The organism is Calothrix sp. CCY 0018, assembly GCF_963920925.1.
Classification (GTDB): Bacteria; Cyanobacteriota; Cyanobacteriia; order Cyanobacteriales; family Nostocaceae; genus Rivularia.
Genome location: NZ_CAWUDI010000058.1, coordinates 1 through 47,863 on the forward strand (window position 1 = coordinate 1; position 47,863 = coordinate 47,863).

Sequence of the window (47,863 nt, forward strand, 5' to 3'; positions counted from 1 at the left end):
CGCACGGATCTAAATGAGAGGTGCTGTGGATAATACCACACATCGACTCAACCAAAAAAAGTTAACAAAAATCAACCTCGAACTCGTAGATTATGGCTCAATTCTCAGAATCAATGGACGTACCCGATATGGGTCGTCGGCAATTCATGAATCTTCTTACTTTCGGAACTGTCTCCGGAGTTGCTCTAGGAGTATTGTATCCCGTTGTCAAGTATTTTCTTCCGCCTTCTAGCGGTGCTGCTGGTGGTGGTGCTACAGCAAAAGACGAACTTGGTGCGACTGTCAGCGTTTCTGAGTTCTTAGACAAACACAACGAAGGCGATCGCGTTTTAGTACAGGGCTTAAAAGGCGACCCTACATACATTGTGGTGGATGGGAGCGAATCCATTCAAGATTATGGAATTAACGCTATCTGTACCCACTTGGGTTGCGTTGTACCTTGGAATATTGCTGAAAATAAATTTAAGTGTCCTTGTCACGGTTCTCAGTATGATGCTACTGGTAAAGTAGTTCGCGGCCCTGCACCATTGTCTTTAGCGCTTTCTCATGTAGCGGTACAAGATGACAACATGGTGATTACTCCTTGGACTGAAACTGACTTCCGCACCGACGAAGATCCTTGGTGGGCTTAAACAGTTATCAGTGAGCAGTTATCAGTATTCGTTTTTTTTAGGCTTCAGTCGGTAACGCGAGCTATATTTTAATTTCGTTAATTTCTTCTTGAGGTCAATTCTAATAACTGCTGGCTGTTAGCTGTTGACACCGTTTAATCCTGCGTCCCAAGTTCTTAAAAAAGAACTAAGAACTAATAACTAATAATTAAAGACCAATCCGAAGAAGAGATGAGAAATAATTGTACGACTGGTTTAAGTCGCGCCTTTAAAGCGATTTCTAAAACATTATTGGTGGCGATCGCTACGGTGGCGTTTTTCTTCACCAGCGATTTAGCAGTTCCACAAGCTGCTGCTGCTTATCCTTTCTGGGCACAAGCTGCATATCCGGAGACACCAAGAGAACCTACAGGACGCATTGTTTGCGCTAACTGCCACTTAGCTGCAAAAAATACTGATGTAGAAGTACCTCAAGCAGTATTGCCTGATACCGTATTCAAAGCGGTAGTTAAAATTCCTTACGATACCAATGTCAAGCAAGTAGGTGCTGACGGTTCCAAGGTTGGTTTGAATGTTGGTGCCGTATTAATGTTGCCCGAAGGGTTTAAACTGGCTCCTCCCGAACGCCTATCCGAAGAATTAAAAGAGGAAGTCGGAGATGTTTACTTCCAACCTTACAGCGAAGAGGAAGATAATAATGTTTACTTAGTTGGCCCACTTCCTGGGGAACAGTACCAAGAAATCGTTTTCCCAATTCTTTCTCCCAACCCTGCAACTGACAAAAGTGTCCACTTCGGCAAATACGGCGTTTACGTTGGTGGAAACCGAGGACGCGGACAAGTTTATCCTACTGGCGAAAACAGCAATAATAACCTTTTCGTAACTAAATCTGCTGGCACAATTACCAAAATTGCCAAAGAAGAAGATGATTTTGGTGGTGTGAAATATGCTGTAGACGTTCAAACTCCAGAAGGAGAAACCATCACTACTTCTATTCCCGCAGGCCCCGAATTAATCGTTTCTGAAGGACAAGAAGTTGCAGCAGGTGAAGCTTTAACCAACAACCCCAATGTCGGCGGTTTTGGTCAGCATGACACAGAAATAGTACTACAAAGCGCAGGCCGAGTCCGAGGACTGATGGCGTTTGTAGCCCTGACAATGATGGCTCAAATCATGCTTGTACTCAAGAAGAAGCAAGTTGAGAAAGTTCAAGCTGCTGAAATGAACTTTTAATCGCGTTATGCCTTTATGCATCAAGCTGAGCCGCACTGCGAGCGGTGAACGCTTATCGTCATAATCGTTGAATTATTCATCTCAAGACAGGTATATTGCCTGTCTTTTTTTTATTTTTTAGGAAATTTTGGTTATAGACATACATAGTGGTTTCTACTATTAGTTTTGATAGATTCTATAATTGCCCTGCGTAAACTATGTAGGGTTAACGATGATAAAAATTTCTTCTCCGCCTCTTCCCTCTTATAGAACTATAACTAAAATTTATCGTATCCCACCTACTGCTTCTTATTCCCTTTGTTTTTAAAAGAAATGTAATAAATAATCAATATAATAAAATATTAAATTGTTATAAAACCATGAAATATTAGCCAAAAAAGCTATAAATTTAGTTTTATTTCTCAAAAATAACCTCTTTAATTCTGCAATGATTCAGTATAGGAATGTAATATGTAGTTATCTGTTTTACATTTAAACTGCTGTACTAACATTCTAAAAATGGTTTAATGACAAATTTGAACTAAGATTCACTGCGGCCAAATCTAAATAAAATCTGAATTTTTCACATAATTTTTTATATAATAATCAAATAAAAATCAGTCTATAGTCTGATATAATCAATCCCTGGGACAGTTGAAATCATGCAGTCTAAGCCGATTGCACTTCGGTCGCAAAAAAAAAAATTATTTAAAACAAAAAAATTAAACTTTTTATCAAATTTTTGATAGAGTGAAAATTACCAACATAAGTTAACAAAGAACCTATCTTGACAAATCTTTCTATCTCCGGGGTAAATTTTAGCGTCTTCTATCGTTCCGACCTATGGCGGAATGATATAAAATATCAAAAATTAGGTTTTGCGAGCCGTATAGAACTGAGGAATACGGCTTTAATATGAAGCTAGTTATTGTCATTGCTCAGTTGTCTGTAGTAGCGATCAATTTTTCTAACAACAATTTGCTCACGTATTGTTTGTTTAACAATCTCGCTCCATTCCCTACTGGCTTTTACATTGGCAATGGATAGCGAATCCGAGTTTGGGGTAAGATAAAATTGGTCATTGACCCACCCAACTGACTAAAAGGCTTTCATTGTACTAGCAGAGTTTGGGGAATTGGTGATTCCGCTGGAGAATAAAAACCTACTCCACGATAAACCTTGATAAAAAATATACGTCTACGGAAGAATGTCCAAGTCTGCGATAATCAATAAGCCATCAGACCCTTCCTTGAATGTAAATCTAGGTTGCAATCTTAAGCATAAGCCTGGAGACTACCGAGAGGAGCTTTGTACTACGGTAGAATTTCTCCGAAGTAGAAGCAGCTATACGACTTCGGAGAACTTTCATAAATTGGCATAGGTAGAAACTGCCTTCCTTACCGGATGTAAATCATTAAGTTAAAATCTTTAACTGCTGTCCTGTTTGAGTAAAGGCACACTCGATTGGCAACGGGCATTACATCTCAATACTGTCCCAATTCAGTATTCAGGTATATAGTTTAAAATACATAAACATCGCCAAATGAAGACAAATTTAGTCAGATGTTTGAAAACTGATGAAACTAATCCAAAAGCACCAAATTAAACAAACACACTCGAAATTTAAAGAGATTGATGGAGCTTGTTTTGCTTCAAAAAAATTGTTTAATTGCGCTGTATATATTTGCAGACAACACTATTTGAAAGGTGAGAAAATACCAACTTTTAACGAGTTGTATCACCTTCTTAAACTAACTGATGATTATAAGAGTTTACCAGCTAAAATATCACAACTCACAATCAAACAAGTCAGTAATGTTTTCAAATCGTATTTAAAAGCAAAAACGGAGTATTCCAAAAACCCTCTGAAGTTTACAGGTAAACCGAACTTACCCAAATATAAACATAAAGAAAAAGGTAGAAACTTGATTTGTTTTAATTACCAAGCTATTTCCAAAACTTGGTTAAAGAAGGGTTTTGTTAGTCCTTCAGGATTAACTTTAAAAGTCCCAACCAATATAAGTGATATTGATGAAGTAAGGATTGTACCAAAATATGGGTGTTATGTTGTTGAAATTGTCTATAATGTCCCTGACGTTGAACAATGTACGGATGGTGTTATCGCTTCAATAGACATAGGTTTGAATAACTTGGCTACTGTTGCTAGCAATAACTCGAATTTTACTCCTTTTATTGTTTGTGGTAAAGCTATTAAATCTTATAACCAGTGGTACAACAAACTTAAATCAAAATTACAATCATTTTTACCTAATAATCTATATACTTCTAAAAAAATAGAAGCCTTGACACGGAAGCGTAATAATAAGATGGATTATTATATCCATACAGCTAGTAGATTTATTGTAAATAAACTAATAGAACGTGGTGTTAGTCGTTTGATAATTGGTAAAAATGAAGGTTGGAAACAAAACATTAAAATTGGGAAAAGAAATAATCAGCACTTTGAAAGTGTTCCTCACTCTACATTGATAAATCAGTTAGTTTATAAGTGCGAACTTGTCGGAATTAAAGTCACAACCAGTGAGGAGAGTTATACTAGCAAGTGTAGTTTTCTGGATATGGAACCAATAGCGAAGCATAGTGAATATCAAGGGAACCGAGTAAAAAGAGGTTTGTTCAAATCTTCACAAGGGATTAGAATTAATGCTGATTTGAATGGTAGCTTGAATATTTTGAGAAAAGTAGTTGGGGATTCTGTTTTTAACAGAGACTCAATAGAGCGGCTTGTAGTTAGCCCAATAAGGTTTAAGCCTTATAAAGCTTGAGTAGATTTGTCTACAAAATTAGTAACTATGTGGATTTCTCATCTAAGAGATAGAACTTACCTTTATCCAAAAAGGTAAAAGGAAATTTGTCTTCATATTGGTTGTTAAATAAGGTGCAACGAATGGTACTGTAATAGAGTGGTCTATTTCTTTGTCAATTTAAGCGGTTAACCTAACTGCTTGACTTACTGGCTCATAATCCAGAATTAAAGTCATATAAGCCTTTTTTCCCGCAATTATAGTTAGTTGAACAGGGTTAAACCTAAAGGAACTGTATGTAATTATCCTGCTTTGCGATCTCAAGTCTTAAAAATCTGTCAAAATTTAAGGCTGTTTTTACCTGGGTTAAACAAGTTCATGTGCTGTTTCATTCTTCAACACCAAGAATGCCTATTTGGGTAAACAATAGTTTTGGAAACGAAACACTTATCTTTACCATTAGCACTGGAATTGATACATTTCGGAATCTTCTTTTTATCCCTTTGCTTTGGAGACTTCTTTTTCTCTGAGAAGCTTGTTTTAAAAAATAAATTTCTCAACCAAACAGTATTAAGAAGTTAGCTACTATAACAGACTGCGGCAAAATCTTACTAAATGTAGAGAGACTCTGCATCATCTACCACTTTAGGTAGATAATCGAACGCACATTTACCAGTAATAAAAATTCATCAACGGGGAATTCAACAGCTATGAGTATTGTTCAGTCAAAGTTAGAAGCTACTGAATCTGCTTTTCATATAGAAGCTTATGAAAAAATTGAGTATAGTCTCGTTTATGTTGATGGGATTTTTGACATCAATAATCCTGAATTGGCAGAGTGCTATCAAAAGTTTGGGCGATGCTTAGCCGTTGTAGATTCTAATGTCTACAAGCATTTCAGTAACAAAATGCAGCAGTACTTTGAGCATTACGATATTGATGTAACTGCTTTTCCTGTAACTATCACCGAGCCTAATAAAACAATCCAAAGTTTCGAGAATATTATAGATGCATTCGCTGATTTTAAGCTGGTTCGCAAAGAGCCTGTTTTAGTAATTGGTGGTGGATTGGTAACGGATGTTGCGGGTTTTGCTTGTTCTGCTTATCGCCGTAGCAGTAACTATATTCGCATCCCTACTACTTTGATTGGTTTGGTTGACGCTAGTATTGCGATTAAAGTCGCGGTAAATCATAAGAAGCTGAAAAATCGCCTTGGTGCTTACCATGCTTCTTCTAAAGTATTCCTTGATTTCTCCTTCTTGGGCACCTTACCTACCGATCAAGTACGCAACGGTATGGCTGAATTGGTCAAAATTGCCGTAGTTGGGCACAAAGAAGTATTTGAATTGCTCGAAGAATACGGCGAAGAATTGCTTCGTACTCACTTCGGTAACATTGATGCGACAGACGAAATTAAAGAAGTCGCTCATAAATTGACTTACAAAGCCATCAAGAAAATGTTGGAATATGAAGTACCCAACCTACACGAGCTAGAGCTAGATAGAGTTATAGCTTATGGTCACAGTTGGAGTCCAACTCTAGAATTAGCACCTCGCGTACCTATTTTCCACGGTCATGCAGTCAATATCGATATGGCTTTATCTGCTACTATTGCAGCGAAGAGAGGCTATATTAGCTCCGAAGATAGAGATCGTATTTTAGGCACAATGAGCCGAATTGGACTTTCTCTCGATCATCCTTTACTCGAAGCAGACCTTTTGTGGGATGCAACTGAATCTATTTCTTTAACAAGAGATGGTAAGCAAAGAGCCGCAATGCCCAAACCAATTGGCGAATGCTTCTTTGCTAACGATTTAACTCGCGAAGAATTAGCTGAAGCCCTGGCAGAACATAAGAAGATTTGTCAGAAATTCCCTCGCGGTGGTGAAGGGGTTGATATGTACCCAGTTTATTCTGAATCAGAAGCTGAACTTGTAGGGAGTGAAAGCTAATGACGGGTGTTGTAGAGAAACCATTGGCAAGGCCTGTTACGCCTTTAGGGATATTAGCGCAGGAATTAGAAGCTGTTGTGCAAGCAGTAGATAAAGAAACATTGCCAGCACAAATTAAACAAAAGCTTCATTTTGCTTGCCGCTTAGCATCAGCTTTAGACCCTTATTTAGAAGAATGCACCACCTCTGAATCGGCAGCGTTAACAGCCCTTGCAGACAAAACAGCGCGAGAGCAGTGGGGGAACCGCTTTAATCAAGGGGAAACGGTAGTCGCTTTAGAACAGGAAATGCTTTCTGGTCATATAGAAGGACAAACATTGAAAATGTTTATCCATATGATTAAAGCCAAGCGAGTATTAGAAATCGGTATGTTTACGGGCTATGGAGCTTTAGCAATGGCAGAAGCATTACCCGCAGACGGAAAATTAATTGCTTGTGAAGTTGACCCTTATACAGCAGAGTTCGGTAAAGCTGCTTTCCGGGAATCTCCTCACGGCGAAAAAATCCAAGTTGAAATAGGACCAGCAGGCGAAACTTTGGATAAACTAGCAGCATCGGGAGAGTCATTTGAATTCGTGTTCATTGATGCAGATAAAGCAGGGTACGTAGATTATTTCAACACCTTGCTAGAGAAAAACTTATTAGCCCCATCCGGGTTTATCTGCGTTGATAATACATTGCTTCAAGGGCAGCCTTATCTAAGCGAAGCAGAACGTACTGCCAATGGAAAGGCGATCGCCGAATTTAACCGCACCGTCGCTGAAGATGAACGTGTCGAACAAGTGCTACTTCCGGTACGAGACGGTTTAACCATCATCCGGCGAGTAGAAAATTAACAAGTTCCCTCAAACTTATAACTTTTGCCTTCTTTTCTTTAGGAGGGTAAAAGTTATAAATTACCTTTAAAAACACAGGTAACATTTTCCCTACTTCCTACTCAAAAATGGCACAATCATCTGTTTCTGTTTCTTCATCTCAACCAGTAACACCCCCTATTCCGATCGGTATGCGTTTTGTCGCCTTATTTCAAAACCTAGCAACTTTAACTTTACTTTTGCTAATCTTACCAATTAATGCCACCATCGTTTTAATATCTTTACTGTTAAACATACTGACTTCTCCGTTAAAAAAAAAACAGATAACAGTAACTGCCACCGAAAAGAAAAATATTCTTATTAGCGGTGGAAAAATGACGAAAGCACTACAGCTTGCTCGGTTTTTTCATGCCGCAGGACATCGGGTAGTGCTAACAGAAACCCATAAATATTGGCTGTCGGGACATCGATTTTCTCAGGCTGTAGATAAGTTTTATACAACTCCCGTTCCGCAAAAAGATTCACAAGCTTATACTCAAATTTTAACTGATATTGTTAATAAAGAAAACATTGATATATATATTCCGGTAACAAGCCCAATTGCTAGCTACTACGATGCTTTAGCAAAACAAACTTTATCAGAACACTGCGAAGTATTTCATATAGATGCTGCTACCTGCGAAATGCTTGATGATAAATTTGCTTTTAGCGAAAAAGCGCGAAGTTTCGGTTTATCGGTTCCCAAATCTTTTAAAATAACTAATCCCGAACAAGTTTTAACGTTTGATTTTGGGCGAGAAACTCGTAAATATATTCTCAAAAGCATTCCTTACGACTCAGTAAGACGTTTGGATTTAACAAAACTTCCTTGCGATACTCCACAAGAAACAGAAGCTTTTGTGCGAAGCTTACCAATTAGTTCTCAAAAGCCTTGGATAATGCAAGAATTTATTCCTGGCAAAGAATACTGTACTCATAGTACGATTCGGGATGGTGTATTAAGACTGCATTGTTGTTGTGAATCTTCAGCCTTCCAAGTCAACTACGAAAACGTAGAACATTCAAAAATTCGTGAATGGGTAAGGCACTTTGTCAAAGGATTGGGAATTACCGGGCAACTTTCTTTTGATTTTATTGAAGCCGAAGATGGTAACGTCTATGCCATTGAATGTAATCCCCGCACTCATTCTGCAATTACCATATTTCACGATCAACTCCAACAAGCAGCTGATGCTTACTTGAGTAAAGAACCCATCGACGAACCTTTACAAGCTTTACCCAACAGCAAACCTACTTATTGGATATACCATGAATTTTGGCGATTGAATGAAATTCGTTCTTTTTCCCAATTAGGGAATTGGATGAAGAATATGTTCCGAGGTACAGACGCTATTTACACATTTAACGATTCTCTACCATTCTTGATGGTGCATCATTGGCAAGTTGCTTTGCTATTGCTGAAAAACTTATCCAAGTTAAAAGGTTGGGCAAGAATAGATTTCAACATCGGTAAACTTGTGGAATCAGGTGGAGATTAATGTTCGAGTATGCAGATATTCATCTCTACGTGCCGACTTTAGTCCTAAATAAGAGCGATAAATCGCGGCACGTAGAACAATAAATTTATCTTTTATCCCACTTAACGCCCAATTATGCAAGGGGGAAAACCCTACCTTTAAAATCGGTAAACACACCTTTAACTACTTTATGAATTTTTGTTACTTTTGTTTACATAACGAAACAAAAATTTAATTTGAGGACATAAGTAACATGATGACTATATTAATTTCACTATTCGTTGTAGCTTGGGTAGCTGCTGCGCTAATAGGTAGTCAAGCATATTTCCGAGGAGAGCAAAGAAAACCGATCCACGAACGTAATTGGGCTTCCGAGTCTTTTGATTTCTTAGCTAAGTCGATAACTGGTGAAGAAACCGACTACATGGAGCGCGTACCTGCTTATGTTGTTGTTGAGACTTATGCTAGTAAGCGAATTGGTAAATAATGGAATAATGAACTGCTTCTGTAACAGCTTCGATTTTCATGAAGAAAGCCCTCAGCATAACAATGTTGGGGGCAAAAGCTCATCTTTTCATAATTGTGCATCATTAACTAATTTCCTATAGATTTTAGATTCAATAAGTTTCCGAGTTGATAACTCACCTCCAAAATTAATTAAAATTGCCCTTACTTTACAAGGGTTTTAGAGCCACATTTAAGTCCCTCAAATTGTGAAATTATCACTGTATTAATAAAGTTTTGATAACTTAATTCACCTAAAACGCTACTTATAAACTAAAGGCGATCGCGTTGCGTTGCAACAGCTAACAAATCGCTTGTTTTTTACAACCGATTGACCTTACTTAAAAAGTTAAACGTTTTTAATATTGCCGAACACATCCTATCTAATCCTGCACATAATGAGATAATTACTTACTTTTTAGTGAATACGGTATATATAATTGCTCAAAAATTTTTCAGATAAAATAGCGTGAAATTTTTTATTCGTAATGTTTTCATGGTAATATTTATTTTAGAGATAATTTTTTATAATAGAGAGATTGGCTTTTATCAAAAATTTGTTAAGATCCCGATTATTTAAAAATAGTATTCATTTTTTGATTATCCCATATTTTCACCATATAAAAATTTTTTTTCAATCAAATGAAACTGAAAAAAAAATTGAATTATTTTTTATAGAATGACATGGCGTTGGAGATATTTATAGTTCACATTAGGGGTAACTTATATTCACAAAATTCAAAAGAAAAAATAAGGTGGACAATGCCCACCCTACAAATGATTCGTCTTCTAATTACAAACTTCGGTATGCTCGATAGTTGATGCTTGGAAAAATATTGTCTATGTATTCAACTTTCTCCAACCATCCGCTATCAATTTTCCCCATATTAATATCTTCGTAAAGCTTGTTAAATCGCATCAAGTGAGAACGGGTTCTTCTTACAGCATAAGGAACCATTGTTCCGGTTCGCATAATAAACGCCCAGTCGGAAGATTGTGCTAAAAGTAACTCTCTTGCAGCTTGATTGAGAGCTTTCCACTCCAACTCATCTTCTGCTTCCCGACTCGATAATTCAATCATCCGCTCGGCAGCTTTGTGCAAATGCGGGTAAATCCACGTATTAGTTTCGTTTAGCCAATACTCGTGAAAACCCTTGTATCCCCAACTTGATTGAGAAGGACGACAAACTTGTTGAACCGGATTAGTTTTCAAATAATCTGACAAGTGAATCATGTCATAGGTATTTTGGTCAAACCAAGACTTACGGAAGAGATAATCAATAAACCAAGGGCCTTCATACCACCAATGTCCGAATAATTCTGCATCGTAAGGAGAAACCACAATTGGAGGACGATGCATCATATTGTGGAGATGTTCAACTTGACGCTCGCGGTTAAACGCGAAGTTTGAAGCGTGTTCTGCCGTTTTTTCCCGCGCCCAATATGGGTCGTAAAGTTGCTTGTCTCCAAGTCCTAAACCTCGACCAGTAATTTTGTGATATTTAATGCCCGTATTCTTCCGCTGACCGTTAGGCATAATGAAAGGCTTAATATATTCGTATTCAGCCTCCCAACCCAAATCTTTATAAAATTCCCGATATTCCGCAGCACCGGGATAACCTACTTCAGAAGACCATACTTGTTGAGAGGATTCATGGTCTCTTCCAAAAGCTGCAACGCCACTTTCTGTAAAAATAGGTGCATATGTACCAAAACGGGGACGAGGACGAGCATACAAAATACCATGTCCGTCGGTAAGGAAATAACGCAATCCAGCATCCGCCACCATGCGCTCTAAACCTTCATAATAAGCGCATTCCGGTAGCCAAATACCTCTGGGAGGACGACCAAAGTTCTCTTCGTAATGCTCTGCTGCGACTTTAAGTTGTGCCCAAACCGCTTGGGGATACATCTTCATTAACGGCAAGTAACCGTGAGTCGCACCACAGGTGATGATATCAATATTATTAGAATCTTGGAATTGCTTGAAAGCAGTTATTAAATCGCCTTTATATCGTTCCCAAAATTCTCTAGTAGCGGCAAATTCACTCTGGTAATGCTCCGCTAAATACTTAAGATGACCATTCTTAGCATTATGTTCAATTTCTAACTCTATTAATTGCTGTAATTTCGCTAAGTGTTCGTCATAACGTTCTTGCAATAGCGGATCTCGCAGCATTGAAACCAGAGGTGGTGTCATGCTCATGGTGATTTTAAAATCAATACCATCTTGTTTCAAGCCTTCAAAGACTCGTAACAAAGGAATGTAAGTTTCCGTAATTGCTTCATAAAGCCATTCTTCCTCCAGCACATAGTCACTTTCCGGGTGACGAACGAAGGGCAGATGTGCATGAAGTACAAGCGCAACGTAGCCAATAGCCATAGTATTAAGTCCGACCTGATATCTATATATTGTTGTGATTAAGTAGAAGCATCCGTTCGGAAGACAAGCAGGAATCTATTCCACACTTTAAAAATGTGTAGCTAAATAAACCAAGCCTGCGAGAGTTTTTACTCACCGAAGGAAAATTTCTAGTTAGTCAGAAGTTAACAATATTTTAAGACTTTATGGGAATGAGTAGACTATCGTTGCTAATTATTTATTGAATAGGGAGCAGGGAACAGAGAAAAGTTGTCAGTTAGCAGTTAGCAGTTAGCAGTTAGGAATTCATTTCTTCCCAATTACCAATTACCAATTATTTATTCTTCGCTTTCTTTATACAATTCCTGCAATTTCTGCTGTTGCTTTTTTCGAGAAACGCGGCGATATTTCTTGCTTTCTAATCTCGGCTCATATTCTTGCCGCCCTTTACCTTTGCTTTTCAATTTAAGGTTGGATTCTGGATCTGCTTGCTGTCTAAGCCAGGTTTGACGTTCTATTGCTTCTTCTAAAAATTCTAAATAATCTTCGTAACGTTCCCAATCTCCTCGCACTACGCAATCGGGTTCGTCTTTATGCAAGCAATTGCTAAATCTACAGTTACCACTTTCTAATTTTTCTCTAGCTTCTGGAAAGTAACTAACTAGTTCTTCTGGGGTGCAGTCTAAATCTGGTTGATTAAAACCTGGAGTATCTGCGAGTAAACCTCCTCCAGGAATTTCAAATAATTCTACGTGACGAGTGGTATGTCTTCCGCGAGCTAACTTACCCGAAACTTCAGCTACCCTTAAGTTGGCGCTGGGAATCAAAGTATTAATTAAACTGGATTTTCCCACACCGGAAGCTCCAGCAAGAACCGTAATTTTACTTCCAAGAATCTCGTCCACAGCGTCCATATTTATACCTTTGTAAACGCTGATAAACGTAGGTTGATAGCCCCAACTATTAAGACGTTCTTTAATTTCTACCTGTTCTTGAGAAGTGATTAAATCGCTTTTATTCAAACACAGAATTACATCTAACCCAGTTGATTCACCTTTTACCAAAAAGCGGCTGAGTTGATAAGGTTCTAAGGGCGGATCTGTAACAGCGAACACCAATAAGATTTGATTTACATTGGCGATCGCCGGACGATCCAGTTGAGAATTCCGGGGTAAAACATCGGCGATCGCGCCCCTACCACCAGCCCAATCGGGTTCTTCTACCACAACGCGATCGCCAACAATTACCTGTTGACCAATTTTCTTTAAACGGGTTCTGCGCGTGCATAAAAGCAGTGGTGGATTGGAAGAAGAAGCGGGGGAAGCAGAGTGAGTGGAGGAAGAAAATGCTCTTATCTCCCTATCTCCCCATCTCCCCATCTCCCCATCTCCCCATTCCCTTGTCTCCTTGTCCTCTTTCTCATCCAACTGAACTCTGTAAAAATTAGCCTGCACGGCAAGAACCGTACCTAATAACTGTCCGGATTTTATTGATACGTCGTCACTCATGAGTCACTAACTGGACACCGTATCAACAAGGAAAAATAACCGGAACAGTCATTAATTTGTTCAATTTTATAACCTGCCATTGTCAAGCTATCGGGAACTTGCTCGATTGGTTCTCCCGGATCTAACCAAACTTCTAATAATTCTCCTGGCTGCATTTGCTGCAAACGAAGCTTTGTCCGCACAAAATTAATCGGACAAGGAGTTCCGCGTAAGTCAAGTTGAGCGTCGGGAGATAAAAGTGAAGATACACTCATTATTTTAATTAAATAATTTTCCCAAAAAACCTTCTAAGCCGCCTTTACCAGTACGCTCTCCCTTAATTTTAGCTAGCTTTTCGAGTAGTTCTCTTTCGTCGGGTGTGACCTTGTTTGGAATATCAATCAATATCGTAATCATATGATCGCCCCTACTTACAGGATTTCCCAAACGCGGAACGCCTCGATTTTCCAACTTCATTACAGTATTGGGCTGAGTTCCTGGCGGAATAATCATTTCTACAGGGCCATCTACTGTTTCTACTTCCAAACGGCATCCTAGAATTGCCTGAAGATAGCTAACCTTTATTTCAGAAAGTACGTTTATTCCATCGCGCTGGAACTCTTCATCTTCATTTACGAATAAATAAACGTATAAATCCCCAGGCGCACCTCCCCGCATTCCAGCATCTCCTTCATTAGAGATACGCAACCGAGTACCGTTGTCAACCCCCGCTGGAATAGTAATTTTAAGTTTCTTGGTAACTTGATTGGCACCCTTACCTTCACAAGCGTCGCATTTATCTTCCACCACCATTCCTTGTCCGTTACAAGTAGGGCAGGTTGAAACTTGGGTAAAGCTACCAAAAGGGGTTCGAGTTACGCGGCGAACTTGACCGGAACCGCTACAGGTAGAACAAGCCCGAGGGCGAGTGCCTGGTTTTGCACCAGAACCGCTACAAACGTCGCAAGTTTCCAGGTGTGAGATCCGAATTTCTTTTTCACCGCCAAATACCGCTTCCCGAAAATCGAGTTTGAGGTCTAAACGCAGGTCATCACCACGAACTGGCCCGCTGCGCCGTCTTTGAGACTGACCTGCACCTCCAGCAAAGCCGCTGAAAATGCTTTCAAAGATATCGGCAAAACCGCCCATATCCCCAAAGTCTTGGAAACCAGCAGCACCAGCACCCGACACTCCTTGTTCTCCAAAGCGGTCGTAGCGAGCGCGAGTTTCAGGTTCCGAAAGCACTTCATAAGCGCGGTTGATTTCCTTAAACCGCTCCTCAGCCCCCGGCTCTTTGTTCACGTCTGGGTGATACTTCCGGGCTAAGCGGCGGTAAGCACTTTTCATTTCTTCTTTGTCGGTGTCGCGAGAGACACCCAGAATTTCATAATAGTCGCGAGCCATAAAGCAAAGGTAAAAGTTAAAATGTTGGAAACTAATATGCAGTTACGCGGAAGGCAAAAGGCAAAAAGTTAAGTTTTATTATTAATTATTGATTTTACACTTTACTCTTCATAAAAATCACCTGCAAATATTAAAGCGCAGGTTTAACTTGAGTAAGAACGACATTTCTTAATTTCGGTCGATCGCCGACTCTCTTACAATTGTGCTACGTAGATGTGCAATAAGTAGACTGATTACAGAAGGGCTAGCCGCACCTATTAGTGTGGAAAACCCGCCATAGGATCTTTCTTTTGCGGCATTTAACCATTTTGACACTCCTCGACAGTCAGGTACGAGGATTCTTTAATCTACGAGTCAACTTGCACAGGCTGGATTGCTCCAACTAATGTAGAGGTCGATTCTCCTAAAGCGTTGCTCATGTCTAGCATGAAGGTTCCAGTATGCCCTACTGTACCCAATCCTCGACTAAGGATATTTCTAGCTGCATTTTCATCTCGATCCATCAAAAGGCCACATTTACAAATATGTGTCCGAGTAGATAAGGTTTTTTTGACAATTCCACCGCAGCTAGAGCAAACAGCACTCGTGTATTGCGGATTAACCGCGACCGTTGCACGTTGAAATACTTTACCGAAGTATTCAACCCAACAACGGAACTGATACCAGGATGCATCATTAATAGACTTAGCCAGACAGTGATTTTTCACCATATTCCTAATTCTCAAGGCGACCTAGGCTATCAAATCGTTAGACTGAACTACGCATCGTGCCAATTTCACAGCATGATCTTTACGTTGCCTACTTCCGCATGAGATGGCGTTTACCTAAAATCTGCTTAGCTTTTTTCCTATTGCTTGAACCTTTGATCTTCTTAGAAACACGACGTTGGGAACGTTTAAGAACTTTTTCACCAATGCGTAGAAATGCAGGATTTTTGACTACTTCACCATTTGAATTAGTGTAGTATTCTTTTAAACCAACATCTAATCCAACTGTGTTTCCAGTTGGGGCGATATCCTCCCGCCGAAAAGCATTAATACAAAATTGAACGTATACGCCGTCAGCGCGTTTCACCAATCTAACTCTTTTAATCTGGCTGATTTGATAAAAGTGCAAATCGCGAGTACCTTTCAACTTTAGTCGCCCAATACCTTTCTTGTCAGTGAAAGTTATTGATTTGCGGTCGTCAGCTAATTTCCATCCTGTAGACTTGTATTCAACAGAACGGCCATTCTTTTGAAACTGCGGGAATCCCTTTTTACCCACAGTCCCTTTCTTGCAGTTCTCATAAAAACGGTTGATTGATGACCATGCCCTTTCAGCACTAGCTTGTCTAGCCATCGAATTGAGTTCCGAAGCGAATGAGAATTGTTTAGCCAGAACCGCGCAGTATTTCTGCAAATCGTTTTTACCCGTCCCTTTGTTATCCATCCATAGACGAATACAACTATTCCTAACAAATTTAGCGGTGCGAATTGCCTCGTTAACTGCTTGGAACTGGTTAACTTTTCCGTATGCTTTCAACTCAAAAACTAACATAGCTTACCTCCCGTCCTTATACTACTACGGCAAGTATAAATATAGGATAAAATGAATAAAAGCCGCCTCTAAGGACGAAGCTTTAGACCCATTGATTTCGGTAATACCATGCATTAATACCGCAATTTGCCGCACGCCAAATTTAACAGCATATTTCTAATCGACTATACAAGCAAAAACCTTCCCCACAAAAGTAGGAAAGGTTTTCACGGCTTCGGTTTCAAATGTGCTGCACTATAATATATCAAATATATTGATTCGCAATTAATCTATAGCCTCGTAATCAGCTTGGACTGTATTATCTTCGTCAAAATCAAAATTGAATTGCGGTGCAAAAGCTTCTTTTGATGCTTCGCTATCTTCTGTTTCTGGAATGGAAAGACTATCGGAATTATCGGACGGTTCCGGTTCAACTGTTTCTTCGTAGTTTCCAGTATTAATGCGACTGTATACCTCTGCACCAATGGCGAGTACCGTTTGTTGAAACTCGTCTAAACACTGTTTGAATTCTGCAACGGGTATTTGTTGGTTAGCCATTGCAGCTTGCAATTGCGTTAACTTCTCATCAATAGAAGCTTTGAGTTGCTCGTCGATTAAGTCAGCATTATCTACCAAAGCCGATTCGTAACTGTGCAAGAGAGTATTAGCTTGATTTGTTAATTCTATCAACCCTAAGCGTCTTCTGTCTTGTTCAGCATAGGTTTCGGCTTCCTGACGCATTTTTTCTACTTCATTCTGACTCAAACCACCTGTATTGGTAATCCGAATACTTTGTTCTCTACCAGTACCTTTATCTTGAGCGCCTACTTTGAGGATACCGTTGACATCAATTTCAAAAGAGACTTCAATTTGTGGTACGCCTCTCGGAGCCGGAGGGATTCCATTTAAAAGGAATTTACCCAAACTTTTATTATCCCGCGCCATCGCTCTTTCACCTTGAAGAACGTGAATTTCTACCGAGTTTTGTCCGTCAACTGCTGTGGAAAATACCTGAGATTTACTAGTAGGAATTGTAGTATTACGCTCCATGATTTTGGTAAATACTTCTCCTAAAGTCTCAAGTCCCAAGGATAAAGGAGTAACATCCAAAAGCAGTAAATTATCAACTTCACCACCCAACACCCCAGCTTGAATTGCAGCACCAAGAGCTACAGCTTCATCGGGGTTAATGGAACGATCTGGAGCTTTCCCACCAAAAAACTTCATTAAAGCATTTTGTACTGCCGGAATGCGAGTGGAGCCACCCACTAGAATAATTTTATCCATCATATCTGGCTTGAGGTCTGCATCTTTGAGCGATTGCATCATTGGTTCAACAATAGCTTGAATCAAATCGCTGGTGAGTTCTTCAAATTTGGAACGGCTAAGTTCCATTTCTAAATGTTTCGGCCCGGTTTCATTAGCGGTAATAAACGGTAAATTGATTGAAGTACTCGGTGTAGTGGAAAGTTCAATCTTTGCCTTTTCAGCAGCTTCCCGCAACCGTTGCAGCGCCATCTTATCTTCAGAAATGTCAATTTTTTCTTGCTGGTAAAAAAGCTCCATCATCCACTGGACGATACAGTTATCAAAATCATCTCCACCGAGGTGATTGTTACCGCAAGTTGCTTTTACTTCAAATACTCCATCTCCGAGTTGCAAGATAGAAACATCAAAAGTTCCACCTCCCAAGTCAAATACAAGAATCAACTGTTCTTCATCTTGTTTATCCAAACCAAATGCTAAAGCCGCAGCGGTTGGCTCGTTGATAATTCGCAGTACTTCTAATCCAGCAATTGTGCCTGCGTCTTTAGTCGCTTGTCTTTGAGCATCAGTAAAATACGCCGGAACTGTGATTACTGCTTGAGTTACATCTTCACCCAAGAAACTTTCCGCATCCTGCTTTAACTTCTGCAAAATCATTGCGGAGATTTCTTGAGGCGTATAATTGCGTCCGCGAATTTGGACATCAACAGTATCGTCTCTACCTTTATCACAGCTATATGGTACGCGAGCGCGTTCCTCTTGAGTATCATCCCAACGACGACCAATAAATCGCTTAATACTGTATATAGTGTTTTCCGCATTAGTTACTGCTTGGCGCTTTGCCAGAGGACCAACTAAGCGCTCGCCGCCTTTGCCAAATCCAACAATAGACGGAGTAGTACGTCCGCCTTCTGAATTAGCTATTACAAGGGGTTTCCCACCTTCCAAAACTGCGACACAACTATTGGTAGTGCCCAAGTCGATCCCAATAACTTTTCCCATAACTATCGGTATTTTTACTGATTATTTCTATAAAAATGCAATTTTAACAACGATTTATGGGGAACAGTTTTCCTTAATCAAACAACATAGTTTATAGAAAATAGAAAACTGTCCATCCCTAATCGTTGATAATAAAAAGCGCGGTGATGGTAATCGTCGATCAATTGGGATGCGATGCTCGCCCGATTATGATTAATCGTTGATCTGATGAAGGTTAGTAAAAGAGTGGTAACTAGTCTAAAGTACTTGCTTCCCCAGACTGCGAATCCTCCCCAGAAAAGTTATCTTCCGAAGGGGCAGCCACCTTCACCATTGCATGACGTAGCACGCGATCGCCAAGAAAGTATCCGCGTACTAACTCTTCTAACACTGTTCCTTCTGGATATTCATCCGTAGGTTCGCGCATTACTGCTTCATGTTCGTTAGGGTCGAATTCTTGACCTTCAGGACGCATTGGCGAAACACCCAAGCGTTTGAGAGAGTCTACTAGCTGTTTGTAAACGCCTTGATAACTTTTGTGAATCCCCATTTCGCCATCATTTTGGGGTTTAATTTGCGCTCGCGCTCGTTCAAAATTATCAATTATTGGTAATAATTCTGTAATCGTGTTGCGCTTCACCTGTAATTCCAAATCGTCTTTTTCTTTGAGCGTGCGTTTGCGGTAATTCTCAAAATCTGCCGCAATTCGCATATATTGACTGCTACGCTCATCCAACTGCGCCTTTAATGATTTTATTTCAGCCGAATCTGAAGCACCAGCATTATCTTGAGCGCTGGTTGGGTTTACTTTCTCATCTTCTGGATTAGCCGTAGCCGAATCTGCTACGTTTGCCTCAATTGTGACTTGCTCGTTAACATCGCCGTTAGCATTGGGATTTGTTTGTGGAGAGTCGCTGTTCATTACTTGTTTACCTCTGTTTGTTCGCCTTTGGGGGATTGCTGTGTCCTAATAGAAATGATTGTTAATCCAGCCACTATTTTCCAATCATTTAGTAATACTTTATAGGGTAGTTTTCACCACCTCATAAAACAACAGCGATTAAAAGTTAATTGCTGCTGGGGGAAACTTCGATCTATTTGTGGTCTTACCGAAGTAGCATCACCGTCATGATTATGGCAAATAGTGAACGTATTAATGACTTTCCTGTATAAGTTAATTTGTAGAAATTTCTGACCTTGAACAGGTAGGGTTTGCCTCATGCGCCCCATTCAATAGATAAATATTGTGACTGCTACTACCATTCCCCATTCCCAGATCCAACGTTCCCCAAACCTAGCTATAAACACGAATAAATACAGTAATTAATCCGTTTAAAAAATTTTAGCTAAGATTTCTTGGTTGAAATGAAAATTCTGCACTCCAGGTTGGGAATACTCAAATAGTACGGAATGTGCAGCATCCATCATCTCAATATATGACTTATTCGTCACAAAAAAGGCGTAGTACCGCTCTGAGCGTAAAATCGGAGTTTTCGCCTTTCGGTAACAAACTTGTTCAATCTGGCTTTGTGGATAACAACCAGATGAAGCAAGCACTTATAGAAAGTCGCAAATCAGGTAGACCTTTAACTGAGGTTATCGAATCGATTGCAGGGCGGCAGCTATCACCAGAGCTACTTCGCGAATATAAAAAGCAACAGCTATTTGAGCTTAAAATTCTCTATGGCGTAGAATCCTTAGATCCCGAAGTTAATGAAGTAGGGGCAACTTCGGTGGGAGGCTTGATTGAGTCTCTTATCCCGGTGGATATTTGTCGTCGCCATCGCTTAATTCCATTATCAAAACATGAGGATGAAAATCCACCCTATGTTTTGGTAGCGATGGTAGATCCAGATAATCTAGAGGCTTCCGACGACTTGAATCGGGTTTTACGTCCGCAAGGCTTCAGTTTGCAAAGAATGGTAATCACTCAAGAAGATTATCAGCAGCTAATCAACCAATTTTTGGATGAAATGGCACTCAAACAGAAGCATATAGAAAAAGAACAATCAACCGATCTCAACCAAGATTTAGAAAATCTAGATAATCTTGACTTAGAAGATGCTCCAGAAGAAGCAGAAGCTGATTTAGGTTCGGCAATGAAAGGCGCTGAGGATGCGCCAATTATCAACCTGGTAAATAGAATCCTTGCCAAAGCATTACACGAAGGGGTTTCCGATATTCACATCGAACCCCAAGAAGAAAATTTACGTATACGCTTTCGTAAGGATGGTGTATTGCGGGAAGCTTTTGACGCATTACCAAAAAAAATCATTCCAGCAATTACAGCCCGTTTCAAAATTATTGCCAACTTAGATATCGCCGAACGTCGTCTTCCCCAAGATGGACGTATTCGGCGGATGTTTGAAGGACGCAAAGTGGATTTTCGGGTAAATACGTTACCAAGTCGTTACGGAGAAAAAGTAGTTCTCCGAATTCTAGATAACTCCTCAACTCAATTGGGATTGGATAAATTAATTACCGACCCCGAAACATTGCAAATTGTTCAGGAGATGGTCAGCCGTCCTTTTGGCTTAATTCTTGTTACCGGCCCAACGGGTTCTGGTAAAACAACGTCTCTCTATTCTGCCCTCGCCGAACGAAATTCTCCCGACATTAATATCAGTACTGTAGAAGACCCCGTGGAATATAGTTTACCGGGGATTACACAGGTGCAGGTAATTCGGGAAAAAGGACTGGATTTTGGTACTGCATTGCGAGCATTTTTGCGACAAGATCCCGACGTATTACTTGTAGGAGAAACCCGAGATAAAGAAACGGCGAAAACAGCAATTGAAGCAGCATTAACGGGGCACTTAGTATTAACTACCCTGCACACCAACGATGCTCCCGGTGCGATCGCCCGTCTCGGAGAAATGGGTATTGAATCTTTTATGATTTCCAGTTCTTTAATCGGAGTTCTGGCACAGCGCTTGATGCGTCGCGTATGTAGCGAATGTCGTATTGAGTACGCGCCAACCTCGCAAGAACTCGCACGTTACGGCTTGTCGGCATCTCAAGAAGCCGATGTAACTTTCTATAAAGCCAATACTTTGACTATAGATCAAGTCCAAGAAGCTAAAGCTAACAATACACTTTGCGAAAAATGTGGGGGTGTTGGTTATAAAGGACGTTCCGGTGTTTACGAAGTAATGAGAATTACCGAACGCATCCAAGCTTTAATCAACGAAGAAGCACCAACAGAATTAATTAAAGAAGCAGCAGTAGAAGAAGGAATGAAAACCCTGCTTGCTTACAGTTTGGATTTGGTGCGTCAAGGAGCTACCACTCTCGAAGAAGTAGAGCGGGTAACGTTTACCGATACAGGTTTGGAAGCAGAGTTAAAAGCTAAACGTAAGAGTGGTTTAACTTGTCGAAGTTGTGAAGCTCAATTGCAGCCGGAATGGTTGGATTGTCCTTACTGTATGACATCAAGATTTCAAGACTAACTCATAAAAGTTAGGAGTTAGGAGTTAATAATTATGAGTTTTTAAAGGATTAATAACTAACAACTAACCACTAACAACTAATAACTAATAAATAAAAGGGGCACAAACAATGGAAATGATGATTGAAGATTTGATGGAACAAATGATTGAAATGGGAGGTTCGGATATGCATTTATCCGCTGGTTTACCTCCTTATTTTCGGATTAGCGGTAAGTTAACACCTATCGGAGAAGAAGCTTTAAGTTCAGATCAATGTCAGCGATTAATTTTTAGTATGTTGAATAACTCTCAACGTAAAATCCTCGAACAAAATTGGGAGTTGGATTGTTCTTATGGTGTTAAAGGATTGGCACGTTTCCGGGTGAACGTTTACAAAGAACGCGGTACATACGCTGCTTGTTTAAGAGCATTAAGTTCCAAAATTCCTAACTTTGATAAATTGGGTTTACCAGATGTTGTCCGCGAAATGTGTGACAAACCTAAAGGAATGATATTAGTAACTGGCCCCACGGGTTCTGGTAAAACAACTACTTTGGCGGCAATGATCGATTTGATCAACCGGACAAAATCAGAACATATTTTAACAATTGAAGATCCGATTGAATTTGTTTACGAGCCGGTAAAAAGTCTCATTCACCAACGTCAACTGGGTGAAGATACAAAAAGTTTTGCTAATGCTTTAAAAGGTTCTTTGCGTGAAGATCCAGATATTATTCTGATTGGAGAAATGCGGGACTTAGACACAATTTCTCTTGCTATTTCCGCAGCAGAAACTGGTCACTTAGTGTTTGGTACTTTGCACACCTCTTCAGCAGCACAAACTGTTGATAGAATCATCGATGTATTTCCTGCTGACAGACAAACTCAGGTTCGGGTACAGTTATCAAACTCTTTAGTCGCTGTATTTAGCCAAACTTTAGTATCAAAGAAAAATCCTAAACCTGATGAATTTGGTCGAGTAATGGCTCAAGAAATCATGATTATTACTCCCGCTATTTCCAACATGATTCGTGAAGGAAAAACTGCTCAAATTTATTCAGCAATTCAAACTGGTGCGAAAGTAGGAATGCAAACTCTAGAGAAAGTTCTTGCCGATTATGTAAAAGCAGGAACCATCTCTTTTGAAGCAGCAATGTCAAAAACTTCCAAGCCAGATGAAATTCAACGTTTAATTGGTTCAGCACCAACAGCTAATGGTAAAGCTGCTGTAAGACGTTAGGAAGGTAAGCAATTTACTAGTAGTTAGTTATCAGTTTTTTTTCAATTACTAACTACTAAGTATTTTTTGATCCAACAAATTAAGATTTTGTTTTTTTTGAATTTAAACTATATAAATTATGCCCACTTTCGTTGCTAGCGTTCGGAATTCAGAAGGGAAATCCAAACAAGAAAAAATTGTTGCAAAATCTTTATCAGATGCTCGGAGTGAGTTGAGACAAAAAGGTTTTGTAATCCAGGATTTAAAAGAATTTAAAGGTTTTGATATCGGTGAAGCTCTTGATTTAACAAAACTGCAAAATAAACTTGCTACAGTTTCAGTTAAAGATAAAGCTATATTTTCTCGTCAATTTGCGGCTTTAACAAATGCGGGTGTTGCAATTGTGAGAAGTTTGGGAGTGCTTTCCGAACAATGCAGCAATCCGAAACTAAAAGAAGCACTATTAGATATTAGTAGTGAAGTGCAAAATGGTGTTAACCTTTCTGATGCAATGCGGAAGCATCCCCAATGTTTTGATGGCTTATATGTCAGCATGGTTCAAGCTGGCGAAGTCGGGGGTGTTTTGGATGAAGTTCTCAACCGTTTAGCCAAATTATTAGAAGATACGGCTCGACTGCAAAACCAAATCAAATCCGCTATGTCTTATCCTACCGTAGTAGGTGGTTTAGCAGTAATCATTTTCCTGGCAATGACTATTTTTCTGATTCCAATTTTCGCCAATATATTTAAAGATTTGGGAACAGAATTACCAGCCCTAACGCAGTTTATGCTTTGGATAAGTGGTGTTCTTACAAGCTGGAGGCTTTTTGTTCTGATTGGTATTGTTGTCGGAGCAAAAGTAGCTTTTGATATGTACTATAAGACACCTGTAGGCACATTAAATATCGATGCTCTTTCTTTAAAACTACCTTTATTTGGTGACTTAATTCAAAAATCTGCAATTGCAAGATTTAGCCGTACATTTGGTTCTTTAACTCGTTCCGGAGTACCAATTTTAACCTCCTTAGAAATTGTCCGAGATACATCAGGAAACCAGATAATTGCTAACGCTATTGATTCTGCAAGAAACGAAGTTCAACAGGGGGGAATGATTAGTTTTGCTTTGCAGAAAGAACAATGCTTTCCTCCTATGGCAATTCAGATGATGAGTATCGGGGAAGAAACGGGAGAATTAGACGGGATGTTAATGAAAGTTGCCGATTTTTATGAAGATGAAGTTGAACAAGCAGTAAAAGCTCTTACTAGCGTTTTAGAACCAGTAATGATTGTAGTTATTGGTGGTATGGTAGCCACGATTTTGCTTTCAATGTACCTACCAATGTTCGCAGTCTTTGAAGAATTAGGCTAATAAACAATTGTCAGTTATCAGTTAACAGTCAACAGTTAACACTAAATAGTTAATTGATAACTCCTTATTCTTAACTTTCAACTCCTAACTTATAACTTATAACTCCTCACTCCTAACTCTTAATCCAAAATCTAAAATCTAAAATCCTTTATGCCTGTACAAAAATCACAATACGAAATCAGTTTGGCGGAGTATAGCGATCGCTCTGCTGCTGTTGCTCTTTTAAAGCAGCATCGCCCTTATTTGGAAATGATTCCGAGTTTGCGTCGCCCGGATGAAAGTCTTGTTACAATTCCTCTACCAATTATCCGCATTCGTAAGACTGATTCATATTTGCCCCAGACAACTTGTCTACCCTGCGATTTAGCAATATTGATGTGCGATCCAGAATGGAAAATTAAAACGGGGATTGAAATTCTTGTATTTATTCATCGCCCTGATGAAGATTTTTCTGATTTACTAGCACGATGGCGACAAACTCAAGTTTGGTTGGATAAAGATTACGAGTGGTTTATGCCTCCTCGTTACAGTCATATTTTGAATGAAGGAACTAATACCATATATCCTTTGTTCGTAGTTTTTCGTGAAACAAAAGAACATATTAAACGTGGTTTACTAGGTTCTGAGACTCCTTTTATTGTTCAAACCTCTGAATTAGTTTTTGATGAGGGAATTAAAGAAGAACAACAATTAGGCAATTAACAATTAGTTAATGCTATTCGTTTAATAATTTGATGTATTTACAGATATACAAAGCTTTTTTTTAGATTTGATCGAATATAGGACTTACGCAACCGCAACGACAAATTGGGCATTCCAGAGGTAAATATTCCCTCAACCGCCTTTTGAAGCAGTGCTTTGGGTAAGTCTTAAAATAGTTTAAGATTCGTAATTTTTAATTTTTTTTAGGCTTTAATTGTTTTATAGCCTTAAAATAATCCCCGTCAGCTGCTTTTTACGACCTTTATAGACATAAATCAATTCTAATCATGGGTTGTATATCTATTTTTTTTATTTTCAACCTTATACCTTCAGGTATAGCCCAACTCTATACCTTCGGAGATAATTATATTAAGCAGCTTCATTTTCAGCTTGACTTATGTGCTTCATTAAGAGAAACTTACATATAATTGATGTAAACACTACTTCAAATAATAACTTTTGTAACGTTTTTAAATAAAAATATTTTGGAGGATAGAAAATTAGTTAATTAATGACTAATTTTATCGTTAAGGGAAAATGTTGTGATTTGGGGCAGGATTTTATATTCCGCTTCACGGCAGCATATAGAAACTTCAATAAACATGGTTGGTCAAAAGCATGGAGACGTTAGAATTTATAATTTATCCAGATGGTAGAGTACAAGAAAAAGTTACTGGAATAGTTGGTAATTCCTGTGCTGAAGTGACTGCTGCTATTGAAGCGGAGTTAGGTATTGTACTTGCTCACGAGCCAACCTCAGAATATTTCACCGCCAAAGTGTTTTCTCAAAATGATGTTGCGAATACTCAAGCAACATTTAGCAATTGGTAATTTTCCACGCAAATAAACGTTTAGTCTCACTGCTAACAAACTATTATGTCACATTTTAGCCAGATTAAGACTCAAATTCGCAATATTGAATCTTTGAAAAAAGCTCTCACCGATTTAGGTGTAGCTTGGAAAGGTGGTTCGCATCTCTTAAGCGGCTATCAAGGTATAACTCATACTGCTGAAATTGCTATCGAGCAAGATAATGGCTACGATATTGGCTTTAAATGGAACGGGAAAGAATACGAATTAGTAGCCGACCTACAATATTGGGCACAAAATCTTTCTGTAGAAGGGTTTTTGCGTCAAGTTACACAGCGTTATGCTTACCGTACCGTAGTTGAAGAAACTGCGAAAGCTGGCTTTCAAGTTAGCGAACAGAAACAGAATCAAGATGGTTCAATTCGCTTAGTAGTACAGCGCTGGAGTGCGTAATGTCTGATTTTTTGCCGCCGGAAGATGAACAAGATAATCGTTCTGGTCTTGAACCGGAATTAGGGGGTTTCTTGCGAGACGATTCCCAACGTTCTGGTTTGGAACCGGAATTGGGCGGTGTGCTGCGTCAAAAGGGCGTGTACGTCGATGAAATTACGTGTATCGGTTGCAAGCACTGTGCCCATGTTGCTCGTAATACTTTCTATATCGAACCCGATTACGGGCGTTCCCGCGTTATGCGTCAAGATGGTGACTCAGAAGAAGTAATCCAAGAAGCTATTGATACTTGTCCTGTAGATTGCATCCACTGGCTTGATTATAAGTCATTAAGAGACTTTGAAGAAGAACGTAAATATCAGGTGATTCCGGTAGTTGGTTATCCACTCGATCCGGCAGTAGTTGCTACTCAAGCTCGTCGAAGAAAGCAAAAATTGAAACAGAAAAAACCTCGATCTTAGAATTTGAAATTTTATTTATTAAAAAAGGGTTGCCAGCGCAACCCTTTAATTTTGTTAATCAGCTACAAGTAGTTAAGCACAATTATTTGTATATCTACTACTCACTCATATAGCTGTTCCCTCTCTTGGTCAGCTACAAGTGCGCCTTTCGGCGGCGGGGTCTGACCGCTGTTCCCTGTGTAAACCAAATGTTAAATTAATTTTGCACAGGTACTTAGTTTATTAAATCAGCCTATCTGTTAACTAATGAAGGATTGACGTGACATTCGTAGTAAAAGCGTCTGATTCTTCGTTGACAGAAATGAGCCGCATCAATAGAAAAACTAGATTTATATAGTCAAGTATTAGACATTGCGATACTTAACAGATAATAAACCTAGTTTCTTGAATCTTTAAGCTGACTTAATTAACAAAATGCAGGTTGATAAATTTTTAAAGGTACTTTTCCAAAGTATTAGCTAAAGTGGTTTTGGGAACCGCTCCAACAACCATATCAACTTTTTGCCCACCTTTAAAAATCATCAGTGTAGGAATACTGCGGATACCGTATTGAGAAGCAACATTAGGATTCTCGTCTGTGTTAACTTTTACAACTTTAATTTGACCCTCGTATTGTGAGGAAATTTCATCTACAACGGGGGCTACCATGCGACATGGCCCACACCAGGGTGCCCAAAAGTCAACTAACACAGGAACTTCACTATCGAGTACTTCCTGCTTAAAACTGGAGTCTGTAACTTGTGTGGCTGATGACATGCCTTAAAACCTTATAATTCAGATGTTTTTGATTTTTGTCAAATTTTACCACAGCAAAAACCACTGCTTTTGCATTTGGAATATACATTTACAGAGTAGCGCGAAAATTTATTCCAACGCATAAGGAACCGCCCGAACAATAGTCCGGGCGGAGTGTGGTGTGAGGAGTGAACGGAAACATGCGTCTCCGCTATTTCTATTGTAGGCGACATATGCGATTTTTCCAGCCATAGTTTAAAAGTAAGGAAAATTTCTTTAAGAATATGTTGGACACTTAGCTGTATTGAATTGAAAATAGTTAACGATTGATGGTTTTTTGAATAATCGTCATATCCCAACCAATCGCTAACTATTGCATATTTCTCATACCTTATATCTTTTGACTCAATTTATTTATTTACCCATGCCTAAATGTTGAGCTTTCTGATATACTTTGCCTTCTGTTAATAGTGATGGAGCAATAACAATTTCAACCTGCTGCATCTCTTTAAGATTTTTTGCTCCCAGGGTACCCATGCTTGTTTTTAAAGCGCCTAAAAGATTGTGAGTACCGTCATCAAGTTGTGCTGGCCCAGTTAGTATTTGTTCTAAAGTACCAGTGGTGCCTACATTAATGCGAGTGCCGCGAGGCAATACGGGAGATGGGGTTGCCATACCCCAGTGATAGCCGCGTCCGGGGGCTTCGGCGCATCTAGCGAAGGGAGAACCAATCATTACACCATCAGCACCGCAAGCAATGCATTTACAAATATCGCCGCCAGTGATTAAACCGCCATCGGCAATTACTGGTACGTAATTTCCAGTTTCTTTGTAATAATCATCTCTAGCAGCCGCACAATCGGCGATCGCACTTGCTTGAGGAACACCTACTCCCAAGACTCCACGGGAAGTACAGGCGGCACCAGGTCCAATTCCGACTAATACCGCAGCAGCACCAGCTTTCATTAAGTTAAGAGTGACTTCATAGCTGACACAGTTACCTAAAGCTACTGGCATGGGCATTTCCCGACAAAATTCAGCTAAATCCAAAGGAGTTATCGATTCAGGAGATAGATGTGCGGTAGAAACCACTGTAGCCTGTACAAAAAATAAATCTGCTCCAGCTTCAGCTACCAACGAACCATACTTACTAGCACCAGCAGGAGTCGCGCTAACTGCGGCGATACCACCGCTCGATTTGATTTGTTGAATTCGTTGTTTTACTAATTCCGACTTAATTGGTTCTGCATAAAGTTCTTGCATTAAGGGTACAAATTCATCTTTGTTCACCCCAACGATGCGATCCAAAATTGGCTCTGGATTTTCATACCGCGTTTGAATTCCCTCTAAATTAAGTACCCCTAATGCTCCTATTTCTGATAAACATATAGCCATACGAACATCAACGACACCATCCATTGCACTAGCGATTATGGGAATTTCTCGCTCAATATTACCGATACGCCATGTCGTATCCGCTAATGCTGGATCTAATGTTCTTGTACCTGGCACTAAAGCAATTTCATCTATGCCGTAAGCCCTGCGGGCTGTTTTTCCCCGCCCAATTTGAATATCCACGCGCTTTTACTTATTCTCATGTATTTAAGCTAGAGTATCAAATTGTGGGAGTATTGTGAGCAGTTTTTTTGAAACTGATTGTTTCAAGTAGAACAGATAAAAAATCGCATTAAAAAATCATTGATAAATTTGTCAAACGATACTATTAGTCTCGTTACTTAACAAGAGTGTTTTTCTATTTATCCTGCATCCATGTTAGAACTAGGGTTTTACTCGTTTGATATTTCAATTTAGTCATCGCTATTATCCGGAATCTTTGACCTACCCTTCTAGCAATAATAAGCTCAAAATAGGGCGAACAAAGATATTTAGGTATAAGTTAATTGATCTTTTTGGTTTTAACTTAGTAATACTTAATACAAGTATTTTTTCTAAACACTCCCAAAAAACAAAGTATTTACCCTTAATAAATTCCTATAAAAAGTATTTTATATTACAAGAAGTTGATATAGCGAAGGTCAAAGTATTATTAAAAACTTATAAATATTTTGTAGTTACCTTTAATTGTGCGATTTAGATGTTTAGGACTAAAGCAAAAATAGATTATAATTGTTTACAACTTGAAGTACGCGAATATTTTTATTAAAAGCTCCACCGCTATTAGTTGGGAATTGGATGGAAATTTAAACCTTAACAAGACTGCTTGCAAGCCAATTGACGACTTCGGTATTAAACCCGCTAAAAGCTAAAAGCTGGATAAAAAAGATGACTTTATTAGCTGTATATCTAAAAAGATCGGAATCGTCGTTGTAAAATAAGCTTATTGATTGACTTCTACCACAGCCTTAAAAAGTACTAATGCATATAGGTATAAATTGTGTATAAAATAAATGGGAATAAAGAATATATATTATAGATAACTAGGTTTAAAAATCTACACCGAAGTAAAAATCACTAACAGAATATAAAAAATACAGACATCCGGTTTGCAAGCGTCCAGAATCGCTAATATTGTTAACATAACTTCAAAAATATTATTTAAATAGCCTTGATCCAATCAGAAACACTAGAATTATTGGAATGGTCCCGCTTATGCCAGCATTTGTCCACTTTCGCGGCAACCAAGCTGGGGGCGATCGCCTCACGTAACATCGCGATACCTTCTTCTCAAGCAGAAAGCGAATATTTATTAGAACAAACCAAGCAAGTATACGAATTAGAAAATCGTTTAGACAATGGGATTTCCTTTGAAGGGATTCAAGATTTCGGTGATTCCTTGGAAAGAGCCGAACTCAAAGGCATTTTGGCAGGGGATGAATTATTAGCGATCGCCACAACCTTGGCGGGAATCAGAAATCTACGTCGTCTAATCGATAACCATCCAGATTTAGAAGTATTAACCGAATTAGTTGCCGATCTAAGAACTTATCCAGAATTAGAAAAAGAAATCCATCGCTGTATTGACGAGCGAGGACAAGTAACAGACCGTGCTAGTGAGAAACTCGGCGATATTCGCAATTCACTGCGTCAAAACCGCAGTCAAATCACTAAAAAGCTGCAAAATATCATCCAGGTAAAGGCGAACGCCCTTCAAGAAACAATAATCACTCAACGTAGCGACAGATTTGTAATTCCGGTAAAAGCACCCCATAAAGATGCAATTCCCGGTATAGTACATGACACTTCGACAAGCGGAGCCACTCTATATGTGGAACCCAATTCCGTTGTACCGATGGGTAATCAACTGCGTCAATTATTGCGAAGAGAACAAGTAGAAGAAGAAGCAATTCGCCGCAATTTATCAGAGCAAGTAGCTGAAGTAAAACCAGATTTAGAAAAATTATTAGCTGTAGCAACTATTTTAGATTTAGCTACAGCGAAAGCAAGGTACAGCTTTTGGTTGAAAGCGAATCCCCCTCGTTTTATTAATCCTGTTGAAGAAAATATTACTTTGCGGGAATTACGACATCCGTTATTAATATGGCAGCAGCATCACGAAGAAGGGCATCCAGTAGTTCCGGTAAACTTAGTTATAAATCCATATATTCGAGTTGTTACCATTACCGGGCCAAACACTGGTGGTAAAACAGTAACTCTTAAAACCCTGGGTTTCGCAACATTAATGGCAAAAATAGGTTTATTCGTACCCGCCCGCGAGCCGGTAGAATTGCCTTGGTTTGACCAAATATTAGCAGATATTGGTGACGAACAATCCTTAGAGCAGAGCTTATCCACTTTTTCTGGGCATATTCGCCGGATTAGTCGGATTTTGGATGCAGTTTCCACAGTTGAAGAAGAGGGACAAGGAGACAAGGAGACAAGGGGAGGACACTTCCGTGCGGGGGTTCAAAGCGTTGAGGAAAGTGTCCGTAGACAAGGGGATAAAGAAGAAGAACATTTTACTTCCCCCTCTCCCCCACTCTCCCCCTCCCCCACTCCTTCCTCCTTAGTTCTTCTCGACGAAGTTGGAGCAGGTACCGATCCAGTAGAAGGTAGTGCTTTAGCCATTGCTTTGTTGCGTTATCTTGCCGATAATTCAATGCTGACAATTGCTACCACCCACTTTGGCGAATTGAAAGCACTCAAATATCAAGACGAACGTTTTGAAAATGCTTCGGTAGAATTCGATGAAGCAACTTTGTCACCAACTTACCGTTTACTCTGGGGAATTCCCGGACGTTCTAATGCTTTAGCAATTGCTTCTCGCTTGGGATTAAAAGCAGAAGTAGTAGAAAAAGCAAAAGATGAAATGGGTGGTGCAACGGATGAAGTTAACCAAGTTATTGCTGGATTAGAAGCCCAACGTCGTCGTCAAGAAGAAAAAGCAGCACAAGCGCAAGATTTGTTGCAGCAAGCAGAACGTTTTTATAAAGAAGTTTCGGCAAAAGCTACCGACTTAGAGGAAAGGGAAAAATCTTTACGTGCCTCTCAGGAAATAGCAGTACAGCAAGCAATTGCTTCAGCAAAAGGTGAAATAGCTGCTGTAATTAAACGTTTGCAGCAAGGCAATCCAACTGCTCAAGACGCGAAAAAAGCTACCGATAATATAAATAAATTAGCAGATAGATTTATACCCAAAACAGAACCTAAGCAAAAAGTCGGGTTTATGCCCAAAGTTGGCGAACGAATTCGCATTCCCAAATTAGGACAAACCGCAGAAGTGTTAACAGCCCCTGACGAAGATGGGGAATTTAACGTCCGCTTTGGAATCATGAAAATGACAGTCAAGTTGGAAGACGTAGAATCTCTAAGTGGAGAAAAAGCAGAGTCACCAGCTAAAGCAAAACCAGCAGCAAAACCAGCACCACCACCGCCTCCTGTAGAAAATACGCCTTTAATTAGAACTTCCCGAAATACCGTAGATTTACGTGGAAGAAGAGTAGCCGATAGTGAATTAATTTTAGATAAAGCAATCTCAGAAGTTGATAGAGCAATATGGATAATTCACGGACACGGAACCGGAAAACTGCGCCAAGGAGTTCACGTTTTTTTAAAGCAGCATCCTAGAATTAGCAATTACGAAGCAGCACCGCAAAATGATGGTGGGACTGGGGTTACGATCGCGTATATTAAACAGTGAGGAGTTAGGAGTTAGGAGTTAGGAGTTAGGAGTTAGGAGTTAGGAATTATTAGCGAGGGGATTATGAAATAAGATATCCCCAATTCCCAATGCCCAATTACCAATTACCAATTACCAATTAAAAATTTCCCTTTGACAAAACAGAGATTGAATCTAAAGTAGATAAAAGACAAATTGCTGTTGACTGAAATCAGGTAAAAAGCTTGCCAAATTGCGAACTTTTTGCTATTGCTTGCGGAAACCAATATAAAATGTTGAGAGTCTGGTTTCAAAATGGGTAACAGCAACAGTCCTTACCAGCCCGATCACCTATGCTTAAAGTTATGCACTCTGCTGGCGATTCACCCACTATTAGTTCCCAGTGGGAGGATTTAACTAATATTGCCGCCCCAAGATCCATTCAATGGGACGATATCAAAGCCCAAATTGATTTGGTGCTGTTGGCGCTAGAAGCTTTGACTGGCATCGGCTCCGAGGCAATGCTCTCAGCGGCAATTAATCTTAATTTAGAATCAAGAGTACCAGACCGGGTGGCGCTGTGGCGATTGCGCCAATCTAATCCCATACGTAAAGGTCAGGGAGGCAGAAAAAAATTAGATGTAGAAGAAGCTCGTTCGTTAGTTTTGATTACTTGCTATCTTGCCAAGCAGCACCAAGAATTAATTCGTCGTGCTGTTGACTTGTTAGAACAAAATGCTCAAAATAACCGCGAACCTCATTACTCCGCTTTATTAGGAGATTACATCGATGCTTTCTGCAACACTTATCAAGAGCGGATGGAAGAGGATGAGAAAATATCAACGGATATACTCACCAATTTGGCACTCAAACTACTGATAGATTTAGTATTTTACAGTGGTCCCGGTGGACATCGCCGTCTCTGGTTAGCACTTATAGACCGTTCAACCAAATTTTGAAATGTCCAAGACGCATTTACTGCCATGCCTCTATCAAATTCAGTGATTCGTCGGTATACGCCGCCTACCTGCACGTTAGAAGTTTTGGCGCAAAGTTCTCCTTTGTCGCGTTGGATGGGTAAATCCGTTCTCAAGCAGGTCAGATTTAACCTTCGTTTTGACGATCCGCGACAACCTGAAAAAGAACTTATTATAATCCAAGGCGACCGGGATCAGTTGGAAGCTTTATCTACGGCAGTCTCAGGTTACGTACAGGAAATCTTGCAACAGTCACCAGAAAATTTCTGGGCTTCGAGAGTTGAAGCACATTCAGCCAGTAAAACATCTGAGCCAACATCGGTGGAAGATGTTTCTAACTTGGAACCAAATATTTCTAACCCTAGAAATGAATTTGCCTATAGGGGAAATATTTATTTACAACCAAGCAGCAATTTGACTCATCAACTGTTTCTTGGTTCCTTAGCGAACCAGGTTAGCGGTGCTTCAATTCAATTAGGCTTGCTGCAATTATTTGATTTAGCAACAGCTTTAGATGAGTATATGGCTGATGTTGTTGCTTTACCCAGCGAACGATCGCAACCTGGTATAAATCGCTTTGCAATACCTGGTTGGGCACCTGTTGCCGCCGTGCTGGTATTAGGCTTGGGTTTAATGCCACTTACCCTTCAATATGCTAACCGTCTTCGAGAAAATAAGACGGGTGAAACCGTGGCAACAGCAAACAAAGAAATTGGAAACGATCCTGCTTCTACGCTGTTAACTCCATTACCAACACCACAGAGTTCGCTTACCCCTTTACCGACTCTATCGCCATTACCAAATTTAGGTACGGGTTTAAATCTGCCTAATGCTTCTTCACCAGTGCCGGGGGCATCCCCCCTTCCAACCTTAGCAGCAACTCAAAAGCCTGGTACAACCTTTCCTTCAGCCTCTACAAACCCGTCAAGTAGTTTGTCGAACATTCCTTTACTGCCATCAGGTAGTGATAGTTTTGGTAGTAGCGCAGCGACAAAACCCCAGTTAGAAAAACCACCTTTTCCTCTAACTCCTAATTCTCCTGGATCTAAACCGAATCTTGGAGGAAATGTTTCTGGATCAACTCCTACAAGTAAAACTAGTTTGCCATCGCTGACTAATCCATCTACAGCCAAACTTCCAGAAAATCCTTCAAAACAAACGGGTGCAATTCCTCAAACTGGAAATGATCGAAATGATTTGCTGACTAATTTGCCTAAATCTAACAGCATAGCAACAGAATCAAAAGAAAATAATCCTACAACAACTGCCGCAGCCAATAGCGAAACATTATTTGATACCAATCAAGTTGTAGAAGTCAGAAATTATCTTAGTAAACGCTGGAAACCACCTAGTGGTTTATCACAGCCTTTGGAATACAGTATGACAGTAGGTGTTGATGGTGCCCTCGAACAAATTCTTCCTTTAGGAAAAGCTGCAAGAGATTATGTTGACAGTGCTGGTATTCCAAAAATTGGTCAACCTTTCGTTTCTTCTAGTCGTAACGGACAGAATGTAAGACTTCGTGCAGTTCTTAACCCTAATGGTAAAGTACAAGTTTTTCCTGAAACTGATTAGGTGTTCAAAATTTAATTTCTATATCGTAAAATGCTCCTCGCCCTTTCTTGGACGAGGATTCTCAATGAAGGCTCGAACACTAATTAATGATTGAATTTTGGCAGCTTTTAATCAAACTTTTGTTTTGCTTGCATCGATGATACAAAGTGGGTTAAGTTGAAAATGCAAATGAAAGGAGCTATAAAATATTTGTATAGATATAGGCGTATCAATATACGTCAGTTTTATATTTTAAATAAAAATCTATATTAATAAATAATTACTCCACCGGCAAAAATTGGCGACGGCAATCGTTATAACCTTGGTTTTATTAACCAGAGGTGCTTTTTTATGTTAAAAAGTAATCCTACTTTTTCGACGCAAATTCACATCTACTAATTTAATTATTTGCTAATTATCACAGTTTTAATACTGCCAATGATGAATTAATAAGTAGAAATACCATCGCCTTTATGGGTCGATCAAGTTCAAAATAATAGATTGTGGACTATAAACCCCCCTCTAGGGCGGTAAACAGGCTCTACACTAAACTTTAGTAAATTATAATGTTATTTTGGCATCAACTGTCATGACCTCCAATGATTTTTATACATCAGAGCATCTTCAAGCGGATATCGTTGAGTTAATAGGAAAATTACCCAAGTTAAAGAATCGGAAATACATCGAGCAGGCTTTAAATACTGTATTACGGCTTTCCCAAGAAGAAGAAATTGATCGGCTAGATTGGAAAATATTATCCTCATCTCTGGCAGATATGGAACGGGGTTTCCAGTTGTTTCATAACTACCGTCACGTTCGCAAAGTTACCATATTTGGTTCGGCACGTTTATCCCCAGAAACACCAGACTATAAGATGGCAAGAGACTTTGGTCGTTGCGTGGCTGAATTAGGATTCATGGTAATTACTGGTGGTGGTGGTGGCATAATGCACGCCGGACATGAAGGTGCCGGAAGGGAAAATTCCTTTGGTTTAAATATCGAATTGCCGTTTGAACAAGAGGCAAACCCAATTATTGAGGGTGATGAGAAATTAATTCACTTTAAATATTTCTTTACCCGCAAGCTATTTTTGCTTAAAGAAAGCGATGCAGTAGCTTTATTCCCCGGTGGTTTTGGCACTCAAGACGAAGCATTCGAGTGCATGACTTTGAGTCAAACTGGTAAATTTGGCCCAGTGCCGTTGATTTTAATCGATCATCCCGGTGGTGATTACTGGAAGTCTTGGAGCGAATATATTGATAAGCAGTTAGTAGCAAAAGGTTTAGTAAGTCCTGAAGATCCGAGTTTATATACCGTTACAGACAACTTACAGGTTGCTTGTGATGCCATAACTCAATTTTTCAAAGTTTATCACTCCAGTCGCTACGTTGGCGATCGCCTAGTGATTCGTTTAAAGTCAGAATTATCTGATGCTGAAGTAGACAAGCTAAATACTGAATTCAGCAGCATTTTGGTGAAAGGAAAAATTGAGAAAAGTCAGGCTTTAGCGCAAGAAGCAACTGACGAAGCGGTTGGACTTCCCCGCTTGCTGCTGTACTTCAATCAAAAGGATTTGGGAAGATTGTATCAGATGATTGCAACGATTAACCAAATGGGACATCCTTCGGTTGAAGATACAAAGCATCCGGAAAGGAAGTGAATTTGGGCATGGGGGAGTGAAATGCAAATGCCCTCAGACTGGAAGTCTGGGGCTACACAAACAAAGCCCGTCTTCACGGGCTAAGAATAAGTAATTTCCAGCTTTCTGACTCACTCGTTTGACTCGTTCCCAGCCTCCGGGCTGGGAATGCTGTTTTAGGAGGCTCTGCCTTCGGTACAATTGCGTTTTGATTATTTCGGACGGGCTTCTAACCTGTACCATATAAATTTGTTAGCATTAAATTTAGTGCAAATTTGATGCATAATTAATTATATGTTAAATATCAGTCGAGATATTCATTCACTTTCAAGCTTTAAACGGAATACGCCTTCATTTATCGAACAAATGAAGCAGACAGGAGAACCCGTAGTATTAACGGTTAATGGTAAAGCCGAAATAGTAGTTCAAGATGCAGAGTCTTATCAAAAATTGCTTGATGCGTTGGAAAGGTTGGAAGCCATAGCCGGAATAAAACAGGGGCTAGAAGATGTAGAGGCTGGTAGAACGGTTTCTATGGAAGGATTTGAGCAGGAAATGCGACAAAAGTATGACATTTCAAGTTAGGTTTACTCAAACGGCAAAGGTTGAGATTGATACTGCTTATTCTTGGTTAAGAGCGCAAAACTCACTTTATGCAGATAATTGGTTTAGGGATTTGATGGATACTGTTGCTACTTTACAAGAAATGCCTTTGCGTTGTGGTTTAGCCCCCGAAAATGACACATTTACTGAAGAAATTCATCAACTTATTTACGGTAAATCAAAAAATAAGTACCGAATTTTATTTACTCTTCGGGATATTCTGTTTTCATACTTCATGTACGTCACAGTTCCCAAGCTCCATTCATAGGTGACATTGAAGAAGAAGAGGATTTTTGAAAGAATGCTTTTACTTTGTTTTCCGTAGGAAGCATTATTTAAGCATAGTTTAATTAATACTTCTTACCTTCTGCCCCCTGCCTTTTTTTGTAACTTTTTTATTACTAGCTACCTATCTAAGTCTATGAGACTGCGTTTAATCGCTCATATTCTTACGGACAACCTCCCCTAAAACTCTACAAGAGTGGGGCTATCCAAACAAAGCCCACCTGCATGGGTTAAATTCGATGCATCTTTATAAAGAAATGGTATCAGCTTAAGTTGCTGTTATAAAAATCTATTTTTTGGGAACTATATAAATAACTACTGAACACAAAATCACAAGAGAATTTTCAGTAGATACTTTCATCATTACCAATAACATTAAGTAAATATGATATTGAACAGAGTGGTACTAGTTGGTTATGCAGATCAAGAACCAGAGCTACTTTATTTCAAAAGTGGCAAGATACTTTGTAAATTTCCTATTGTAGTGCAGTCATTTAGTGATACTGGTGAAACGCTGCTTGAATGTATAGATTTAGAATTATGGAATAAAACTGCTAAGGTAGCTGCTCAGTATGTTCCTAAAGGGAGAGAAATTAGTATTATTGGTTCCTTAAAATGTTCAAATTGGAAAAATAGAAAAACAGGTAAACCAAGGCAATCAGCGATAGTTATTGTTAGCCAACTTCATCTTCTTGGATCGGTCATGAAGGTTGCCAAGCATTTTACTGAGCAAGTTAATACAAATGATTATAAAGAATACTATGAAGATTCCGATCGCCAAGACTATCAAGAAGATTTATATGAAGATTATTCTCAACCCTGTGATGAGTATGATACTTCAATAGAATGCGGCTATTTAGATGACATGGACTACGGTTATTTAGATGATTTGGATAATATATACGAACATCTATATTAAGCATTAAACTTTTTTAATTGTACTTTATTGTACCTTTCATAAAAAATGAGGTAGGGCATTTTTTAACATCTTTTGTTTCAAAAAAATAATAAAAATTTTTTTTCCTATGGGCATTAATCCACATATTAGGTTTGGAATTTCAAAGTCAGGACGTTATATTTTAGATTTTATTCCAAGAGAACAGATTCATAGGTATTTAAATCGGCTTAAATTTTATAGCGTAAATTATGAAGTCGTAACTAGAAAACAAGAATTCAAGCTTACTCAACAAAAAGTTTGTTATGTGGTGTTTTTTGATATGGATAAAAAGTTGAAAGACAAGCTAAAAGCAGCATACGGATTTATCGATGCAAGAGAATATCCAATATCTAAAGATTTAATGTGTTTTTTTATGGAAGTTCGATATGTTATTGCTTATAATAACAATTTTTCTCATCAGATGAAAAACTACTTAAATCAACATATTGGTTTTACATACAAATTAATTATTATTGAAAACAATACAATTTGTATGCCAAAAAAACATTTTGTTGATGTAATTATTGAAGATATTAATAATTATATTGGTATTACCAATGAACAAGATAATGATGAAGAAACTAGAAAAAAATTATTAAAGATACGAAATTTGATTTATGAGTATAAGGAAATTACTGGTGAAAGACACAAACAACCTGTTTTTGATTTTGGAGGTGTTCCAAGATATTAAGATATTCTCGCCTTAATCATGTGATTAAAGATTAATTCCCCGGTGGGCAAATGCCCACCAAAAAAACTAATTAAACTGTTAGCTAAGAACCCAATTAACTAAAGTCCGCACGCCGAAACCAGTTGCTCCAGAAGGATTATAACCGTTTTCCTTATCCGTCCAAACTGGCCCCGCAACGTCTAAATGCGCCCAAGCAGGGGTATCTTTAACAAACTGCTTCAAAAACAAAGATGCAGTAATCGAACCACCCGCACGAGGTCCCGTATTCTTCATATCGGCAATACCAGATTTTAAGCCTTCAAAATACTTCTCTTCCATCGGCATCCGCCAGAATTTTTCTCCGGCACTTTCGGAAGCTTTTTGCAATTCGGATGCTAATTCATCGCTGGGAGTAAATAATCCGGCAATTTCGTTTCCTAAAGCAACAATACAGGCTCCTGTCAAAGTTGCTAAATCCACGATCGCATCTAATCCCAACTTGTCAGCAAACACTAACGCATCAGCTAACGTCAAACGTCCTTCAGCGTCGGTGTTATTAACTTCGATAGTTTTACCGTTAGAAGCTTTGAGGATATCGCCGGGATGCATAGCGTGTCCGCTAATCATGTTTTCCGCAACGGCAGAAATAAAGTGAACTTCGGTATCAGGCTTGAGTTGAGCGATCGCTTTGGCAGCACCCAAGGTAGCCGCAGCACCACCCATATCCATTTTCATAGTTTCAATACCGCTACCGGCACCTTTGATATTTAATCCACCAGAATCGAAGGTTACACCCTTACCAACAATTGCTAACTTACGTCTCGGCGTACCTTGGGGTTTGTAGGTAAGGTGAATAAACTTCGGAGGCAAATCGGAAGCTTGCGCTACTCCCAAAAAAGCACCCATCCCTAACTTTTCACATTCTTCTTTTTCCAGAATTTCTATCTCTAAACCATGTTCGTCAGCCATCGCTTGAGCAACTTCCGCCATAGTTACGGGTGTTACTTCATTAGCTGGGGCTGCAACTAATTGCCGTGCCAGCATTACCCCCGAAGCTATTTGATTGGCAAGGGTAACTGCTGCTTCTTGTCCGCCCAAACCTAGTAAATCTACGGTTTCTACTTGTGTTTCTTTTTCTTCAGGTTCCGACTTGAAGCGGTTATCTTGATAAAGTGCTAACTGTACACCTTCGGCGATCGCCTGGGCAGTTTGTGCTGCGTCATCATGACAAATTGGTAAACTGATGCCCAAACTCTTACACTTTTGCTTATAAGCTAACTTTCCAGCTGAAGCTGCTGCACGTCGCAAGCTTTCAGTATTCCAAGCATCGGCTTTACCCAAGCCCACTAAAATAATTTTACGAATAGAAGTACCACCACTTAAGCGAGTGAAAGCAGTACTATTAGGCTTTCCTTTAAATTCTTCGTCTTCTATTAATTCTTTTAAGGCACCAGCTAGCTTTTGATCTAAAGCAGCTAAATCGCCAGTTAAATCTAACCCATCTTCAAATAATCCTACCGCTAAACCATCTCCAGACCAATCTGAAAGCGGTGTATTACTCGCTCTAATTTCCATTTCGTATCCAAGAATTGACTTTACTTGTACCAGTATTGCTTAAAAATCGCGCTTTGTACTGTTGGATTGAACGAGTTAAACGATTTTGGATTTTAGATTTTAGATTTTAGATTTTGGATTAACAAGTAGGAAGTAGGGAGTAGGGAGTAGTTAGTTTATTCTTCATCTTGTCTCGCGATTCCCCCATCTTCCTATCCCTTTCTGCCCAATTCCTAATTAATTATTGATAATTGATCATTGATCATTGATTCTTGACTACTGACTCAATAGAATTCGCATCAATATCAAATTTGCTAGTAATAGCGTTAATTATGTTTTGCTCAACTGGGGTGGTTTCATGGTTCAATTTTGCAATTCGATAACACTGAGCTAATAATGGCGCTGCAAAATCTCGATTTAATTGATTAAGTAAGGTATCCAAGGGCTGGGGAGATTTAATATTTTGCTCGATCGCTTCTAAAGATTCGGAACTTAAGTTTAATGCTTGCAACTGCGGCTGTATTTCTGACCAAGTTTGTTCTGGATGACTTGCAAGAATCATGTGTACTAAAATTTGATCCATTACTGCTTCTTGAGTAATAGCAGTTTGTAGATAATTTTCGCTTTGTTGCTGTAATTTTGCTATTGTTTCTTCGCTGCTTAAAGATTCTGACGCGCTTAACTTGGTTTCATAAAAACGACAAGCAGCATATCCCAAAGAAAAAATCATCGTCGCGTTAGCGCTTGCACCAATTACTGCACCGGCAAAAGGTATATTTCGCAGTAATCGCAACCCTGCTGTTTTTAGAAGACGACCACCTCCCAATCCTAAACCAAAAATTGCTAATACTTCACCTTTGCGGGCTGAATTTTGCAAATCTAACCCATAGATAGATGCAATTTGATAAACCATTTCTGACTGCAATTCTGTGGTTGCTGCTAAATCAACTGCTAACAATGCCGCAGCAGCACCCGGTAAAATACTCGTGGTTAAACCAATTCCACCGGCTTTGACTGCTTTGTCTACCATGATGCGGTGAGCAAGTTGAGTGGGTGAATCATCAGGGTACTTTTGTTTTAAATGTTTAATTGCGGCTTCTGCTTTTACCAAGTCAACATTATCGCTAGCACCTACAAGCCAGTTTAAATTTACGACTCCAGCTAATCTGTGGATCAGCCAGTTATCAGAAATATGGCTGACTACATTTCCTGCTGTTTCGGTGGCTTGCTCGATCATTTTGTGAGTTTGTTTTGCCGCAACTTCCCCTACTGAAGCTACGGTGGAAACGACTGCCGAGCCTGCTTCTAAAGCGCTGCCACCAACAATTGCTCCTACTCCTAATGCTGTATTGGTAATTGTTCCGCCTACTTCACCTACCGTTTTAGCCAAGGATTCTAAAGGTGATGTCTCTGAATCTTCTTGTATTGGTATTTCAACTTCTTTTTTTGGAGCTTGAGGTTGAATCTTAACTTCTGTTTGTGAAGCTGAAGGGGTTGGTTGAGATGATTTTTGTCCAGATTGATCTGACATTGAAAGATTCCGGTGGATATGTATAAAATTATTTCTTATCTAATATATAGCCGAGCAACTATTACTTCTACATCCACCTAAAAGCGCAATGATACTGCGACTAAATGAATAAAAATCATGGTTACATCGGTATTTCCTAAGTCAAATTTATGTCAGATAAAACGTTTTTAAGAGCAAGCATAAAATAATATAAAGAGACTTTCAAAGGATAAATGATTTTATTTAAAAAATATAGTTTGTGTTGTATTATGCAGCTTTTAATCGCTACTTTTCGTAAATATTGCATAAATTATACTATAAGAAAGCCGTCTTATTATGTTTGAAAACCTTTTTTATATTGAATGAAGTAAGTGGGTCAAATTAAATATAAAACCTCACCCTCAATCCCTCTCCTTACTAAGGAGAGGGAAGCGGTCGGCAGGGTGAGGTCTTATTTTATATTTAATTACGCCTACTTACTAAACACTTTGTTAATAATTCTATAATTATGATTTATTAAATAGATTATAATTGAGATATAGCATAAGGCATTATTTCTTTCCATCGACTATATCCGATTGAGTTTGATATCCAAAATCTAAGTTAAATATTAATATGTATCCGCATATACTTGTATTTTTATAAACTTTAATAACTAGCACTTTGTATGAATTTTTGTTGAAAATATAAAAATATGCTGGTTGATTATTCGGATAACAAAATTTATTTGATGAATATTAAAACTGTAGATGCACCATGATAGGACTCTGACTTCAAGTCAGGGTCTTTTTTTTTGCAAATAATTTAGAAGATTTTCTAGTTTTGTTGGGGTTATTAGCTTACTAAGTGCGGCTATAGCCTAAATAATCCGAACAAGAAACTATTAGAGAAAATAAAATAAATAATTTTAGCTAACTTTAAAAACCCGGCATTTAAAAATACCGGGTTGAGAAAAACAACAATCGTTACTTTAAAATACACAAAGCTTCAAGGTATTGAATTAACTTCGCTACTGCATTCTAAAAAGTTATTGTCACGCATTATTTCGTAAAGATTGATATCCTTTTCTAACAAACAAGCGTGTCCGCTTTCTGAAAGTACTAGAATTTCAGCATTGGAAAAAATATTTCCTAGTCTTAAAGCTTCTGTGGTAGAAGGTAAAAGTCTATCATTAGCACCAGCAATCAATAAAATCGGTTGAGTCAACTGCTTTAGTTTGGATTCGTCAATGTAAAACTCCCGAAGCAATGATATTCTCCAACGTATTGTTTCGGGGGGAACCGATCGCATCGCTTTTAAAAGTTCTTGGCGATCGCCACTGCTCATTCTTGGCAAAGAAGCTAGAAACGGTAGTAATCCTAAAGCACCCACATCATAAAAAAAGTTAGGTACAAAGTCCGTAAACTGCGAACTCCAATCAAAAAAAGGACGAATCCGAAAGCTGGAAGCAGGATTTAAAAGTATTATGCGCTTAAACAGATGTGGTGCTGCAATTGCTACCTTGAGTGCCAAACAACCCCCAAAGGATTCTCCACACAGATACACCGATCTTTGGGGTGTATTTTTAATTTCGCCGTGAATTAATTTTAATACGCTTGATACAAGTTCATCCCAATTAGTCAAGTCATCTCGCGGTATTGCTAAACAACGCACATCAAAGTAAGCTTCCAAACCTTCAGTTTGAGTTCGCAATAGTTGCCCTGAGCCATCCATTCCTGGCAAATATATAAATAGCGGATAATTCGATTGTATTGTTCTTGGAGCAAGGAAACACGGCTGTAGTTCAACTTTTGGTCTATTCATCAGTTAGTAGTTAATTGTCAATAGTCAGTTTATTTTTAAATTTTTTCAAAACCTTGAAAAAGCTTTTGAGCTAAGCTACTTGGGTATACATCTAAATAGTAATTTTAATCAATTTTGTCTGTAATTTCTTCTACTATAGTTCTTGCCTGTTTTTACCGAAATATTTTTGATGTTACCCTGCGTTCTAATAAGAACAACTAATAAAGAAATTAGCATGATTTATAGATACGGCATTTTTGTTAGCTTCTTCAAAACAACTAATGCTAGCTAAGCGGGAGCAAAGTCTCTAAGATTTGCTGATGACGTGGTGAGAAGCGAATCTTACTCAAAACTAATTTATAGAGTGAAGGGTGGAAAATTTCACAAATTTTTGCTTTGTGGACACTTATGTGATGTCATGGCGGCAAGCAAAACGAATTTTATTTAATAATGCCCTTATTAATAGAGGTGCATCTATAAAGTACGTTTAAACCTTAATGTATTTGATTCTCGTAATCGCTAAAAATTCTTGTAGATAGCGAATGAAGGTAGCAAGCGATAAATTACTAATAGATTATTCCAACTCATAAGTTTTCGATATCAAGTCTATCAGAACATCTGAGTTAAGCTAGAGTGATTTTTTACATTTTTTTATTTAGATGCAACTATCTGTCTTACAGAAAAATTATTCTTCGAGAGGAAATACTTTATTAAAGAAAAATATTTTGTATTTATGGTAACAAGAATTCAAAAAATATTTCTCAATAATCTCAATAATATTAGTTTCTAAATATATTATTCAGACTATATCAATTCTACTTATACTTATTTTTAAATAAACGGGAAGCAAATAAATTTGTTAGCATTAAAATGCCAGTTGAAAAAGCATGGCTAATATTGTATAATTGCGTGGTTTTACCTGAAAATTTCAGATAGAAAACTGTTTTTTTAGAAGTAATTTTATTTGTGCATGAGTCTAGTGGATAAAACAAAAAATACATTTGCTCTGACTACACCGCTATATTATGTAAACGATTTGCCTCACATCGGCAGTGCCTACACGACAATGGCAGCAGATGTAATGGCACGCTTTCAAAGACTTATGGGTCATGAGGTACTTTTAGTTACAGGTACTGACGAACACGGACAAAAAATTCAGCGGACAGCAGAAAGTAAAGGTATTGAACCCCAAGAATTTAGCAACCAAATGTCTGCGGGATTTGTGTCGCTGTGGGAATTGCTCAATATTCAATACGATCGCTTTATCCGCACTACCAATCCAAATCATGAAAAGATCGTAAAAGAGTTCTTCGGAAGACTCTGGGAAAGCGGCGATATTTATCTTGGTCAGCAAAAAGGTTGGTATTGCGTTTCTTGCGAAGAATTTAAAGAAGAACGCGAATTGCTAGAAGGAAATCTTTGTCCCATCCATACGAATAAAGAAGTGGAATGGCGAGACGAAGAAAATTATTTCTTTAAGCTATCAAAATATCAAAGCCAACTTGAAGAATTGTATCAGTCTCGACCGGATTTTCTTCAACCAGAAAGTAGGCGAAACGAAATTCTCAACTTTATTAAAGGAGGGTTGCAAGATTTTTCGATTTCGCGAGTGAATTTAGAGTGGGGTTTTCCGGTACCTAACGATCCAAAGCACACTTTGTATGTTTGGTTTGATGCTTTGCTCGGATATGTAACTGCACTACTAGAACCGGATTCAGAGCCAACATTAGAAAACGCTTTGGCTAAATGGTGGCCAATCAATTTGCATTTAATCGGTAAAGATATTTTACGCTTTCATGCGGTTTCCTGGCCTGCATTGTTGATCAGTGCCAATTTACCTTTACCTAAAAGAGTATTTGGACACGGTTTTTTGACCAAGGATGGTCAGAAAATGGGTAAAAGTCTTGGTAATACCATTGACCCCGTAGAATTGGTAAAGAAATATGGCTCTGATGCAATTCGTTATTACTTTATTAAGGAAATTGGATTTGGTAAAGATGGCGATTTTAATGAAGTTAGATTCATTGAGGTCGTAAATGCAGATTTGGCGAAGAATTTAGGTAATTTGCTAAATCGCAATTTAAAAATGGTCAAAAAATATTGTGGGGGAAACGTACCGTCGATCGCCAGTGAAAATGTCCCTGACGATAATCCTTTAAAAGCAATTGGCTTGCAATTAGGGGAACAGGTAAAAGCCAACTATGAAGCCCTAGCTTTCGATCGAGCCTGCGAAGCAGTTCTGCGATTGTCTCAAGCTTGTAATAAGTATATTGACGACCAAGCACCCTGGTCATTATACAAACAAGGACAACAGCAAGAAGTAGAAATTGTTTTGTACGTTGTTTTAGAATCGGTAAGGTTGGCAGCTTATCTTCTTTCTCCGGTAATCCCAAACATTAGTAGCGATATATACCAGCAATTAGGTTTTGGAATTGACTTTAACAATCAGATCGATACTGCAAAATTAGCACCCTTTGCCGTACATGGAAATTGGGGTTTACTCAGTAGCGGACAAGAGTTAGGCCAAGCAAAGCCAATTTTTCAAATGATTGAATTGAGTTAGAAAATATTAATTCAATATTTGATTTTTTATTGTACCTCTGGTAACAAAAAAACAAAAAGGAAGCAAATTATAAATTTATAATTCTGCTTGCACTAGTTACAAAGGTTGATTTCTCAAGGTGTAAGTATTAGCCTTGAATGATTATCATAAATAGCCGAAACTTACGTATGAATATCATGCAGGAGTTTCAATTATTACAATAATAGCAAAGTTAATTGCAAAAATAACAAATGAGGTATCAGAAAAATGTTGAATAATTTACAAGAAGAGTCAATATTTACGGCAGAACAAGTTTTAGAAAATAGAGGTCGCGTAGCGATATTTATTGACGGCTCAAACTTGTTTTACGCTGCATTACAGTTAGGCATTGAAATTGACTACACCAAATTGCTTTCCAGGCTAACAGGTGGTTCGAGATTGCTGCGTTCGTTTTTTTATACTGGTGTAGACAGAACAAATGAAAAACAGCAGGGATTTTTGTTGTGGATGCGGCGCAACGGTTATAGAGTAATAGCCAAAGATTTGGTACAGCTACCAGATGGCTCCAAAAAAGCTAATTTGGATGTGGAAATTGCGGTAGATATGATGGCTTTGGTAGATTCTTACGATACTGCTGTTTTGGTCAGTGGTGATGGGGATTTAGCGTATGCGGTGAATTCAGTTAGTTATCGCGGTGTTAGAGTAGAAGTAGTCAGTTTACGTTCTATGACTAGCGATAGTTTGATTAACGTTTCCGATCGCTACATTGATTTAGAAGCCGTTAAAGATGATATTCAAAAGACACCTCGTCAGGGATATCCTTACCGCCCATTACCCGAAATGAGTTTTCTAGAGCAAGCACCTGGTATGGTAGATCCTCATCCTCGTTTGGAAATTCAAGAATAAAGCAAAAAAGTAAAAATAGTACGGCGAGCTGGTAAGTGGGCGATCGGTTATTGGACATCAAAAACTAATTATCCAAAATTTATCTTTATTAAGATGCGTTGGTTAGCTGAATTCTTTCAATATTGAGGAATTTTCACTACTAACGCATCTTAATTATGGGAATATTTTTTTGTAAATTAAGGTTATAGCTGTACCTAGAAGTTGATTTCATCAGTTATGAAGGGTTCTTAAGGTTCGTAGTAGCGCTTCAGCGCATCCGGATTCCGGATGCGCTGAAGCG

Annotated in this window: 35 protein-coding genes and 1 pseudogene; 24 read left to right on the forward strand and 12 right to left on the reverse strand. The window is 38.8% G+C overall.

All coding sequences use genetic code 11. The features are described 5' to 3' along the window. Window positions 1-92 precede the first annotated feature (92 nt). The 7 genes from petC (at window position 93) to ACM03V_RS29810 (ending at window position 9,359) form a co-directional block, all read left to right on the forward strand. Window positions 93-632 carry a cytochrome b6-f complex iron-sulfur subunit gene (gene petC / locus ACM03V_RS29780; protein ID WP_414624423.1) on the forward strand — a complete coding sequence of 180 codons (540 nt, stop codon included), beginning with the start codon at window positions 93-95 and terminating at the stop codon, window positions 630-632. Between the two features lie 210 nt (window positions 633-842). Further along, window positions 843-1,844 carry a cytochrome f gene (gene petA, locus ACM03V_RS29785; RefSeq protein WP_414624424.1) on the forward strand — a complete coding sequence of 334 codons (1,002 nt, stop codon included), beginning with the start codon at window positions 843-845 and terminating at the stop codon, window positions 1,842-1,844. 1,556 nt (window positions 1,845-3,400) lie between these two features. Then, complete coding sequence (locus ACM03V_RS29790; protein ID WP_414624425.1) at window positions 3,401-4,609, forward strand: RNA-guided endonuclease InsQ/TnpB family protein; 1,209 nt, start codon at window positions 3,401-3,403, stop codon at window positions 4,607-4,609. A gap of 689 nt (window positions 4,610-5,298) precedes the next feature. Next, the gene (locus ACM03V_RS29795; protein WP_414624426.1) at window positions 5,299-6,540 is read left to right on the forward strand and encodes a sedoheptulose 7-phosphate cyclase; all 1,242 of its coding nucleotides are present in this window, start codon (window positions 5,299-5,301) and stop codon (window positions 6,538-6,540) included. Next, window positions 6,540-7,376, forward strand: a complete 837-nt coding sequence (locus tag ACM03V_RS29800; protein ID WP_414624427.1) for an O-methyltransferase — start codon at window positions 6,540-6,542, stop codon at window positions 7,374-7,376. The genes ACM03V_RS29795 and ACM03V_RS29800 overlap by 1 nt, the downstream gene beginning before the upstream one ends. A gap of 107 nt (window positions 7,377-7,483) precedes the next feature. Continuing rightward, entirely contained in the window at window positions 7,484-8,893 is a 1,410-nt protein-coding gene (locus tag ACM03V_RS29805) for an ATP-grasp domain-containing protein (protein ID WP_414624428.1), read from the forward strand. 232 nt (window positions 8,894-9,125) lie between these two features. Next, on the forward strand, window positions 9,126-9,359 hold the full coding sequence (locus ACM03V_RS29810) for a photosystem II protein, Psb35-related (RefSeq protein WP_414624429.1): 234 nt from the start codon (window positions 9,126-9,128) through the stop codon (window positions 9,357-9,359). An 810-nt stretch (window positions 9,360-10,169) separates the two neighbouring features. On the opposite strand, the gene ACM03V_RS29815 is transcribed toward ACM03V_RS29810, so the two are convergent. The 7 genes and pseudogenes from ACM03V_RS29815 to grpE form a co-directional block, all read right to left on the reverse strand. Continuing rightward, window positions 10,170-11,759: a glycoside hydrolase family 57 protein gene (locus ACM03V_RS29815; protein ID WP_414624430.1), complete on the reverse strand. Its 1,590-nt coding sequence runs from the start codon at window positions 11,757-11,759 to the stop codon at window positions 10,170-10,172. Between the two features lie 317 nt (window positions 11,760-12,076). Then, window positions 12,077-13,246: a small ribosomal subunit biogenesis GTPase RsgA gene (gene rsgA, locus ACM03V_RS29820; RefSeq protein WP_414624431.1), complete on the reverse strand. Its 1,170-nt coding sequence runs from the start codon at window positions 13,244-13,246 to the stop codon at window positions 12,077-12,079. After that, entirely contained in the window at window positions 13,243-13,500 is a 258-nt protein-coding gene (locus ACM03V_RS29825; RefSeq protein WP_414624432.1) for a sulfurtransferase TusA family protein, read from the reverse strand. The genes rsgA and ACM03V_RS29825 overlap by 4 nt, the downstream gene beginning before the upstream one ends. 4 nt (window positions 13,501-13,504) lie before the next feature. Further along, the gene (gene dnaJ, locus ACM03V_RS29830) at window positions 13,505-14,629 is read right to left on the reverse strand and encodes a molecular chaperone DnaJ (RefSeq protein ID WP_414624433.1); all 1,125 of its coding nucleotides are present in this window, start codon (window positions 14,627-14,629) and stop codon (window positions 13,505-13,507) included. 347 nt (window positions 14,630-14,976) lie between these two features. Then, window positions 14,977-16,168: pseudogene (locus ACM03V_RS29835) on the reverse strand (RNA-guided endonuclease InsQ/TnpB family protein). Window positions 16,169-16,432: 264 nt separating this feature from the next. Continuing rightward, complete coding sequence (gene dnaK / locus ACM03V_RS29840; protein WP_414624434.1) at window positions 16,433-18,415, reverse strand: molecular chaperone DnaK; 1,983 nt, start codon at window positions 18,413-18,415, stop codon at window positions 16,433-16,435. Window positions 18,416-18,647: 232 nt separating this feature from the next. Further along, window positions 18,648-19,316 carry a nucleotide exchange factor GrpE gene (grpE, locus tag ACM03V_RS29845; RefSeq protein WP_414624435.1) on the reverse strand — a complete coding sequence of 223 codons (669 nt, stop codon included), beginning with the start codon at window positions 19,314-19,316 and terminating at the stop codon, window positions 18,648-18,650. A gap of 514 nt (window positions 19,317-19,830) precedes the next feature. On the opposite strand from grpE, the gene ACM03V_RS29850 reads away from it, so the two are divergent. The 7 genes from ACM03V_RS29850 to ACM03V_RS29880 all read left to right on the forward strand — a co-directional run bounded on the left by ACM03V_RS29850 (window position 19,831) and on the right by ACM03V_RS29880 (window position 26,833). Then, window positions 19,831-21,843, forward strand: coding sequence for a GspE/PulE family protein (locus tag ACM03V_RS29850; protein WP_414624456.1), 2,013 nt, complete (start codon window positions 19,831-19,833; stop codon window positions 21,841-21,843). 109 nt (window positions 21,844-21,952) lie between these two features. After that, entirely contained in the window at window positions 21,953-23,062 is a 1,110-nt protein-coding gene (locus tag ACM03V_RS29855; RefSeq protein WP_414624436.1) for a type IV pilus twitching motility protein PilT, read from the forward strand. A gap of 118 nt (window positions 23,063-23,180) precedes the next feature. Further along, on the forward strand, window positions 23,181-24,410 hold the full coding sequence (locus ACM03V_RS29860; RefSeq protein ID WP_414624437.1) for a type II secretion system F family protein: 1,230 nt from the start codon (window positions 23,181-23,183) through the stop codon (window positions 24,408-24,410). 150 nt (window positions 24,411-24,560) lie between these two features. Further along, entirely contained in the window at window positions 24,561-25,112 is a 552-nt protein-coding gene (locus ACM03V_RS29865) for a hypothetical protein (RefSeq protein WP_414624438.1), read from the forward strand. Window positions 25,113-25,730: 618 nt separating this feature from the next. Then, window positions 25,731-25,943 carry a DUF2997 domain-containing protein gene (locus ACM03V_RS29870; protein ID WP_414624439.1) on the forward strand — a complete coding sequence of 71 codons (213 nt, stop codon included), beginning with the start codon at window positions 25,731-25,733 and terminating at the stop codon, window positions 25,941-25,943. Window positions 25,944-25,988: 45 nt separating this feature from the next. Beyond that, the gene (locus tag ACM03V_RS29875; protein WP_414624440.1) at window positions 25,989-26,375 is read left to right on the forward strand and encodes a DUF1257 domain-containing protein; all 387 of its coding nucleotides are present in this window, start codon (window positions 25,989-25,991) and stop codon (window positions 26,373-26,375) included. Next, window positions 26,375-26,833, forward strand: coding sequence for a ferredoxin (locus ACM03V_RS29880; protein ID WP_414624441.1), 459 nt, complete (start codon window positions 26,375-26,377; stop codon window positions 26,831-26,833). Before ACM03V_RS29875 ends, ACM03V_RS29880 begins: the two co-directional genes overlap by 1 nt. 432 nt (window positions 26,834-27,265) lie before the next feature. Here ACM03V_RS29880 and trxA read toward each other — a convergent pair whose 3' ends face one another. Both trxA and ACM03V_RS29890 read right to left on the reverse strand, forming a co-directional pair. After that, window positions 27,266-27,589 (reverse strand): thioredoxin, encoded by a 324-nt coding sequence (trxA, locus tag ACM03V_RS29885; protein WP_096659245.1) that lies wholly within the window; start codon window positions 27,587-27,589, stop codon window positions 27,266-27,268. Between the two features lie 393 nt (window positions 27,590-27,982). Then, on the reverse strand, window positions 27,983-29,146 hold the full coding sequence (locus tag ACM03V_RS29890) for a GuaB3 family IMP dehydrogenase-related protein (protein ID WP_414624442.1): 1,164 nt from the start codon (window positions 29,144-29,146) through the stop codon (window positions 27,983-27,985). Window positions 29,147-30,134: 988 nt separating this feature from the next. On the opposite strand from ACM03V_RS29890, the gene ACM03V_RS29895 reads away from it, so the two are divergent. From ACM03V_RS29895 to ACM03V_RS29930, 8 genes are all read left to right on the forward strand, one after another. Further along, on the forward strand, window positions 30,135-32,666 hold the full coding sequence (locus tag ACM03V_RS29895) for an endonuclease MutS2 (RefSeq protein ID WP_414624443.1): 2,532 nt from the start codon (window positions 30,135-30,137) through the stop codon (window positions 32,664-32,666). A gap of 311 nt (window positions 32,667-32,977) precedes the next feature. After that, the gene (locus tag ACM03V_RS29900) at window positions 32,978-33,583 is read left to right on the forward strand and encodes a DUF3038 domain-containing protein (protein ID WP_414624444.1); all 606 of its coding nucleotides are present in this window, start codon (window positions 32,978-32,980) and stop codon (window positions 33,581-33,583) included. A gap of 24 nt (window positions 33,584-33,607) precedes the next feature. Beyond that, a complete protein-coding gene (locus tag ACM03V_RS29905) occupies window positions 33,608-35,176 on the forward strand; it encodes a DUF4335 domain-containing protein (protein ID WP_414624445.1) in 1,569 nt (522 codons plus the stop codon). 568 nt (window positions 35,177-35,744) lie between these two features. Continuing rightward, entirely contained in the window at window positions 35,745-36,815 is a 1,071-nt protein-coding gene (locus ACM03V_RS29910; RefSeq protein WP_414624446.1) for an LOG family protein, read from the forward strand. A 273-nt stretch (window positions 36,816-37,088) separates the two neighbouring features. Continuing rightward, window positions 37,089-37,379 (forward strand): type II toxin-antitoxin system Phd/YefM family antitoxin, encoded by a 291-nt coding sequence (locus ACM03V_RS29915; RefSeq protein ID WP_414624447.1) that lies wholly within the window; start codon window positions 37,089-37,091, stop codon window positions 37,377-37,379. Next, complete coding sequence (locus ACM03V_RS29920) at window positions 37,363-37,665, forward strand: type II toxin-antitoxin system RelE/ParE family toxin (protein ID WP_414624448.1); 303 nt, start codon at window positions 37,363-37,365, stop codon at window positions 37,663-37,665. Before ACM03V_RS29915 ends, ACM03V_RS29920 begins: the two co-directional genes overlap by 17 nt. 417 nt (window positions 37,666-38,082) lie before the next feature. After that, a complete protein-coding gene (gene ssb / locus ACM03V_RS29925; RefSeq protein ID WP_414624449.1) occupies window positions 38,083-38,601 on the forward strand; it encodes a single-stranded DNA-binding protein in 519 nt (172 codons plus the stop codon). A gap of 106 nt (window positions 38,602-38,707) precedes the next feature. Continuing rightward, on the forward strand, window positions 38,708-39,310 hold the full coding sequence (locus ACM03V_RS29930) for a hypothetical protein (protein ID WP_414624450.1): 603 nt from the start codon (window positions 38,708-38,710) through the stop codon (window positions 39,308-39,310). 78 nt (window positions 39,311-39,388) lie between these two features. Here the strand turns inward: ACM03V_RS29930 and ACM03V_RS29935 are convergent, their stop codons facing one another. The 3 genes from ACM03V_RS29935 to ACM03V_RS29945 form a co-directional block, all read right to left on the reverse strand. After that, window positions 39,389-40,864: a leucyl aminopeptidase gene (locus ACM03V_RS29935; RefSeq protein ID WP_414624451.1), complete on the reverse strand. Its 1,476-nt coding sequence runs from the start codon at window positions 40,862-40,864 to the stop codon at window positions 39,389-39,391. Between the two features lie 241 nt (window positions 40,865-41,105). Then, the gene (locus ACM03V_RS29940) at window positions 41,106-42,374 is read right to left on the reverse strand and encodes a hypothetical protein (RefSeq protein ID WP_414624452.1); all 1,269 of its coding nucleotides are present in this window, start codon (window positions 42,372-42,374) and stop codon (window positions 41,106-41,108) included. A 966-nt stretch (window positions 42,375-43,340) separates the two neighbouring features. Continuing rightward, window positions 43,341-44,156, reverse strand: a complete 816-nt coding sequence (locus ACM03V_RS29945; RefSeq protein ID WP_414624453.1) for an alpha/beta fold hydrolase — start codon at window positions 44,154-44,156, stop codon at window positions 43,341-43,343. Window positions 44,157-45,105: 949 nt separating this feature from the next. Between ACM03V_RS29945 and metG the strand changes: the two genes are divergently transcribed. After that, on the forward strand, window positions 45,106-46,698 hold the full coding sequence (metG, locus tag ACM03V_RS29950; protein WP_414624454.1) for a methionine--tRNA ligase: 1,593 nt from the start codon (window positions 45,106-45,108) through the stop codon (window positions 46,696-46,698). Between the two features lie 246 nt (window positions 46,699-46,944). Continuing rightward, window positions 46,945-47,583, forward strand: a complete 639-nt coding sequence (locus ACM03V_RS29955) for an NYN domain-containing protein (protein ID WP_414624455.1) — start codon at window positions 46,945-46,947, stop codon at window positions 47,581-47,583. Window positions 47,584-47,863 lie beyond the last annotated feature (280 nt).

What these genes read in the sequence shown, in the direction of transcription:
- dnaK (WP_414624434.1), bottom strand. Translation starts at nt 18,415, where the DNA reads ATGGGAAAAGTTATTGGGATCGACTTGGGCACTACCAATAGTTGTGTC.
- grpE (WP_414624435.1), bottom strand. Translation starts at nt 19,316, where the DNA reads ATGAACAGCGACTCTCCACAAACAAATCCCAATGCTAACGGCGATGTT.
- ACM03V_RS29875 (WP_414624440.1), top strand. Translation starts at nt 25,989, where the DNA reads ATGTCACATTTTAGCCAGATTAAGACTCAAATTCGCAATATTGAATCT.
- ACM03V_RS29805 (WP_414624428.1), top strand. Translation starts at nt 7,484, where the DNA reads ATGGCACAATCATCTGTTTCTGTTTCTTCATCTCAACCAGTAACACCC.
- rsgA (WP_414624431.1), bottom strand. Translation starts at nt 13,246, where the DNA reads ATGAGTGACGACGTATCAATAAAATCCGGACAGTTATTAGGTACGGTT.
- dnaJ (WP_414624433.1), bottom strand. Translation starts at nt 14,629, where the DNA reads ATGGCTCGCGACTATTATGAAATTCTGGGTGTCTCTCGCGACACCGAC.
- ACM03V_RS29810 (WP_414624429.1), top strand. Translation starts at nt 9,126, where the DNA reads ATGATGACTATATTAATTTCACTATTCGTTGTAGCTTGGGTAGCTGCT.
- ACM03V_RS29815 (WP_414624430.1), bottom strand. Translation starts at nt 11,759, where the DNA reads ATGGCTATTGGCTACGTTGCGCTTGTACTTCATGCACATCTGCCCTTC.
- ACM03V_RS29915 (WP_414624447.1), top strand. Translation starts at nt 37,089, where the DNA reads ATGTTAAATATCAGTCGAGATATTCATTCACTTTCAAGCTTTAAACGG.
- ACM03V_RS29855 (WP_414624436.1), top strand. Translation starts at nt 21,953, where the DNA reads ATGGAAATGATGATTGAAGATTTGATGGAACAAATGATTGAAATGGGA.
- petA (WP_414624424.1), top strand. Translation starts at nt 843, where the DNA reads ATGAGAAATAATTGTACGACTGGTTTAAGTCGCGCCTTTAAAGCGATT.
- ACM03V_RS29825 (WP_414624432.1), bottom strand. Translation starts at nt 13,500, where the DNA reads ATGAGTGTATCTTCACTTTTATCTCCCGACGCTCAACTTGACTTACGC.
- ACM03V_RS29790 (WP_414624425.1), top strand. Translation starts at nt 3,401, where the DNA reads ATGAAACTAATCCAAAAGCACCAAATTAAACAAACACACTCGAAATTT.
- ACM03V_RS29880 (WP_414624441.1), top strand. Translation starts at nt 26,375, where the DNA reads ATGTCTGATTTTTTGCCGCCGGAAGATGAACAAGATAATCGTTCTGGT.
- ACM03V_RS29905 (WP_414624445.1), top strand. Translation starts at nt 33,608, where the DNA reads ATGCCTCTATCAAATTCAGTGATTCGTCGGTATACGCCGCCTACCTGC.
- ACM03V_RS29910 (WP_414624446.1), top strand. Translation starts at nt 35,745, where the DNA reads ATGACCTCCAATGATTTTTATACATCAGAGCATCTTCAAGCGGATATC.
- ACM03V_RS29900 (WP_414624444.1), top strand. Translation starts at nt 32,978, where the DNA reads ATGCTTAAAGTTATGCACTCTGCTGGCGATTCACCCACTATTAGTTCC.
- ACM03V_RS29865 (WP_414624438.1), top strand. Translation starts at nt 24,561, where the DNA reads ATGCCTGTACAAAAATCACAATACGAAATCAGTTTGGCGGAGTATAGC.
- ACM03V_RS29945 (WP_414624453.1), bottom strand. Translation starts at nt 44,156, where the DNA reads ATGAATAGACCAAAAGTTGAACTACAGCCGTGTTTCCTTGCTCCAAGA.
- ACM03V_RS29795 (WP_414624426.1), top strand. Translation starts at nt 5,299, where the DNA reads ATGAGTATTGTTCAGTCAAAGTTAGAAGCTACTGAATCTGCTTTTCAT.
- ACM03V_RS29860 (WP_414624437.1), top strand. Translation starts at nt 23,181, where the DNA reads ATGCCCACTTTCGTTGCTAGCGTTCGGAATTCAGAAGGGAAATCCAAA.
- ACM03V_RS29800 (WP_414624427.1), top strand. Translation starts at nt 6,540, where the DNA reads ATGACGGGTGTTGTAGAGAAACCATTGGCAAGGCCTGTTACGCCTTTA.
- ACM03V_RS29940 (WP_414624452.1), bottom strand. Translation starts at nt 42,374, where the DNA reads ATGTCAGATCAATCTGGACAAAAATCATCTCAACCAACCCCTTCAGCT.
- ACM03V_RS29850 (WP_414624456.1), top strand. Translation starts at nt 19,831, where the DNA reads ATGACTTATTCGTCACAAAAAAGGCGTAGTACCGCTCTGAGCGTAAAA.
- petC (WP_414624423.1), top strand. Translation starts at nt 93, where the DNA reads ATGGCTCAATTCTCAGAATCAATGGACGTACCCGATATGGGTCGTCGG.
- ACM03V_RS29930 (WP_414624450.1), top strand. Translation starts at nt 38,708, where the DNA reads ATGGGCATTAATCCACATATTAGGTTTGGAATTTCAAAGTCAGGACGT.
- ACM03V_RS29870 (WP_414624439.1), top strand. Translation starts at nt 25,731, where the DNA reads ATGGAGACGTTAGAATTTATAATTTATCCAGATGGTAGAGTACAAGAA.
- ACM03V_RS29955 (WP_414624455.1), top strand. Translation starts at nt 46,945, where the DNA reads ATGTTGAATAATTTACAAGAAGAGTCAATATTTACGGCAGAACAAGTT.
- ACM03V_RS29935 (WP_414624451.1), bottom strand. Translation starts at nt 40,864, where the DNA reads ATGGAAATTAGAGCGAGTAATACACCGCTTTCAGATTGGTCTGGAGAT.
- metG (WP_414624454.1), top strand. Translation starts at nt 45,106, where the DNA reads ATGAGTCTAGTGGATAAAACAAAAAATACATTTGCTCTGACTACACCG.
- ACM03V_RS29920 (WP_414624448.1), top strand. Translation starts at nt 37,363, where the DNA reads ATGACATTTCAAGTTAGGTTTACTCAAACGGCAAAGGTTGAGATTGAT.
- trxA (WP_096659245.1), bottom strand. Translation starts at nt 27,589, where the DNA reads ATGTCATCAGCCACACAAGTTACAGACTCCAGTTTTAAGCAGGAAGTA.